This window comes from Clostridium sp. 29_15 (assembly GCF_001916075.1).
Taxonomy (GTDB): domain Bacteria; phylum Bacillota; class Clostridia; order Clostridiales; family Clostridiaceae; genus Clostridium; species Clostridium lentum.
Genome location: NZ_MNRT01000014.1, coordinates 1 through 44271 on the forward strand (window position 1 = coordinate 1; position 44271 = coordinate 44271).

General features: G+C 28.6%; 36 protein-coding genes and 1 pseudogene. 32 read left to right on the top strand and 5 right to left on the bottom strand.

Going from position 1 to position 44271, the window contains the following annotated elements; all coding sequences use genetic code 11:
• Positions 1 to 225 precede the first annotated feature (225 nt).
• From pflB to BHW04_RS01200, 5 genes are all read left to right on the top strand, one after another.
• On the top strand, positions 226 to 2478 hold the full coding sequence (pflB, locus tag BHW04_RS01180; protein ID WP_022211923.1) for a formate C-acetyltransferase: 2253 nt from the start codon (positions 226 to 228) through the stop codon (positions 2476 to 2478).
• Positions 2444 to 3238 (top strand): pyruvate formate-lyase-activating protein, encoded by a 795-nt coding sequence (pflA, locus tag BHW04_RS01185; protein WP_022211922.1) that lies wholly within the window; start codon positions 2444 to 2446, stop codon positions 3236 to 3238. Before pflB ends, pflA begins: the two co-directional genes overlap by 35 nt.
• Before the next feature lie 215 nt (positions 3239 to 3453).
• On the top strand, positions 3454 to 4440 hold the full coding sequence (gene bsh / locus BHW04_RS01190; RefSeq protein ID WP_022211921.1) for a choloylglycine hydrolase: 987 nt from the start codon (positions 3454 to 3456) through the stop codon (positions 4438 to 4440).
• Between the two features lie 237 nt (positions 4441 to 4677).
• Positions 4678 to 5862: a M20 metallopeptidase family protein gene (locus tag BHW04_RS01195; protein ID WP_022211920.1), complete on the top strand. Its 1185-nt coding sequence runs from the start codon at positions 4678 to 4680 to the stop codon at positions 5860 to 5862.
• Positions 5863 to 6158: 296 nt separating this feature from the next.
• Positions 6159 to 7535 carry an MATE family efflux transporter gene (locus tag BHW04_RS01200; protein WP_022211919.1) on the top strand — a complete coding sequence of 459 codons (1377 nt, stop codon included), beginning with the start codon at positions 6159 to 6161 and terminating at the stop codon, positions 7533 to 7535.
• Positions 7536 to 7577: 42 nt separating this feature from the next.
• Here the strand turns inward: BHW04_RS01200 and BHW04_RS01205 are convergent, their stop codons facing one another.
• A complete protein-coding gene (locus tag BHW04_RS01205; protein WP_022211918.1) occupies positions 7578 to 9686 on the bottom strand; it encodes a BglG family transcription antiterminator in 2109 nt (702 codons plus the stop codon).
• Positions 9687 to 9752: 66 nt separating this feature from the next.
• Positions 9753 to 10010: a DUF4176 domain-containing protein gene (locus BHW04_RS01210; RefSeq protein ID WP_022211917.1), complete on the bottom strand. Its 258-nt coding sequence runs from the start codon at positions 10008 to 10010 to the stop codon at positions 9753 to 9755.
• A 449-nt stretch (positions 10011 to 10459) separates the two neighbouring features.
• Here BHW04_RS01210 and glmS point away from each other — a divergent pair, with 449 nt between their 5' ends.
• The 8 genes and pseudogenes from glmS (at position 10460) to BHW04_RS01250 (ending at position 21385) form a co-directional block, all read left to right on the top strand.
• Positions 10460 to 12286, top strand: coding sequence for a glutamine--fructose-6-phosphate transaminase (isomerizing) (gene glmS / locus BHW04_RS01215; RefSeq protein WP_186835412.1), 1827 nt, complete (start codon positions 10460 to 10462; stop codon positions 12284 to 12286).
• 266 nt (positions 12287 to 12552) lie between these two features.
• Complete coding sequence (locus BHW04_RS01220; RefSeq protein WP_302631448.1) at positions 12553 to 14388, top strand: PTS mannitol transporter subunit IICBA; 1836 nt, start codon at positions 12553 to 12555, stop codon at positions 14386 to 14388.
• 40 nt (positions 14389 to 14428) lie between these two features.
• Entirely contained in the window at positions 14429 to 15589 is a 1161-nt protein-coding gene (locus tag BHW04_RS01225) for a mannitol-1-phosphate 5-dehydrogenase (protein WP_022211914.1), read from the top strand.
• A gap of 410 nt (positions 15590 to 15999) precedes the next feature.
• Positions 16000 to 17136, top strand: a complete 1137-nt coding sequence (gene nagA, locus BHW04_RS01230) for an N-acetylglucosamine-6-phosphate deacetylase (RefSeq protein WP_022211913.1) — start codon at positions 16000 to 16002, stop codon at positions 17134 to 17136.
• A gap of 41 nt (positions 17137 to 17177) precedes the next feature.
• Positions 17178 to 18084, top strand: a pseudogene (locus BHW04_RS01235) (PTS transporter subunit EIIC).
• 193 nt (positions 18085 to 18277) lie between these two features.
• Positions 18278 to 18856 carry a TetR/AcrR family transcriptional regulator gene (locus tag BHW04_RS01240; RefSeq protein WP_022211910.1) on the top strand — a complete coding sequence of 193 codons (579 nt, stop codon included), beginning with the start codon at positions 18278 to 18280 and terminating at the stop codon, positions 18854 to 18856.
• A gap of 169 nt (positions 18857 to 19025) precedes the next feature.
• Positions 19026 to 20795: an oleate hydratase gene (locus BHW04_RS01245; RefSeq protein WP_302623264.1), complete on the top strand. Its 1770-nt coding sequence runs from the start codon at positions 19026 to 19028 to the stop codon at positions 20793 to 20795.
• Between the two features lie 155 nt (positions 20796 to 20950).
• Positions 20951 to 21385 (top strand): GatB/YqeY domain-containing protein, encoded by a 435-nt coding sequence (locus tag BHW04_RS01250; protein ID WP_302633310.1) that lies wholly within the window; start codon positions 20951 to 20953, stop codon positions 21383 to 21385.
• A 34-nt stretch (positions 21386 to 21419) separates the two neighbouring features.
• Here the strand turns inward: BHW04_RS01250 and BHW04_RS01255 are convergent, their stop codons facing one another.
• Positions 21420 to 21887, bottom strand: a complete 468-nt coding sequence (locus BHW04_RS01255) for a GreA/GreB family elongation factor (protein WP_022211908.1) — start codon at positions 21885 to 21887, stop codon at positions 21420 to 21422.
• A gap of 234 nt (positions 21888 to 22121) precedes the next feature.
• On the opposite strand from BHW04_RS01255, the gene BHW04_RS01260 reads away from it, so the two are divergent.
• The 18 genes from BHW04_RS01260 to BHW04_RS01345 all read left to right on the top strand — a co-directional run bounded on the left by BHW04_RS01260 (position 22122) and on the right by BHW04_RS01345 (position 40562).
• On the top strand, positions 22122 to 24422 hold the full coding sequence (locus BHW04_RS01260; protein WP_302698587.1) for an ABC transporter ATP-binding protein/permease: 2301 nt from the start codon (positions 22122 to 22124) through the stop codon (positions 24420 to 24422).
• Positions 24423 to 24529: 107 nt separating this feature from the next.
• Positions 24530 to 25132, top strand: a complete 603-nt coding sequence (locus BHW04_RS01265) for a TetR/AcrR family transcriptional regulator (RefSeq protein ID WP_302698589.1) — start codon at positions 24530 to 24532, stop codon at positions 25130 to 25132.
• 174 nt (positions 25133 to 25306) lie between these two features.
• Positions 25307 to 26497 (top strand): phosphopentomutase, encoded by a 1191-nt coding sequence (locus BHW04_RS01270; RefSeq protein WP_302698591.1) that lies wholly within the window; start codon positions 25307 to 25309, stop codon positions 26495 to 26497.
• A 200-nt stretch (positions 26498 to 26697) separates the two neighbouring features.
• Positions 26698 to 26853, top strand: coding sequence for a zinc-ribbon domain-containing protein (locus BHW04_RS01275; protein WP_022211904.1), 156 nt, complete (start codon positions 26698 to 26700; stop codon positions 26851 to 26853).
• 148 nt (positions 26854 to 27001) lie between these two features.
• Positions 27002 to 27484, top strand: a complete 483-nt coding sequence (gene tpx, locus BHW04_RS01280; protein WP_186835404.1) for a thiol peroxidase — start codon at positions 27002 to 27004, stop codon at positions 27482 to 27484.
• Positions 27485 to 27496: 12 nt separating this feature from the next.
• On the top strand, positions 27497 to 27745 hold the full coding sequence (locus tag BHW04_RS01285) for a hypothetical protein (protein WP_022211902.1): 249 nt from the start codon (positions 27497 to 27499) through the stop codon (positions 27743 to 27745).
• A 156-nt stretch (positions 27746 to 27901) separates the two neighbouring features.
• Positions 27902 to 28555 carry an HAD family hydrolase gene (locus tag BHW04_RS01290; protein ID WP_022211901.1) on the top strand — a complete coding sequence of 218 codons (654 nt, stop codon included), beginning with the start codon at positions 27902 to 27904 and terminating at the stop codon, positions 28553 to 28555.
• 336 nt (positions 28556 to 28891) lie between these two features.
• Entirely contained in the window at positions 28892 to 29230 is a 339-nt protein-coding gene (locus tag BHW04_RS01295; protein WP_022211900.1) for a PepSY domain-containing protein, read from the top strand.
• 30 nt (positions 29231 to 29260) lie between these two features.
• Positions 29261 to 29932 (top strand): response regulator transcription factor, encoded by a 672-nt coding sequence (locus BHW04_RS01300; RefSeq protein WP_302698593.1) that lies wholly within the window; start codon positions 29261 to 29263, stop codon positions 29930 to 29932.
• Positions 29932 to 31293 (top strand): sensor histidine kinase, encoded by a 1362-nt coding sequence (locus BHW04_RS01305; protein ID WP_022211898.1) that lies wholly within the window; start codon positions 29932 to 29934, stop codon positions 31291 to 31293. Before BHW04_RS01300 ends, BHW04_RS01305 begins: the two co-directional genes overlap by 1 nt.
• Before the next feature lie 171 nt (positions 31294 to 31464).
• Complete coding sequence (locus BHW04_RS01310; protein WP_022211897.1) at positions 31465 to 32355, top strand: ROK family protein; 891 nt, start codon at positions 31465 to 31467, stop codon at positions 32353 to 32355.
• A gap of 62 nt (positions 32356 to 32417) precedes the next feature.
• Entirely contained in the window at positions 32418 to 33149 is a 732-nt protein-coding gene (locus tag BHW04_RS01315; protein ID WP_022211896.1) for a MurR/RpiR family transcriptional regulator, read from the top strand.
• Positions 33150 to 33352: 203 nt separating this feature from the next.
• On the top strand, positions 33353 to 34792 hold the full coding sequence (locus tag BHW04_RS01320) for a glycoside hydrolase family 1 protein (protein ID WP_022211895.1): 1440 nt from the start codon (positions 33353 to 33355) through the stop codon (positions 34790 to 34792).
• Between the two features lie 37 nt (positions 34793 to 34829).
• Positions 34830 to 35132, top strand: a complete 303-nt coding sequence (locus BHW04_RS01325; protein WP_022211894.1) for a PTS sugar transporter subunit IIB — start codon at positions 34830 to 34832, stop codon at positions 35130 to 35132.
• Positions 35133 to 35172: 40 nt separating this feature from the next.
• Positions 35173 to 36543 (top strand): PTS sugar transporter subunit IIC, encoded by a 1371-nt coding sequence (locus tag BHW04_RS01330; RefSeq protein WP_022211893.1) that lies wholly within the window; start codon positions 35173 to 35175, stop codon positions 36541 to 36543.
• Positions 36544 to 36567: 24 nt separating this feature from the next.
• Positions 36568 to 36879 (top strand): PTS lactose/cellobiose transporter subunit IIA, encoded by a 312-nt coding sequence (locus BHW04_RS01335; RefSeq protein ID WP_022211892.1) that lies wholly within the window; start codon positions 36568 to 36570, stop codon positions 36877 to 36879.
• 117 nt (positions 36880 to 36996) lie between these two features.
• The gene (gene bglS, locus BHW04_RS01340) at positions 36997 to 37722 is read left to right on the top strand and encodes a beta-glucanase (RefSeq protein WP_022211891.1); all 726 of its coding nucleotides are present in this window, start codon (positions 36997 to 36999) and stop codon (positions 37720 to 37722) included.
• A 38-nt stretch (positions 37723 to 37760) separates the two neighbouring features.
• On the top strand, positions 37761 to 40562 hold the full coding sequence (locus BHW04_RS01345) for a carbohydrate binding domain-containing protein (protein ID WP_186835401.1): 2802 nt from the start codon (positions 37761 to 37763) through the stop codon (positions 40560 to 40562).
• 61 nt (positions 40563 to 40623) lie between these two features.
• On the opposite strand, the gene BHW04_RS01350 is transcribed toward BHW04_RS01345, so the two are convergent.
• Positions 40624 to 42138, bottom strand: a complete 1515-nt coding sequence (locus BHW04_RS01350) for a bifunctional metallophosphatase/5'-nucleotidase (protein ID WP_186835400.1) — start codon at positions 42136 to 42138, stop codon at positions 40624 to 40626.
• A 234-nt stretch (positions 42139 to 42372) separates the two neighbouring features.
• Here BHW04_RS01350 and BHW04_RS01355 point away from each other — a divergent pair, with 234 nt between their 5' ends.
• Entirely contained in the window at positions 42373 to 43737 is a 1365-nt protein-coding gene (locus BHW04_RS01355; RefSeq protein WP_186835399.1) for a Na+/H+ antiporter NhaC family protein, read from the top strand.
• On the opposite strand, the gene BHW04_RS01360 is transcribed toward BHW04_RS01355, so the two are convergent.
• Positions 43714 to 44109, bottom strand: coding sequence for a hypothetical protein (locus BHW04_RS01360; RefSeq protein ID WP_022211887.1), 396 nt, complete (start codon positions 44107 to 44109; stop codon positions 43714 to 43716). The genes BHW04_RS01355 and BHW04_RS01360 overlap by 24 nt on opposite strands.
• Positions 44110 to 44271 lie beyond the last annotated feature (162 nt).

Consider the following 44271-nt stretch of genomic DNA (forward strand, 5'->3'; position numbering starts at 1 on the left):
ACCACTAATTACATAATATAAACTGAATAATTTTTCTAAAAAACAAAAAAGAGGTCGTCTACATAAATGATTTAAAAATCATTTATGAGACGTCCCCTTTATTTTTTTTATTTGTATAATAAACTGTTTAAGGAAAATATTGACATAAATGATAAAATAAGATAATATTTTTCTTGAGTATAGTTTTCAAATTTGAATATGTTAATAATTTGTGGAGGAATGAAAATGTTAGAAAAAGAACAATGGGAAGGCTTTGAAGGGCGATTATGGAAAGAAGAAATCAATGTAAGAGATTTCATTCAAAAAAATTATAAACCATATGATGGTGATGAAAGTTTTCTTGCAGCTCCGACAGATGCTACAAACAAACTTTGGAGCAGATTACAAGAACTACAAAAGGAAGAAAGAGCTAAGGGTGGAGTACTTGATATGGAAACTGAAGTAGTTTCTAGCCTTACATCTTATGGTCCAGGGTATATTGATGAATCTTTAAAAGAACTTGAAAAAATTGTTGGTCTTCAAACAGACAAGCCTTTAAAAAGAGCTTTTATGCCATATGGCGGTATAAAAATGGCTGAACAATCCTGTGAAAATTATGGATATAAAGTAAATACAGAATTACACAAAATTTTTACTGAATATCATAAAACTCATAATCAAGCAGTATTTGATGCTTATACACCAGAAATGAAAAAAGCACGTCATAGTCATATAATTACAGGACTTCCTGATACTTATGGGCGTGGACGTATTGTTGGAGATTACAGAAGAGTTGCTCTTTATGGTATAGATCATCTTATAGAAGAAAAAACTAACGATTTTAATAATTGTGGCGATGGTACTATGACAGATGATATTATTCGTTTAAGAGAAGAAATTACAGAACAACGTAGAGCACTTGAAAATATGAAAAAAATGGCTGAAAGCTATGGATATGATATATCACAACCAGCAAAAGATGCTAAGGAAGCAGTTCAATGGTTATATTTTGGATACTTAGCTGCAATAAAAACTCAAAATGGTGCAGCTATGTCAATAGGGCGTGTATCTACATTTCTTGATATATATATTCAAAGAGATTTAGATAAGGGAGTTATTACAGAAAGAGAAGCTCAAGAATTAATTGACCATTTAACAATGAAATGTAGAATGGTTAAATATGCAAGAATAACATCTTATAATGAATTATTTTCAGGCGATCCTTCATGGGTTACTATTGGATTAGCAGGTATAGGTGTTGATGGACGCCATATGGTAACAAAGAATGACTATCGTTTCCTTCACACATTAGAAAATATGGGACCTGCACCAGAGCCAAATATTACTGTATTTTATTCTTCTGCACTTCCTGAAAATTTTAAGAAGTATGCAGCTAAGATTTCAGTAGAAACAAGTTCTATTCAATATGAAAATGATGATGTTATGAAACCAGTATGGGGAGATGATTATTCAATTTGTTGTTGTGTATCAGCTACTCAAACAGGGAAGGAAATGCAGTTTTTTGGAGCTAGAGCTAATTTAGCTAAATGTTTACTTTATGCAATAAATGGTGGTATTGATGAAAAATCAGGTAAACAAGTTGGACCAGAATATAAGGGAATAACTTCTGAATATCTTAATTATGATGAAGTTATTGCAAAATATGAACAAATGAGTGATTGGCTTGCAGGTCTTTATGTAAATGTTCTAAATTTAATTCAATATATGCATGATAAATATTATTATGAAGCAGCAGAAATGGCTCTTATTGATACAGATGTAAGACGTACATTTGCCACAGGTATTGCAGGATTCTCACATGTAATAGATTCTCTTTCGGCAATTAAGTATGCTAAAGTTAAGACAATACGTAATGAAGCAGGCATTGTTACAGATTATGAAATTGAAGGGGACTTCCCTAAATACGGTAATGATGATGACAGAGCTGATGAAATAGGTGTATATGTTCTTAAGTCATTCCTTGACAAAATCAAGAAGAGACACACATACAGAAATTCTGAACCAACAACATCAATTCTTACTATAACATCTAATGTAGTATATGGTAAATATACAGGTAATATGCCAGATGGACGTGAAGCTTGGACTCCACTTTCACCAGGAGCAAGTCCATCTTATGGAGCAGAAAATAATGGATTGCTTGCTTCATTAAATTCTGTAGCTAAATTACCATATGAATGGGCTTTAGATGGTATTTCAAATACACAAACAATTAACCCAACAGCACTTGGTCATGATAAAGAAGAACAAGCTGATAAACTTGTACAAGTATTAGATGGATATTTTGAACAAGGATCACATCATTTAAATGTTAACGTATTTGGTGTTGAAAAATTAAAAGATGCTATGGAACATCCTGAAAAAGAAGAATATGCTAACTTTACCATTCGTGTATCAGGTTATGCAGTTAAATTTATAGATTTAACAAGAGAACAACAACTTGATGTTATTTCTAGAACATGCCATGCAGAAATTTAATTTGAATAAAAATATAGCAAAAATTCATTCAATAGAAACTTTTGGATCTGTTGATGGACCTGGAGTGCGTTTTGTTGTTTTTTTTAATGGCTGTCATATGAGATGCAAGTTTTGTCACAATCCTGATACTTGGGATATTAATGGTGGTGAGGAAAGAACTGCTGATGAGCTTTTGACTCAAGCTTTAAAATATAAAACTTATTGGAAAAGTGGAGGAGGCATTACAGTGAGTGGTGGTGAGCCACTTATCCAAATAGATTTCTTAAATGAATTTTTTAAAAAGGCTAAGGCTAAAGGTGTTCACGTAACATTAGATACGTCTGGAAATCCATTTACAAGAGAAGAGCCTTTCTTTAGCAAGTTTAAGGAGCTTATGAATGTAACTGATCTTGTAATTTTGGATATTAAAGAAATAGATGAATCTAAGCATAAAAAACTTACAGGATGGAGTAATTTAAATATTCTTGATATGGCTAAGTATTTATCAGAAATTAACAAACCAGTATGGATTCGTCATGTATTGGTACCAGGTGGAAGTGATAATGATGAAGAATTGATAAGACTTAATGAATTTATCAAGACTTTAAGCAATGTAGATCGTGTAGAAGTAATTCCTTATCATGACCTTGGAATTTTTAAATGGGAGAAACTTGGTATTGCTTATCCTTTAATTAATGTAAAACCACCTACTAAAGAGAGGGTAGAAAATGCTAAAAAGCTTCTTTATACAAGTGAATATAGAGGGTATTTATCACGATAAATAATATCATGCAACATATAAACCCATGAAAAGCAAACTTTTGATTTTCATGGGTTTGTTTTATCTTAATAATAAATGAATGAATAATGTCTTAGTAGAGAATACTAAGTTTATCTGATAATTAAAAAATAATAATAGAAAAATTATTTTAAGAAATTAGGATAGATTTATAGATTTTTTAATTTAAGATAAAATTTACTTTGGAGGAGATAAAAATGTGTACAGCGTTAACGTTATCAACTAAAGATGGTTATAATTTATTTGGTAGAAATATGGATTTGGCATATTCATTTAATCAAGCAGTAACATTAGTTCCTAGAAATTATGAGTATAGAGATAGAGTTACTGGAGAGATAAGAAAAAATAAATATGCAATATTGGGTATGGCCAGTGTTATAGATGATTATCCAGCTTTTGCAGATGCATTTAATGAAAAAGGATTAGGGTGTGCAGGACTTAATTTTCCAGGATATTTTCACGCAGAAGAAAATGAAGTTCATGGAAAGAAAAATATAGCACCATATGATTTAATTTTATGGATACTATCAAATTTTCAAACAGTAGATGAGGTTTTAAATGAAATTAAAAATATAGAATTAGTGGCAATACCAATTAATGAAAAAACACCTCTTCCAACACTTCATTGGATAGTTTCAGATACTAATGGAAAATCTATAGTTATAGAAAAAACAAAAGAAGGATTTAAAACTTATGATAATCCAATTGGAGTTTTAACTAATTCACCAACATTTGGTTGGCATTTAACTAATTTAAATGAATATATGAAAACCACACCTGTTCAACCAGAAAATGTGAAATGGGGCAATAAAGAATTAAGACCTTTAGGGGTAGGGATGGGTACAAAAGGGTTACCAGGAGGACTTTCTGGAGTTGATAGATTTGTAAGAATAGCATATTTAAAATCAAAATTTCCAGTATCAGAAGATTTATTATCAGGAATAAGTCAATTTTTTCATATGTTAAATAATGTAGCAATGCCTAGAGGTGCTGTAATTAGTGAAGGATCAGATGATATTACTTTATATTCTTCTTGTATGTGTCAACAAAAAGGCATTTATTATTATTCTACATATAACAATAATGGAGTTAGTGCAGTTGATATGAATAAAGAGGATTTAGATGGTAAAGAAATTAAAAGGTTTGAGTATTTAGATAAATTAAATATAATATATCAAAATTAAATTACCTAAAATTTAATTATTGAAGCAAATTTTTATTGTGATAAATTTTATCATAATGATACTTAAAAAAGACCCTCAAATATATATTTTTGATTAATTTTAAATTAAAAGAGTAGGGTCTAGATTTTAAAAAAATTATTAAAAATAAATTTCTTTTTTGTTTACAATTATTTAATTGACTTTGAAAATAAAAAGTATAATATTAAGTTTATAAAATAAAAATAAAGAGGTAAACATATGAAAAAATTTATAGAACAAGCAAAACTTATAAAAGAAGAAATTATAAGCTATAGAAGAGTAATTCACAGTAATCCAGAGGTAGGTCAAGAGTTACCAAAAACTAAAAAATATGTTATGGATAAATTAGTTGAATTTGGATATTCTCCTGAAGAAATTTGTGAAAGTGGAATAGTAGCTACAATTAAAGGAAACAAACCAGGAAAAACTTTTTTATTAAGAGCAGATATGGATGCACTTCCTATAGCTGAAAAAACTTCATGTGACTTTAAGTCTACTAATGGATGCATGCATGCATGTGGACATGATATGCATACAGCAATGTTATTAGGAGCAGCAAGATTACTTAAAGAAAATCAAGATGAGATAGAAGGAACTATTAAATTAGTTTTTCAACCTGATGAAGAAGGATTTACTGGTTCTAAGAAAATGATAAAGGCAGGGGTACTTGAAAATCCTAAAGTTGATGCAGCTTTAGCAATGCATGTTCATTCAGGAACACCTTCAAATGTTGTATTATGTGGTTTAGGAACTAGTATTGCAGGGTGTAATAGATTTAGAATTGTTGTAAAAGGAAAAGGATGTCATGGAGCTATGCCAGAAACAGGAATAGATCCAATCAATATAGCTGCACATATCTATTTAGCAATTCAAACTATTTTAACTAGAGAAATATCAGCTACTGAATCAGCTGTTGTTACAATAGGTAAATTTGTAGGTGGAGATGTACCAAATGTAATACCGGAAGAAGTTGTTATGGAAGGAACTATAAGAAGTTTAGATAAAGAAGTAGGGGAATTTATTTTTGATAGAATGAATGAAATAGTTACTTCTACAGCTAAAATGCTTAGAGGAGAAGCAGAATTGATAGAGTTATCATCTGTACCACCATTAGCAAATAATGATGAATTAGCTCATGAACTTACTGGTTATATGAAAGATATAGTTGGAGAAAAAGCAGTTGTTTTATTTGAGCAAGGTGGAATGGGTTCAGAAGATTTTGCTTCTTATTCATATGAGGTTCCAAGCGTATATATTATGTTAGGAGCTGGTACAAAGCAAGAAAATAGTTTATATGGAGAAGCTATGCATAATGAAAAGGTAGTTTTCAATGAGGATATATTACCTACAGGAGCAGCTATACATGCATATAGTGCTATAATGTGGCTAAAAAATAATAAATAATTAAAATTAATAAATCCAGATATACTTAAATAATTGTATATCTGGATTTTTATGTGTGACTACTATATTCAATAACTTAATGGTGAAAGTCAGTTTGTAGGCTTAGTACTAGAACCACTAGTTAATGACAAAGTTATCTACTATGAGGTGGAAGAGTAAAAAGAAATTTACGAAAATATAATAAAATTTTGTAAAAAATAATTATGTGAAATATATGGAAATTGTAGACATTATATAATAATATATCTTTGGAGTAATAAAAATTAAGGAAAATATAAAGAGAGAGGTTATGGGTTATGAGAAAAAGTGAAATGAGAGATATGACCAAAGGAAATGTTTTCAATATTATTTTAGGCTTTGCAATTCCATTATTATTAGGAATGTTATTTCAACAGTTTTATAGTATGGTTGATACAATTATTGTAGGTAAATATTTAGGGGTAAGTGCATTAGCTTCTGTAGGGTCTACTGGGTCAATAAATTTTATGATAATTGGTTTTTGTATGGGTGTTTGCAATGGGTTTGCCATACCGGTGGCACAAAAATTTGGAGCAGGAAATTTTAAAAAACTACGTAAGTACGTCTTTAATAGTGGTTTTTTAGCTATAGTATTTTCAGTAGTCATGACATTGATAGTTTGTGTGTTTTGTAGACAAATTTTAATAGCCATGAGAACACCAGAAGATATAATTCAAGGGGCTTATAGCTATATATATGTGATTTTTCTAGGTATACCAGCAACTTATTTATATAACTTGTTATCTGGAATTATAAGATCACTAGGTGATAGTAAAACGCCACTTTTCTTTTTGATAATATCATCTATAATAAATATAATTTTAGACTTATTTTTAATTATCTATATGCATATGGGAGTAGCTGGTGCTGCTTGGGCAACAGTTATAGCTCAAGCTGTATCAGGTATATTATGTTTAATATATATGAGAAAAAAATATTCAGTTCTAAAATTTGAAAGTGATGAATTGAAGATTGATGGATATTGTATAAGAAGATTATGTTATATGGGAATACCTATGGGGCTACAGTATTCTATTACTGCTATAGGAAGCGTCATACTGCAAGCAGCAGTAAATGGTCTTGGATCTATAATTGTAGCAGCAGTAACAGCAGCGGGAAAAATTTCTATGTTTTTATGTTGTCCATTTGATGCATTAGGGTCTACAATGGCTACATATACAGGACAAAATATTGGTGCTGGTAAATTAGAACGTATAAGTGAAGGCATAAAGAAGAGTATGATAATTGGTTCAGTTTATTCAATTGTTGCTTTAATGATATCTGTTTTTTTTGGCAAGAGCTTAGCCCTTCTTTTCGTAAATGAAAATGAAATAGAAATACTTGCAAAGGTAAGTGAAAATTTAATTATCATAGCAGCTTTTTATATTCCTTTATGCATAGTAAATGTAGTACGTTTTACTATCCAAGGAATGGGATATTCAACTTTTGCTATATTAGCAGGAGTGTGTGAAATGATTGCTAGAGCATTATGTGGATTTATCTTAGTTCCTATTTTTGGCTATGTTGCAGTATGTTTAGCAAGTCCAGTAGCCTGGATTTTTGCTGATGCATTTCTTATTCCAGCGTATAAATATGTAATAAATAAAAGCAAATGTGAAATGAAAATAAAGTTAGTTGAAGCAAAAAATATATAAGAAAGAATCTGGGGATGTCGCATAATGCGACATCCCTATTCTTTATTTAATAGTTGATTTTACTTTATTTTTATAAAAATAAGTAAGTTTTTTTTCAATTTCTCTTTTTATATCATGAATACTTCCTGTTTTTATTATTTCTGAAAAATACAGATTTTCTATTAATTCACAACTTATTTCACTCATAACTTCTAATTCTATTTGTTTTGCATTTTCTGGTAATAAAGAAAGCATTGCAGATTTAATTTTTTTTCCATCTATTAGTAATTCATCTTTTAGTTGAATTACTCCAAATTTACATTCTTTAATTACATCACTTTTACAATGTAAAAGCATTAAGTCATATCCTTTCAGATATGTAGTTCCTAATTTTTCACGTTGTAATAATCTATTTTCTATGTTTATTCTATCTTCTTCATTATCGCTAAATAATTTACTGGACACATAAATTAAATCATTTATATCTAAAACCGTTTTCACTTCTTTCAAAATTATATTTGATAACAGATTAATAATAATATCACCTAAATTAGATATTAATTGTATTTCTTCTTTTCCAAATATTTTTTTTTCAGCTTTTTTAGATACCATATTTATTTTGTTATCCAATATTTCTTTTGTAAAATTTTTTAGTTTCAATTTATCATCTTCTGATAACAATGGATTTACTGATATACATTTATAATCTATATCTAATTTTACAGTAGAAATTATACAATCTATACCTTGATTTTTTAAACTATCAATGTCTATATTAATAATAGAAATTCTATCTTTAATGATTATATTATTAAATGATCTTTGTATATCACTTGATAAAAGCCTAGATGTCCCAACGCCAGATGGACATGCTACTACAGCTATTATTTTTTCTTGTTCTAAAGTTCTTTGTATTGCAGCTGCAAAATGTAATGTTATGTATGCAATTTCAGATTCTGATATCTTAGAGATATTAACTATATTTTTTAGTATTTCACATGCTTTTTCACAAGCTTTAAAAATTTCATAATATTTTTCTTTAATACTATCAAGCAATGGATTTCTAATATTAAGATTCATGGTTAACCTACTTATAGCAGGAACTAAATGATTAGATAAATCTCTATTTAATTTATCTTTATCTATTATATCTATTTGGAAATCGTTTTCTATACTGGCAATAATAGTACTTGATATTTTTCTAATATCCAAATTATTTAAATCTATGTTATCTTCAATTTTATTTAGTGATAATTTTGCACCTTTAATGTGCATGGTGATATATCCCATTTCATCTCTTGATATTTCTATACCTAATTCTTTAGATAAATTATTAGCAATTTTTTTTGCTATTTTAAATTCATCCATATTTTCTAATTCTAATAAAACATCTTTATCCATAATTATTGTATCGCCATTTTGCAATCTCTTTATTACTAAAGTTAAATGTATTATTAGTCCTATGTAGGAATTATCTGATAACTTAAATTCATATTTTTTCTCTATATTATTTAGTACATTTTGAATAGCTTTTATTAAGTCTTCCTCTACAAAATCTAGTAATTTATTTTCCAATGTTAAATCCTTAAGATTTTTATCTATTTCATTATTATTACCTAATAAATCTATAATTTTATTTTGTCCTATAGCACTATATAAAATATTTGATAATACTTTTCTATAATTTTCTTCAGAACCTTCTAAATAAATTCCAACACCTTGTCTTTTTATAATTTTAATATTAAATTGATTTAACCAATTTTCTAATTCATATAAATCGCTATTTAAAATTCCTTCAGATATTTTTAAATTTGAAGTAAAATAATATGATTTTAATGGAGTTTTATTAAGTATTAATTCTCCTAATATTATTCTTTTTCTTTCTTCTTTAGTGTATTCTTTTTTTATATTTTCAAATTCTAGTAATTCTAATATAAATTCTTTGTTTTCTAAACTTTCATCAATAATTAGACCTACTCCTGGTTTTTTTATAAAATTAAAGTCATTTTCATAAAGCCATTTCTCCACATTAGGCATATCCCTTAATACAGTTCTATTGCTTAATCCTAATTTTTCTGCAATATTAGAAATTGTTATAAAATCAGTATTATTAGGACTAGTTAAAATTTCTATTATTTTCTTTTGTCTTAATGTTAAAGCATTTTTTTTCATTAAATATCTCCTAAAATAAGCTATAATTTTTAGATAAAAGATATTTCTTATCTAAGTTTATTATATCTACTTATTTAAATTTTTTAAAGCTAATTTAAAAGCATCTTCTTCTAAATCTAGATATCCTTTAAAAATAACTTGCTGTATATCAGTATTATTAAATAAAAATGTATATCCTAATCCTAAATAACCTTCTGGATATAATACACCTAAGTAATCCCAGATTTTATTTTCTGATTGTTGTATTTGTTTTCTACCAATAATCATAAGTTTTTTATAACCATTTTTTAAAACTACTATAGAGCCTAGTGGCAATAAATTCATTATATTATATTCTCCTTTTATTAATTATTTGATTATTTACAATTATATGGTTTATTTGATATAAAAATATTAATGCAAAAATATTATTGATATGATATAATTTTAAACGAGAGGTATAAAATTTTAAATAAGTTGGTGAGAATTATAGAAGAAAAAATTTTAAAAAAATAATAAAAGCGCCAGAACTTAGTAAATAAATTAAAACATTTACTAAGTTGACGAGGTTGGGGAATATCGAGATTTTCGGCGGATGCCCCACAGTACTTGTATGCTACTGTTAAAGATTGACAAACCTAGAAAGTGATTTCTAGAACAAATTCAATTGGGTATACAACCTTCATTTAAGATTTTTGATTTCTGAGAACATTATACCTCTGTATTAAATTTATGTTAGAACAGAGTCTTGAAGAAGTAAAATTATTTTTATAAATGTAAGGGAGATTTTTAATATGTGTGGAATAGTAGGATATGTTGGAAATAAAAATGCAACAGATTTTTTAATAGAAGGATTATCTAAGCTTGAGTATAGAGGTTATGATTCAGCAGGGATAGCTGTAATTAATAATGGTGAAGTAGAAATAGTTAAACACAAAGGACGTTTAGCTAATCTATCAAGAGAATTAGAAAATAATCCTGCTGAAGGAACAATAGGAATTGGACATACTAGATGGGCCACTCACGGTGAGCCATCAGATATTAATTCACATCCTCACCAAGCTTCAAAAGGAGATATAACTGTAGTTCATAATGGTATAATTGAAAATTATGCTGAATTAACTAAATTCTTAAAAGATAAAGGATATGAGTTTAAATCAGCTACAGATACAGAAGTTATACCAAATTTAATTCATTACTATTACAATGGTGATTTATTTGAGGCAGTAGCTAAAACTATAGAAAGATTAGAGGGAAGTTATGCTTTAGGAGTAATTTGTGGTAATGAACCAGATAAAATAGTAGCAGTAAGAAAAGATAGCCCTTTAATAGTTGGGCTTGGAGATAATGAAAAATTTATAGCTTCAGATATTCCAGCTGTTTTAAATTATACAAGGGATATCTATCTTTTAGAAGATAAAGAAATTGTTGTTATAACTAAAAATAGTGCAGAAGTATTTAATTTAAATGGAGAGAAAATATCAAAAGAAATTTATAAAGTAACATGGAATGAAGATGCAGCTGAAAAAGGTGGATATGATTCATTTATGTTAAAAGAAATTCATGAACAACCAAAGGCTATTAGAGATACAATGACAGGAAGAGTTTTATTAAATGATAAAGTTAAATTTGAAGATTTCAATTTAACTTTAGAAGAATTAAATGAAATTGATAGAATTTATATAATAGCATGTGGTACAGCTTATAATGCTGGATTAATGGGGAAAGTAGCCATAGAAAAATTAGCTAAAATTCCAGTTGAAGTTGAAATAGCTTCAGAATTTAGATATAGAGAACCATTAGTAACTAATAAAACTTTAATAATTACATTAAGTCAATCTGGGGAAACAGCTGATACTTTAGCAGTTTTAAGAGATGCTAAGAAAGTAGGAGCTAAAACTTTAGCAGTAACTAACGTTGTTGGAAGCAGTATTTCAAGAGAAGCTGATAATGTAATTTATACTATGGCAGGACCAGAAATTGCTGTTGCATCTACTAAAGCATATACAACTCAAGTTGTAGTAATGAATTTACTTGGAATGTATTTTGCTGACTTAAAAGGAATTTTAGATAAAGATGTGGAAAAGGAACTTAAAGAATCTTTATTAAGTTTACCTGAAAAAATTGAAGCGGTGCTTGAAATGAAATCACAAGTTGCTGAAGTAAGTAAAATATTAGCGGAAGAAACAGATTTATTCTACTTAGGTAGAGGAGCTGATTATGCACTAGTTATAGAAGGTGCATTAAAAGTTAAAGAAATATCTTATGTTCATTCTGAAGCATATGCTGGTGGTGAACTTAAACATGGAACAATTGCATTAATTGAACCTGGAACAAAGGTTATAGCAGCATTAACTCAAAGTCAATTAAAAGATAAAATGATTAGCAACATAAGAGAAGTTAAATCTAGAGGAGCTGAAATAATTGCAATTGCTTATGAAGATGAAGAATTAGATTTAACAGTATTTGATAAAGTATTAAGAATTCCTAGAACTTCTAATATGATAGCACCTATTTTAGGAGCGGTTCAATTGCAATTAATAGCTTATTATGTAGCAAGTGAAAAAGGTTGCGATATAGATAAACCAAGAAACTTAGCAAAATCTGTTACAGTTGAATAATAAAATAATAAATAAAAGGTTAAGCATAATTATTATATGTGCTTAACCTTTTATTTAATTTATAACTAAAAACATTGCTTTATTAGTGACAAAATATAAGGTATTGTTAAAAAAATAATTTGTCACTAATATTAAGGACAAGTTGTAATTATCAATTTGTTGATGTAAACGTATATATAAAATAAAATAAACTTGTAAGCGATAGATTAAAATTTCAAATACAGCTTATAGATAAATATGCTATCAAGTTTAGGAGGAAAATAAATATGAAGGAAAAGATTCAGAAGTTTGGAAAGTTTCTTAGTGGTATGGTAATGCCTAATATAGGAGCATTCATAGCTTGGGGATTTATTACAGCATTTTTTATTGCCAGTGGATGGTTTCCAAATGAAAAATTAGCAGGACTAGTTGATCCAATGTTAAAATATCTTTTACCAATATTAGTTGGATACACTGGTGGTAAAGTAGTAGCTGGAGTTCGTGGTGGAGTAATTGGTTCAATAGCAACAATGGGAGTTATTGTTGGAGCTGATATTCCAATGTTTATAGGTGCTATGATAATGGGTCCATTAAGTGGATATATTATTAAAAAGTTTGATAAAGCAGTTGAAGGTAAAGTACCAGCAGGGTTTGAAATGTTAGTTAATAACTTTTCAGTTGGAATAATAGGTATGATACTTGCAATAGTGGGATTCTATGCAGTAGGACCATTTGTTGTTATGATGACAGGGGTATTAAAAGGTGGAGTAGAATTTATAATAAGTAAAGGGTTATTACCTTTAGTATCAATATTTATAGAACCAGCAAAAGTTTTATTCTTGAATAATGCAATCAATCATGGAATTATAGGACCAATAGGAATCGAACAAGCTCAAAATATGGGTAAATCAATAATGTTCTTATTAGAGTCAAATCCAGGACCAGGACTTGGAGTGTTATTAGCATATTGGATGTGTAGTAAAGGTGCAATGAAAGAGTCAGCACCAGGAGCAGCAATAATTCATGCTTTAGGTGGGATTCACGAAATTTATTTCCCATATGTATTAATGAATCCATTATTACTTTTAGCACCAATAGCAGGTAGTGCGGCAGGAATATTAGTATTTTCAATATTTAAAGTAGGTTTAGTTGCAACACCATCACCAGGAAGTATATTTGCAATATTAGCTTTAGCACCAAAAGGTGAAATGTTAGGAGTACTTTTAGGAATTTTAGCAGCTGCAGCAGTTTCATTCCTAGTAGCAGCACCTTTAGTAAAAAAAGCAGCAAATAATATGGAAGATGAAACTAAAGAAGAGAGCAACTTAGAAAGTAATGTTGATGTAATTAAAAGAGATGTTATAAATAAAATAGTATTTGCATGTGATGCTGGAATGGGATCAAGTGCAATGGGTGCTACAAAATTTAGAAATAGAATAAAGAAATTAGGATTAAATATAGAAGTTACAAATTCTTCAGTAGATACTATACCAAGTGATGCTGATTTAGTTGTAAGTCATGTTAAGTTAATTGAAAGAGCAAAGAAGAATTCACCACAAGCTGAACATGTATTTATAGAAAACTTCTTACAAGATAAAAAGTTAGATGAATTATTTAATAGTTTACAAGCAAGAACAAATGGAAATGTTAAAGTTGCAAAAGAAGTAGCAGCAACTAATGAAATTGTAGAAGCAAAAGAAACTTCAATATTAAATAAAAATAATATAGTTTTAGGTTTAGAAAGTGTTTCAAAGGAAGAGGCAATAAAGAGAGTAGGTGAAATACTTGCAAAAGAAGGCTATGTGAAAGAAGAATATATCCAAGCTATGCTTGAAAGAGAAGAAATAGTTTCAACATATATAGGGATGGGAGTTGCTATACCACATGGTGTTGGAGAAGCTAAAAAAGAAGTAAAGAAATCAGGAATAGCAGTACTTCAATATCCGAATGGAATTAAATTTGGTGATGAAGTAGCTTACTTAGTAGTGGGTATTGCAGGTGTTGGAGATGAACATTTAACTATATTATCTAATATAGCAATGTCATTAGAAGATGAAGGTTTAGTAGAAAAGTTAAGAAAGACATATGATGTAAACGATATATTAAAAGTATTTAATAAATAATTAATTGTATAAATTATTAAAGTAAATGGAGGGAAATAATATGAAAAGGGCGATTCAATTTGGAGCTGGAAACATAGGAAGAGGATTTATAGGAGCTTTATTATCTAAATCAGGATATCATGTAGTATTTGCAGATGTTAACGAAGAGATAATAAGCAAGATTAATGAAGATAAATGTTATACAATTCATATAATGGATGTTGAATGTAAAGATGAAAAAGTAGAAAACATTAGTGGTGTTATATCAACAAGTGATGAAATATTAGAAGAAATTAGAACATCAGATATAATTACAACTGCTGTAGGTCCTGTAGTATTGCCAAGAATAGCATCAACTATAGCTAATGGAATTAAGTTAAGAAAGATAACAGGTGTAACTAGTTATTTAAATATAGTAGCTTGTGAAAATGCAATAAAAGCAAGTTCACAATTAGAAGAAGAAGTTAAAAAATATTTAAATGAAGAAGAGATAGCGTATTTAAATGAATATGTAGGTTTCCCTAATTGCTCAGTGGATAGAATAGTACCACCAGTTAAAAGTGAAAATATATTAGATGTAGTTGTGGAAAATTTCTATGAATGGAATGTAGAAGAAAAAGCATTTAAAGGTGAAATTCCTAAAATATATGGAATGAATTTAGCTGATAATTTAATGGCATATATAGAAAGAAAATTATTTACATTAAATACTGGACATGCAATAACAGCTTATTTTGGATATTTAAAAGGTTATAATACTGTTGATGAAAGCATAAAAGATGAAGTTATCCACGATTTAGTTAAAAAGGCCATGATAGAAAGTGGACAAGGACTTATAGCTAAATATAATTTTGATAAAGAAGAGCATTTTAAATATATAGATAAGATAATTGGAAGATTTAAAAATCCATATTTAAAGGATGATGTAGCTAGAGTTGGAAGAGAGCCTTTAAGAAAATTAAATGAAAATGACAGATTAATTAAACCTCTAATGACAGCAAAGAGTTTTAATTTAGACATAGACAATCTATTATTAGGAGTTGGAGCTGCTCTTAATTATAATAATGAAGAAGATAGTCAAAGTGTAGAACTTCAAAGCCTAATTTCTGAAAAAGGTGTTAAAGAATCGTTAGCTCATGTAGCTAATTTAGCACAAGAACAAGAAATTTTGTCTAAGGTTGAAAAATATTATAATGAAGTGAAAAATATAATTAGTGCTTAATTTAATATAAATATTAAGAGTGATACCTCATAAATGATTTAAAAAATTTGTGAGGTATCATTTTTTTAGATATATTTACTTATTCAAGATATAGATACAATTATTAAGCATATGAAAAATATCATCATTATAGACAACCTTGTTTACATAAATGATTCTCTGTAGGTTATTCAAAGTTGGTAAGTGGTGCTACTGTATTAATTTAAATAGACTAGTTAAGCGTGAGAAAAGAGCAATAAGTATCATTATTGTATTATGACTCTTTTTTGAAAGTTTGGTATTTTAGAAAAATAACCACAAATAATCCATCAACTATGTTACAATTACATTTTGATGTAACTCTTATAATAGATAAAGAAATAGAGGAAGCATTAGAAAACTTATAATTGTTAACTAAAGGAGTTTTACTAATGATAATTAAAAATTGTAAAATTATATATAAAGATAAAATTGAAGAAGGATCAATATTAATTAAAGATGGTAAAATAGAAAAAATAAATACAGAAGATTTTAAAGGAGAGGTTTTAGATGCTAAAGGTTTATATCTTTCTCCAGGATTTATAGATGTACATATACATGGTGCTGGTGGATATGATACTATGGATGGTACAGTAGAAGCTCTCAATACTATAGCAAAGGTAATAGTGGAGCATGGAACTACATCTTTTTTACCAACAACAATGACTGTATCAATTGAAGATATTAATAAAGCCATGAAGGTCATTAAGAAGCTAAAAGAAGAAGGAACAGAGGGAGCAAATGTTTTAGGTGCACATTTAGAAGGACCATTTATCAGTCCCAAAGCCATTGGTGCTCAAAATCCTAATTTTCTTTTAAAGCCATCCATAGAATCATATGAAAAAGTAGTTGATGGATGTAGTGATGCTGTTGTATCACTTACCTTGGCACCGGAAGTTGAAGGAGCTAAGGAACTTATAGAGTATACTACATCTAAAGGTATAGTTTGCTCCTTAGGACACACAAAAGCTACTTATGAGGAAGTAATAGAAGGAATCAACTGGGGAATTAGCCATTCAACGCATTTATATAATGCAATGACAGGTTTTAACCATAGAGAGCCAGGATGCGTAGGAGCAATATTTGATACTGATATTACAACAGAAACAATAGCTGATGGAATTCATATTTCATATCCAGCATTAAAGATAGCTTATAAAGTTAAAAGCACTGATAAAGTAATGTTAGTAAGCGACTCAATGATGGCTTGCTGCATGAGAGATGGTTGTTATTCTTTAGGTGGTCAAGATGTTGAAGTGATAAATGGTGCTGCTAGACTAAAAAATGGAGCCTTAGCTGGTTCAGTATTAACCATTGATAAAGCTGTTGCTAATGTATATAAAAATTGCGGAATACCTTTATATGAAGCAGTAAAGATGGCTACATATAATCCAGCAAAACACTGTAATGTTCATAGTTATAAAGGTTCTATAAAAGAAGGTTATGATGCAGATTTATTGTTATTTGATGAAAATATAACAATAAAGAAGGTATTTGTCAAAGGGAAAGAAGTTTATACTGAAAGATAATTTTTATCTTATCAAAAGAAAAAAGGGGAAATATTATTATCATGAAATATTTGCAAAAGCTAGGTAAATCATTAATGCTTCCAGTAGCATGTTTACCAGTTGCCAGTATACTTATGGGAATAGGATATTGGATAGATCCAGCAGGGTGGGGAGCTAATAATTTAATAGCTGCTTTTATGATTAAGGCAGGTAGTGCTCTAATAGACAATATGGGAATTCTTTTTGCTATAGGTGTAGGTATTGGGATGTCAGATGATAATGATGGGACAGCAGGTCTTGCAGGTCTTGTTTCATGGTTGATGATGACTACTTTATTATCAACTACTGCTGTTGCCATGTTTAAAGGTGTAGATGTATCTGAAGTACCAGCCAGCCTTTGGTAAGATACAGACTCAGTTTACAGGTATTTTAGCAGGGATTATTGGAGCTACTTGTTATAATAAATTTAAATCTGTTAAGTTACCAGCAGGAGCTTTAGCAATGTATCATTGTGCAAATAAGAATAAGAAAAAAGTAGTATATGGATTATTACTTGCAGGATCAATTTCGGCATTCTTTACAGGTGTTACTGAGCCGTTAGAATTTGCCTTTATGTTCTTAGCACCAGGACTATATTTTATACATGCAGTATTAAGTGGAATTTCTGCTGTAATATGTACAGTACTTCCTGTAAGAGTAGGATTTGTAGACTGGGTATTAAGTTTTAAGGCACCAATGGCTGAAATTATCTTAGAAGGTTTAGGTGGAAAAGAAAATATTATTTCTATTGATAATTGTGTTACAAGATTGCGTTTAGAAATTAAAGATAAATATAAAATAAACGAAAAGCTTATTAAATCCTCTGGGGCTTCAGGTATAATAAAACCAGGTAAAAAGAGCATTCAAATTATCATTGGAACAAAAGTGCAATTTGTATGTGAGGAATTAAAAATATTATATTCAATGTAAGATAAAAAAGGGGCTGTCTAATAAATTATTTTTAAATGATTTATGAGACAGCCCCTTTTTATATATGAAAAACTAGAATATTAAGCTTTATTTTATATTATGGAATATTTACATTTATCTGTGGTACAATTATTTAGAAAGTTATGGAAAAAATATTAGCTATTTTAGCTGGTTAAAGATGGGAGGTTAACATATGTCAGAAATAACTAAAAGGGCTTTTGCAAGTTCGTTGAAAAAGATGTTAGCAAAAAAACCATTGGAGAAGATAAGGATTATAGATATTACAGAATATTGTGGGGTAAACCGTCAGACTTTTTATTATCATTTTAAAGATATATATGATTTACTGGAATGGGTATACACTAATGAAGCCACTAAAGCTTTAGGCGAAAAAAAGACATACGAAACATGGCAACAAGGGTTTAAGCAAATATTTCAATATATTGTGAATAATAAAGAATTTGTCTTAACTACTTTTAATTCTGTCAGCAGAGAATATTTAGAGAGATATTTATATAATGAAGTATATTTATTATTAATTGGTGTAGTAGAGGAAAAGGCAAAAGGCATTCCTGTTAGAGAAAAGGATAAATCCTTTATTGCTGATTTTTATAAGTATGCTTTTGTTGGAATTGTTTTAGACTGGATTAAGAGTGGTATGAAAGAAGAGTCAGATAAAATTATTGAAAGGCTTAATAAACTTATATATGGTAATATGGAAGAAGCGTTGGAAAGGTATAGAACAGACAAGACATATTCATATAAGAAATAAGATTAAAATAGACAAGTGCTAGCATTTGTCTATTTTTTTTACACTTTTATGAATGTGGATAAATATTAGACAGAGGAAAGATATTGTCTATATTAAAGAATATTAATAATCAGTAATATGAATTTATAAATAAAATAAATTATTGAGATAAATAGTGGGAGGCAATTATATGTATTATAGCAATGGAAATTATGAAGCATTTGCTAGACCAGAAAAACCAGCAGATGTAGAGAGAAAATCAGCATATTTAGTTGGCGCAGGGTTAGCTTCACTAGCTGCTGCATGTTTTTTAGTTAGAGATGGCCAAATGAAAGGTGAGCATATTCATATTTTAGAAGATGGAAATCTTCCAGGTGGTGCTTGTGATGGTATTAAAGATAATGAAAGAGGATTTATAATTCGTGGTGGACGTGAAATGGAAAATCATTTTGAGTGTTTATGGGATTTATTTAGATCAATACCTTCTCTAGAAATAGAAGGGGCCTCAGTGCTTGATGAATATTATTGGCTAAATAAGAAGGATCCAAATTATTCATTAATGAGAGCTACTGTCAAGAGAGGTGAAGATGCTCACACTGATGGCAAGTTTGGATTAAGTGATAAAGCTGCATTGGAGATAGTTCATTTATTCTTTACTAAAGATGAGGATTTATATGATGTAAAGATAAAAGATGTTTTTAGTAGTGACTTTTTTCAGTCAAATTTCTGGTTATATTGGAGGACTATGTTTGCCTTTGAGGATTGGCATAGTGCGTTAGAAATGAAGTTATATATACAAAGATTTATCCATCATATTGGTGGATTACCAGATTTTAAAGCTTTAAAATTCACTAAATATAATCAATATGAATCATTGATTTTACCAATGATAAAATATTTAGAAGCTCATGAGGTAAACTTTCAATATAACACTACTGTTACAAATGTGCTATTTAAAAAAGAAGGTAGTAAAAAAGTAGCTAGTAAAATAATATGTACTCATAATGGGAAAGAGGAAAGCATTGATTTAGTTGAAGATGATCTTGTTTTTGTTACTAATGGAAGTTGTGTAGAAAATTCTACTTATGGTGATAATGATCATGCAGCAGTTTTGAATAATAAGGAAGGTGCATGTTGGAGATTATGGAGAAACATTGCAGCACAGGATAAATCTTTTGGAAATCCTGATAAATTCTGTACTAATATAGAAGAGACAAATTGGGAATCGGCGACGATAACAACTTTAGATGAGAAGATTCCGCCATATATCGAAAAAATATGCAAGCGTAATCCATTTAGTGGTAAGGTTGTTACCGGAGGTATAATAACTGTTAAGGATTCATCTTGGTTAATGAGTTATACATTAAATAGACAACCTCATTTCAAGGAGCAAAAAGATAATCAATTAGTTGTATGGGTATATGGATTATTTACAGATGTGCCAGGAGACTTTATCAAGAAACCAATGAAGAACTGTACTGGTTATGAAATTACTCAGGAATGGCTATATCATTTAGGTGTACCAGAAGATCAAATTGCAGAAATGGCTAAGCAGTCAGCAAATTGTGTTCCATGCATGATGCCATATGTTACTGCTTTTTTTATGCCAAGAACTGCAGGAGACAGACCTAAGGTTGTACCAGAAGGTTGTGTAAACTTTGCCTTCTTAGGACAGTTTGCTGATACAGTAAGAGATACAGTATTCACTACAGAGTATTCTGTAAGGACAGCAATGGAAGCTGTTTATACATTACTTAATGTGGATCGTGGAGTTCCAGAAGTATTTGGTTCTTGTTATGATATTAGAGTGCTTTTAGATTCAACTTCAAAGATGATGGATGGAAAGAAGCTAACAGATATAAAACTATCTCTATCAGAATCAATAGCACAAAAGACTATGATGAAGAAGGTTTCAGGAACGGTTATTGAAGAATTGTTAATGAAATATAATTTAATATAGGGAAAGATAAGCTGTATCAAGTGGATATAGCTTATTCTTTACTCAATTAAATTAGGTACAAGCAAAGTCGCATATTGTAATGAATTATGTTATAATTTAGTAAAAATATTGGAAAGAGGTGAAGTGTTAGTATTTATGATACTAACGTAAAAGCTATGTTAAAAGAAATATTAAAAAAAGATGAAATATCAGCTATGAAAGCAAGAGATAAGGCTAAGGTAAGCGTATTAAGACTTGTTAATGCTGAAATTAAAGCATATGAAGTTAATAATAGAGAAGATATTTCAGATGAAAATGTAATAAAGATAATAGAAAAAAGTATAAAACAAAATAAAGAGGCTTTAGAGTATGCAAAGCAAGCTAATAATGAAGAAAAAATAGCTGAAGGAAACTTTGCTATAGAAATTTTAACACCATATCTTCCAAAGCAATTAACTGATGAGGAAGTTAATGAAATGCTTAAAGAAATTATTGAAAATGGTAGTTATACAGTTGCAGATATTGGAAAAATAATGAAGGAAATAATGCCAAAGATTAGTGGGAGGTTTGATAGATCAAAAATTAATTCAATGGTAAAAGCATTATTATAATTTAGAAAACAATAATGGACTAAAGATTAAATCATTAGTCCATTATTTCTATAATTTCAATTGTATAGTTATCACCTGGAGCATTAACTTTCACTATATCTCCAGCTCTTTTTCCGCTCAATGCTCTTCCTAAATCAGACTCTATGCTGATAAGCATATTTTCAGGATCCATATCCATAGTTGTAACAAGCGTTATTATATCTTCAAAATCATCTTCAATAAACTTAATTTTAGCTTTACTATTAATTCCAAGAACAGATTTATCTAAGCTACTTTCATCTATTACAGTAGCAGTTGAAATCATGGTAAGTAGGTATTGTATCCTATTATCATTTTCTCTATATTCAGCACAAGCTGCTTTATACTCAGCATTTTCAGATCTATCTCCATGAGCAGCAGCAATCATTTTTTCTTTTGCTATTTCTGCTCTTTTCACCGTCATTCTATAATCTAATTCATCTTGTAATTTTTTTATATTTTCTATAGTTAATTGGTTATTCATTATTAAAAGCACCTCCCTAGAAGTATATTATATAATATTTTTATTTAAATGAAATACAAAAAATATATATTGGTAAATAATATTAAAGTATTTATATTTAAAAGTGAAACTTTGTTAAATTTAAGTAAATTGGATAGAATATTGATTGACATATGAAAATGTGTTATATATACTTTAGATGAATATGACACCTTGTCATAATATATATATAATTGGCAAAATGAGGATAAAGGTATGTTACAATTAAAAAATATTAAAAAGACATATAAGATTGGAGAAATTGAAACTCAGGCTCTTAAAGGTGTATCAGTTGCATTTAGAGAAAAAGAGTTTGTAGCTATATTAGGAACTAGTGGTTCAGGAAAGACAACTTGCTTAAATATTATTGGCGGATTAGATAATTATACTGATGGAGACTTAATACTAAATGGTAAATCTACTAAGGATTTTACAGAAAAGGATTGGAATAGCTATAGGAATAATTCCATTGGTTTTATATTTCAAAGCTATAATTTAATTGGACATTTAAGCATTGTTGAAAATGTTGAATTAGGTATGACTTTAAGTGGAGTAAGTGCTAAAGAAAAGCATGAAAAGGCATTAGAAGTTCTTAAAAAGGTAGGCTTATCAGATCATTTACATAAAAGACCTAATCAATTGTCTGGTGGGCAGATGCAGAGAGTTGCCATAGCAAGAGCTCTTGCCAATAATCCTGACATAATATTAGCTGATGAGCCAACAGGAGCTTTAGATACTGAAACATCAGTAGAAATTATGAACCTTATAAAAGAAGTGGCAAAAGATAAGCTAATTATCATGGTAACACATAATCCAGAGTTAGCTCACCAGTATGCTGATAGAATAGTTGAATTTAAAGATGGAAATATTATTTCTGATAGCAATCCATATGATGAGAAGAATTATGAAAATAGTGGATTCAAGCTTAAAAAAACAAGCATGAGCTTTGCAACTGCTTTAAAGCTTTCATTTACTAATATTAAAACAAAAAAGGGTAGGACAGCTCTTACTGCTTTTGCTTCTAGTATAGGAATAATCGGTATTGCTACCATAATGTCATTATCTTCAGGATTCCAAGAGCAAATTAACAAATTCCAAAGTGATAGTTTTGCATCATTTCCTATTATGATAACGCAAGAAACTAATGAAATTGATATTGATAAGATTTCAGCAATGCAGAAGGAAATGCTAGGTATTACTGAAAATGAAAAAAGTTATAGTGATGCTAAAGAAGTTTATAGCTATAGTACTGATGAATATGTAATGACTCACAAAAATGTATTTACAGATGAATATATTGATTATATAGAAAATATTAATCCTGAATATGTTCAAAGTATAGGGTATACAAGAATAACTGGAGTAAATCTTTTAATGGAGCAACATGGTAAAGTGGTTCCGGTAAATACTAAAGATATTAATTTTGTATCATATCCAAAGGCTTTAACAAAAGAGGGGGAAGGGTATTTAGAAACAAATTATGATTTATTAATTGGAGAGTATCCACAAAATGCTAATGAGGTAGTATTAGTTATTGATGATAAAAATCAAGTACAAGACACTATTTTAAGGGCATTAGGATATGATCAGAAAACTATTTCTTTTGATGATTTATTAGGGTTAAGACTTAAAGCTATTTTAAATAATGACTATTACAGTGCAACAGATATGGGTATTTATACAATGAATACTAATTATGAAGAAATGTATAGCTCAAATAATGCAATTGATTTAAAAGTTGTTGGAATAATTAGAGGGAAAAAGGATGCAGGACTTGCAATGCTTATGCCAGGACTTGCATATTCAGATGAACTTTCAGAGATAATAATTGCAGATTCTATGAATTCAGATATTGTAAAATCACAGAAAGAAGCAGATTTTAATGTTTTAACTTTTGAAAAGGTTGATGAAACTACTAAGGAGCAGCTTATAGCATATTTAGGGGGAAATTCAACTCCATATATGATAAGTATATTCCCAACTTCATTTGATAATAAAGACTTTGTTGTGAAATATTTAGATGAGTATAATGAAGGAAAAGATGTTGAAGATCAAATTGTATATACTGATTTAGCAGATACTATAATGAGTATGACCAATGGAATAATGACAGGCATAACTTTGGTTTTAATTGCTTTTGCAGGAATATCATTAGTTGTTTCATTAATAATGATTGGAATAATTACTTATACATCAGTTTTAGAAAGAACGAAAGAAATTGGTATATTAAAAGCCTTAGGTGCTAGTAAAAAGGATATAACAAGAGTATTTGATGCTGAAACATGTATATTAGGTGTATTTTCAGGAGTATTAGGGATAGCTATAGCATACGGTCTAACATTCCCTATAAACTCAGTTATTTACAAAATGACAGATCTTAAAAATGTAGCTCAGCTTCCAGTAGTTTATGCTGTAATGCTTGTAATTATAGGTACAATTCTTACTATGCTTGGAGGACATATTCCAGCCAAGATGGCATCAAAGAAAGATGCAGTTGAAGCTCTTAGAAGTGAATAGTTTAAAATAAATAATAGCGGCTTTCTTTTGAGAGCCGCATTAATATTTATAAATATAAAATAATAAATGATATAATATATATTATTTTTATAGATGGGAGCTATTATATGCCGACTAATACTTTTTTTAATTTAACAATAGAAAAGAAAGAAAGGATTATAAATGCAGCCAAAAGTGAATTTGTAGAATATTCTTTTAATGATGCATCTATTAATAGAATTATAAAGAATGCTGAGATTTCAAGAGGATCATTTTATATGTATTTCGAAAATAAAGAAGACTTATTTTTATATATATTAGATGGATATAGAGAAGAAGCTTTAGCTGAAATAGTTAGTAGTCTTAATGGTGAGAAGTGTGATATATTTCAAATGGGAATTTATATTTATGATTATGCTACCAGTGAATATCTTAGTAAAGAAATGTATGAATTTATTATAAAGACATTACATAAGGTGGATATGAATTTGATCAATTATTTTTTTAGACTTGATTGTAGAGAAATTAAACTTAACGTTGCTAAAAAGTATATAGATTTATCTAAGATAGTTTTTACTGATGATGAAGAACTTTTAAATATATTAGAAGTAGTAGAAAATACAATGATTACGGAATTGATAGCTGTACTTTTAGGAAAACATAATTGTTCTATAGGAAAAGCAAAGCTTATTGGCAAATTTAATATTATAAAAAATGGAGTATTAAAATAGAGAATGATAAGCTAATGGATATGAATACCATGAAGTAAGAGTTCATCAAATGTTTATGAATATAAAAATAAGACTATAAAAAAGATAGGTTATATTATACAATATAAATGTACATATATAAGAGAAAAAATGAGGAAAAATATAAATAATAAATTAATTAAAGGGGATAAGAATATGAAAAGATATAATAGAATATTTACAATAGTTATAGATTCTTTAGGAATAGGAGCTATGGATGATTCGAAGGAATATGGCGATATAAATGTAGATACACTTGGACATATAGCAGAATCAGTAGATTCTTTAAATATTGCTAATCTTCAAAGAATGGGGATAGCAAACCTACATAAAATAAAACATGTAGCAAGTATAGAAAATCCACTTGGATATCAAATGAAATTAAAAGAAGTAAGCGTTGGTAAAGATACAATGACAGGTCATTGGGAAATGATGGGTCTTCATATAACTAAACCATTTAAAACTTTTACAGATACAGGATTTCCAAAGAATCTACTAGATGAATTAGAAGTAAAAACAGGACATAAGATTGTTGGAAATAAAAGTGCTAGCGGGACAGAAATATTAGATGAATTAGGAGAGCACCAAATGAAAACAGGAGACATGATTGTTTATACTTCTGCAGATTCAGTTCTTCAAATTTGTGGTCACGAAGAAACTTTTGGATTAGATGAATTATACAGATGTTGTGAAATAGCAAGAGAAATAACTTTAAAGGATGAATGGAAAGTTGGTAGAGTTATAGCAAGACCATACGTAGGCGAGAAAAAAGGTGAATTTAAGAGAACGAGCAATAGACATGATTATGCTTTAAAGCCATATGGTGAAACAGTTTTAAATGTTTTAAAAGATAATAATTATGATGTTATATCAGTAGGAAAAATAAGTGATATCTTTGATGGAGAAGGAATCACTGAAAGCCACAAATCAAAGAGTTCAGTTCATGGTATGGAGCAAACTTTGGAATTGATGGATAGGGATTTTAAAGGATTATGTTTTGTTAATTTAGTTGATTTTGATGCTTTATGGGGACATAGAAGAAATCCTAAAGGATATGCAGAAGAGTTAGAAAGATTTGATGTAAACTTAGGAAAAGTACTAGATAAGTTAAAAGAAGATGATTTATTAATAATTACAGCAGATCATGGTAATGACCCAACTTATAGTGGAAGTGATCATACAAGAGAATATGTTCCGTTTTTAGCATACTCTCCATCAATGAAAAATCATGGCCAATTAGGAACTGGTAAAAGTTTTGCAGATATCGGTGCAACAATAGCTGATAATTTTGAGGTGCAAATGCCAAAGGGTACAATTGGAAAATCTATTTTAAATAGCTTAAAATAAGGTTGAAAATTAGAAGCCTTATTTTATTGAAAATCTCTTTGTAAAATTTAAAAAAAATATTGTAATTTGTATAAATAAGTGTTAGTATGAGTATAAGCAGTGTATACTGCTATTTAAATAAAGTTTCTTTAATGTAATGGTTTCTCGTAGTTTAAGAGATTATTATCACATTAGAATCTTTAAAATTAGGAGGAATTATTATGACAGATAAGACATTAACTTGCAAAGATTGTGGTGCTGAATTCGTATTCACAGTTGGAGAACAAGAATTCTACAAAGAAAAAGGATTCGATAACGAACCAAAGAGATGTTTAGCTTGTAGAAGAGCTAAGAAAGCACAACAAAGCGATAGATAATTATTGAAATTGTTGATAGAGCTGTAGTTTATGCTACAGCTTTTTTAAAATTATAAATAAGTATGGAGTTTTATTTTTTAGAATAATAAAGAAAAAAGTTAGGAAATATAAATATGAGAAAAATAAAAAGGAGGTAAGAAAATATAATATGATTACATTTAAGGGAACACCAGTTACTTTGGAAGATAAATATATAAATGTTGGTGATTCTGCTCCAGATTTTCATTTAACCAACAAAGAATTAAAGGAAATAACCTTAAAGGATACCAGTGGAAAAAGAATATTTGTAATAGTTCCATCAGTTGATACACCAGTATGTGATAGGGAAGTAAGAAGATTTAATGAAGAAGCAGCAAAACTAAATAATGTAAGTATATATGTGGTATCAATGGATTTACCTTTTGCTCAAAGTAGATGGTGTGGTAGTGCAGGAATAGATAAGGTTACTATTTTATCAGATTATAAAAATAGAGATTTTGGTAAGAATTATGGTGTTTATATTAAAGAACTAGGACTTTTAACTAGGGCAATTATTATTGTAGATGAAAATAATAAAGTTTCGTATGTTGAGTACTGTAATGAAGTTTCTAGTGAACCAGATTATGAAGCAGCTTTAAATGCTGTAAAATAAGGAGTGGATTTTATGACTTTTAAAGAAAAAGTTAATGAAATGAAAATTCATCATGAAGAACATAAAGAAGAAAGACATGAAAGACATGAAGAAAAGAAATTTGCTCATGAAATAAAACATCAAATGAAGGAAGAAGAAAGGCTTAAAAAGCATGAAGAAAAGATTCATGAAAAAGAAGCTAAAAAATTAGCAAAAGATATTGAACATGATATAAAAAAGGAAGAAAAGTTTGCTAAAAAAGAAAATAAAATATTTGATTAATCTACCTAAATATAAGAAAGCTATATCATATTGATATAGCTTTCTTATATTTAGGTAGATTATAATATTATGGTGATATAAGTGAATAGCACATAAATAAAAGCGTGAAGAGAATTTTAGAGTTAAAGAAAAAATATAATATGATGGAGTGATTTTATGGGAAAAGAAGCAGTGATATTTGATATGGATGGAGTAATTTTTGATACGGAAAAAGTGTATTTAGATATTTGGCAAAGAGTTTTTGAAAAGTATGGATATAAAATGACTAAAGAATTATATATTACTGTAATGGGGACAGGAAGAGAAAATGTAATAAAGATATTTTTGGATAATTTTGGTGATGGACTTCCCATTGAAAAGATGTATGAAGAAAAGGATAAGCAGCTATTTTTTATAATAGAAAATGAGGGTATTCCCTTAAAAGAAGGTGTAAAAGAATTATTTTCAATGCTTAAAGAAAGAAACTATAAAATAGCTTTAGGGACATCCGCAAAAAGGGAGAGAGTGGAAAAACAGATAAAAGATAAATGGCTTAAAGAAAGCTTTGATGCAATAGTATGTGGTGATGATGTGGAAAAAGGAAAACCAAATCCAGATATATTTTTAAAAGCAGCAAAAGAAATTAATGTTAAACCTGAAGATTGTTTTGTTGTAGAAGATTCACCAGCAGGGATAAAAGCAGCTTTTTCTGGAGGAATGAAAGGAATTCATGTAGAGGATTTAAAGGTGGCTGATGAAGAAATATTAAAATATTGTAAAAAAAGCTTTAAGAATTTAAAAGAAATAAAGGAGTATTTAAGTTGTGAGTAAATTTAACAATATTAATAAAATATTATATTAAATTAAAAAATGTATTATAGAAAAAATAGGATATTAATATATGTGACACTAACAGATAATATTAGTTATGCAATAAAATTATATAAATAAGGCGTTGTTAAGCCTAATGCACTTATTTGGGAGATAAAATGATAATTCTTTAAATTAAGGTTAAAAAGGGATATTTAGAAATTCAAAGTATGGATAATAATCAAAAAGAGTAATTATTAAAAATTTTTAATAATTCTATAATATTAAATTCATTCTTTAATAACTATTTTTTTATAAGATGTATATATAAATAATAATAGTAAAGGAAGAAATGAAATGAACGAAAAAATAAATCTTATAGTAAAGACAATTAAAGAGAAAAAAAGAAAAATAATAAAAACTATGATTAAGCTAATGATAGTATTAGGAGTAATTGGAGTTATAATAGCAGGTATATTTTATGGGTATGTAAAATCTAATATAAATTATAGTAGAAGTGAAGCAGAGAAAATTGCTTTAGCAAGTATAAATGGACAAATAGTAGGGTATAGAATTGATTTGGAAGATGGTATTTTAGAATATGAATTTAAAATAAAAGATGGTAATAATAGATTATATGAAGTAAAAGTAAATTCTAAATATGGTGCAATAACTGATATAGATTACAATGGTTAATATACAGAAATTTTTGAAAGAAGTGATTTTGTGAAAAAAATTCTAATAATAGAAGATGAATCTAATATATCAGATTTTATAAAGATGGAACTGGAATATGAAGGCTATGAGGCAGAGATAAGTGAAGATGGCAAAGAAGGATTAATAAAAGCGTTAAGAGAAGATTATGATTTGATAGTGCTTGATTTAATGCTACCAGGTATTAGTGGTTTAGAAGTCTGTAGAAGATTAAAGAAAGAAAAAGATATTCCAGTTATAATGCTAAGTGCAAAAGATAGCGTAATGGATAAGGTAGCAGGACTACAAATTGGAGCAGATGACTATATAGCTAAGCCTTTTGCTATAGAAGAGCTTATTGCAAGGATTCAAGTTATATTTAGAAGAGCGGAAAAAGTAAAATCAAATATTATAAAGTTTAAAGATTTAAGTATTCAATTAGAATCAAGAACAGTTATGAAAAATGAAGAAAAAATTAATTTAACCAATAAAGAATATGAACTTTTAATATTGCTTTTAAACAATAAAGGAAAGGTTGTTACGAGAGATAACATATTAAATGAAGTATGGGGTTATGATTATGATGCAGGAACTAATGTAGTGGATGTTTATGTAAGTTATTTAAGAAATAAATTAGATGAAAAAAATAAAGAGGCATATATAGAAACTGTGAGAGCTGTTGGCTATATTATTAGTGAAAAGTAATGAAAAAACGAAAAAGATTACCGATATTTTTAGAATTTAGTATTATTTCTTCAATAATAATAGTATCAATAATTTGTGTTTATTCAGTGGTACAACTAATAAGCATGAATATGCTCACTATTGAATATGAAGAGGAGCAAATTGAAAAGAGATACGAAGAGTTAAGTTATATACTATCTAATATTGAATTAAAAGATAATACTTTAAATGATATTATAAAAGATGATGATGAAATTATAAGAATATATCAGGATAATTATATAAAATATAAAAGTAAAAATGATATTTGGGATAAGATACCGTTAAGTACTAATGAGGAGCTAAAAGTTAATTTTAGATATATAGATTGGGATTTATATGTTGTATTAGATGGAAAGATAGAAATTGATAATAAAGATTATAGAATTCAAATTGTACATGGAGATACGATTTTTGATGAAATAATGGAAAATTATTTTCAAACATTATTAATATCATTATTTATTGGAATTATATTAAGTATAATTGGAGCTATTTATTTATCAAAAAGATTTGTTGGTAGATTAAAAAATTTATCTAATACAATAAATGAAGTAAAGGAAAATGGCATAAAATATAGAGTAGAAATATCAAATACTAATGATGAATTTGATAAAGTTAATATATTATTTAATGATATGTTAGATGAAGTAGAAGAAGCATTTAATGAGCAAAGCAGGTTTGTTTCTGATGCATCTCATGAATTAAGAACTCCTCTTACAGCTTTGCAAGGTCATCTTAGAATGATAAAAAGATGGGGAAAGAATGATAAAGAGCGTTTAGAAAAATCATTAGATATATGTATTAGTGAAACAGAAAGATTAACAAAAATTGTTGGAGATTTATTAACATTATCAAGATGTGATAATGAGATAATAAATCTAAGTGAAATTGAAAAAATTCAAGCTAAACAAATAATTTTACAAATTATAGAACACTATAAGATATTAAATAATACTACTAAATTTAAATTAATAATGGATGAAAATCTAATGTTAAAAATTAAGCAGGATCATTTAAAGCAAATATTAATTATCTTTATTGATAATGCTATTAAGTATAATGATAAAGATGAATGTGTTATTGATATAAATATATTTGAAAAGAATGAAAATATATTATTTAATATAAGAGATAATGGTAAAGGAATACCAAAAGATGAAATACCTTACATTTTAAATAGATTTTATAAGGTTGATAAATCAAGAAAAAACAATAATTCCTTTGGATTAGGACTTTCAATTGCAGATAAAATAATTTCTTTATATGGTGGAAGAATTAAAATATATAGCGAAGAAGGAATATATACAGAAATAGTTCTTAAAATAAAAAATGAGTTATAGTGAAATAAAACATATTTTACTATAACTCATTTTTTATAAAACAATAAGTGATTTATTATTAAAAAAGTATATATTTTTACAAAAAGTATATATTTTTACAAAAAGTATTTAATTTATTAAATACATATGTTATTGTATAATTTGTAAAATATGGTTAAAGGGGGATTTGAAATGAAAAAAATAGGAATTGATATTGGAGGAACTTTTATTAAATATGCTTTAGTGGATGAATCGTATAAAATTATGGAGAAATGGAAAGTTGAAACTATTAAGTTTGAGACAAAAGATGAGCTTTATGATTATATATGCCATAACATGAGAGGGATTGAGGATATAGATGTAATAGGTATAAGTGCTCCAGGTGTTATAGATGAAGAAGCTAATGTTAGATCGTATGCAGCACCTAATTTAAGAATTATGTATGGAACTAATATAGTTCATGAAATACAAAATAGAACAAATAAAAAAGTTGCAGCAATAAATGATGCTAAAGCTGCAGGGTTATGTGAGTTTGAAATAGGAAATGCAAAAGATAGCAAATCATCGGCATTTTTAATATTAGGTACAGGAACAGGTGGATGTATTTGTAATGAAAATGGAGTGATATATGGAAAGGACTCTTTTGCTGGTGAATTTCATAAGCTTCCATTTATAAATTTTAGTAATGGAAAGATGGATAATATGGGTGATTATGCATCAATGACGGCTTTAATAAATATATATAATGACAAAGTTGATGAAAACGTTAAAGTGAGATATGGACATGAGGTATGTAATAAATATTTCGAAGGAGATAATACAGCAAAAGAAACTGTGGATCAGTGGATAAATTATATACTTGTACAGTTGATAACTATTACAGTTTTCTATAATCCAGAAGTTATTTGTATAGGTGGAGGAATATCTGAAGAAGAATGGTTTATTAATAGGATTAAAGAGAAGTATAGGGAAGAGTGTATTAGACATACCGAATGTGATGTTATTACAACTAAAATAGATAGATGTAAGTATAATAATGATGCAAATATACTTGGTGCAGTAATAAATGCAATTAAAAAATAGTTAGTATAAATAAATGAAAAGTTAAATCAAAAGAGTAGAAGAAGCTAACTTGAGGTGAAGATATGTTTAGATATGAAGTGATACAAAGTTTAAACAACTTAGAATTATCCCTATATGAATATATTATGAAAAACAGTAAAAAAGTAATATATATGAGAATACGGGAACTTGCAGAGGAAGCACATGTATCTACAACTACAATATTGAGATTTTGCAAGAAATTGAACTGTGAAGGATTTTCAGAATTTAAAGTCAAATTTAAAATGTATATTGAAGAAAATAATATTAAAAAGGTAAATGATGATACATCAGAAATAATAAATTTTCTGAAAAATATTGAAGGCAGTGATTTAGATAATAGATTAGATACATTATGTAATATGCTTAAAACGGCTAATAGTATTATATTTTTAGGAATAGGATCCTCAGGAATACTGTGTAAATATGCAGCTAGATATTTTTCTGCTATTGGAAAGTTTACCTTTCATATTGATGATCCATTTTTCCCTAAGAATTTTAAATGTTATGGTGAGTGTCTCATAATAGCTTTATCAGTATCAGGAGAAACATCAACTACTATAGAAAATATTGTTAGATTTAAAAAAGAAAACTGTACAATTGCCAGTATAACAAATACGGAAAATTGTACTATAGCTAAAATATCAGATTTAAATTTACCTTATTATGTGCAACAAGTTAAAGTTAATTATAGTGATATTACAACACAAATTCCTGTATTATATATGATAGAGAGGATTGGCAAAAAGCTATATAATGAATATGGTATAGAGTAAGAAAGCACATATAGACTCAATTTTTTGAGTGTATATGTGCCTTTTATTTATATATTTTTAGTGTTTTTTAAAAAACACCTTGTTTTATTTTTGTATGTATTTTTTAAAGGTGGAACATGTTTTTTTTGCTTTAGAAAATGATTACAAACCAGAAAATGTATTATATACTAAATTCATGAAGTGAAACAAGGAGAGATGATTTAATGATTTATGAAAAGTTAGAAAAATTTAGTGATGGATTCTTGTGGGGATCTGCCTCTGCAGCTTATCAAGTAGAAGGAGCATGGAACCAAGATGGAAAAGGAGAAAGTATCTGGGATGTATATACTAAGCTACCTGGAAAAACATATAAAGGTACTAACGGTGATGTAGCTGTTGATCACTATAATAGGTACAAAGAAGATGTAGCTTTAATGGCTGAGATGGGATTAAAGGCATATAGATTTTCAATAGCATGGACTAGAATATATCCTAAAGGTCGTGGAGAAGTAAATGAAGCTGGTTTAAAGTTTTATGAAGATTTAATAAACGAGCTTATAAAAAATAATATTAAACCAATCATAACACTATATCATTGGGATTTACCGCAATATTTACAAGACTTATATGGTGGTTGGGAATCAAGAGAAATAATAAATGATTTTAACAATTACTGTATAACGTTATTTAAGAGATTTGGTGATAAAGTTAAATATTGGGTAAGTTTAAATGAACAAAATGTATTTATAAATTTAGGATACATGACAGCATTACATCCACCAGGAGTTAAAGATTTAAAGAGAATGTTACAAGCTAATCATATTGCAAACTTAGCTAATGCAAAAGTTATTGAATCTTTTAGAGCTTATGTACCAAATGGAATGATTGGTCCAAGCTTTGCATTCTCACCAATATATGCAAATACATGTAATCCAGAGGATGTTATAGCAGCAGAAAATGCAGAAGAATTAAATAATAACTGGTGGCTTGATGTTTATTGTAAAGGTATATATCCAGCATTTGCAATGAAGTATTATGAAAAATTAGGAGTAGCACCAGTGATTGAAGATGGTGATTTAGAATTATTAGAAAGAGCAAAACCTGATTTCATTGGAATAAATTACTATCAAACAACAACAATTGAAAAAAATGGATTAGATGGTGTAGGTGCTGTAGAAGGAATGAATAACACTGGTAAAAAGGGAACAGCACAAGACAGTGGTATACCAGGAGTATTTAAAAATATTAAAAATCAATATTTAGAATATACAAATTGGGATTGGGCAATAGATCCTGAAGGATTAAGAATAGGATTAAGAAGATTAACAAGTAGATATGGGTTACCTATTTTAATTACTGAAAATGGTTTAGGTGAATTTGATAAATTAGAAGAAAATGAAGTTGTAAATGATGATTACAGAATAAAATATTTAAGCAATCATGTTAGAGCTTGTAAAGAAGCTATCACAGATGGTGTTGAATTGTTAGGATATTGTACATGGTCATTTACAGATTTATTAAGTTGGTTAAATGGATATCAAAAACGTTATGGTTTTATATATATAGATAGAGATGAAAAAGAAATCAAAGAATTAAAAAGAATTAAAAAGAAAAGTTTCTATTGGTATAAGAAAGTAATAGAAACTAATGGAGAAGAATTATAAAAATATTATAATAAAAAAATTTATGAGGTGATTAATTATGAAAAAAATATTATTAGTATGTTCAGCAGGAATGTCAACAAGTTTATTAGTTAATAAAATGAAGAGCGCAGCTCAAGATATGAATGTGGAAGTAGAAATTGAAGCATTACCAGTATCAGAATGTTCAACAAAAATTAATGAAGTTGATATAGTTCTTTTAGGACCACAAGTACGTTTCCAAAAACCAGTAGTGGAAAAATTAGCATGTGGAAGAATACCAGTAGACGTAATCGATATGAGATTATATGGAATAATGGATGGAAAATCAATATTAATAAGTACATTAGAAAAAATTAAATAGTAAAATAAAAAATTAATAAAGAATGAAAGAAGGGTATATTATGAGTTTTATGGAAAAATTTCAATCTCAAATTGAAAGATTTCTAGTGCCGTTAGCAAGTAAGTTGAATTCACAAAGACATATTTGTGCAGTAAGAGATGCATTTATATTAACATTCCCATTAACAATGGCTGGATCATTAATGGTATTAATTAATTCAGTATTTTTATCACCAGATGGATTTGTTTGTAAGATGTTAAGATTACAAAAGATATTTCCCAATATTGCAGAATATCAAGCTATATTTAGTCCAGTATTAAAAGGATCAACAGATATTCTTGCAATATTAGTAACATTCTTGATTGCAAGAAATTTAGCTAAACAGCTTAAATCTGATGATTTATTATCAGGATTAACAGCAGTATCTGTTTATTTTATAATATATCCTGATTATGTAAATGTAGAAGGCGCAAAGCATTTAGCAACTCAATTTTTTGGGCCACAAGGTCTATTTGTTGCAATAATAGTTGGTTTATTAGTTGGTGAACTAATGTCAGCTTTATCAAAATCTAATAAGTTAGAAATCAAAATGCCAGAGCAAGTACCACCAGCAGTAGCTAGAACCTTTAAGTTATTAGTACCTATAATAATAACAACAGTTTCATTCACTTTTGTAAACTTCTTTATTAAGAAAATTGCACCAGGTGGATTGAACGAAATAATTTACAATGTAATTCAACAACCATTAACTAAATTATCACAAAATGTAGGATCAGTTTTAATATTAACATTAATATCTCAAACACTTTGGGTTATGGGTATCCATGGACCAAATACTATTGCGGCTGTACGTGATACTATGTTCTCAGAAGTAACTAATGCTAACCTTTCATATGCTGCAGCAAATGGAACTGCATGGGGAGCACCTTATCCAGTAACATTCAATGCTTTATATGATGGATTTGGAGCATACGGTGGATCAGGAGCAACATTAGGTTTAATAATTGCTCTATTCTTATTTAGTAAAGCAAAAGAACATAAGAGTATTGCTAAACTTTCATTTGCACCAGGATTATTCAATATAAATGAAATGGTTATCTTTGGATTACCAATAGTATTAAACCCAATATACATGATACCATTTATTTTAACGCCATTAGTAGGTGAAATGATTGGTTATTTATCAATAGCTGTATTTAAAATCATACCACCAATTGCTTTCCAAGTACCTTGGACAACACCAGGACCATTAGCACCATTCTTAGGCACAGGTGGAAATATATTAGCATTAATAATGGGATTTGTTTCTCTTGCTGTTAGTGTATTGATGTATGCACCATTTGTAATTGCTGCTAGTAAAGCAGAAGTAAAAGCAGAAGAAGACAGAAGAAAACATGAGTTAAGTAATAGTAAAGATACTGTAACTATTTAAAAATTAAAGTAGGAGTTGTAAGTAATGGAAGGATTAGAATTAATAGCATTTGAGATAATTAGTAATGTTGGTATGGCTAAATCATTAGCTATTGAGGCATTAAGAGTAGTAAGAAGTGGTAACTATGCAGAAGGTGAAGAGAGATTATCTGAAGCAGCGAAATATCTTACGGAAGGGCATCATGCACATACTTCATTAATACAAAAGGAAGCAGCAGGAGAAAAGACAGAATTTTCATTAATGCTTATGCATGCAGAAGATCAAATGATGAGTGCAGAAGTTATTAAATCTTTAGCTGAAGAAATGATAGAAATGTATAAAGAGTTAAAAGGCTAAGAACTTTTAATCTAAAACTCTATAAAATAAATTGATAAATAATAATATTTATCAATTTATTTTATTCTTAATGTAAACATTTTCTATTAGAGGTATATTTTTAAAGGAGTGAATAATATGAAAATAAAATTATCAAAAATTATTACAGGTATTTTATTAGCAGGAACATTATTATCAACTCAAGTTTCAGCATTAACAACTAGTCATTTTGGAGATGGACTTAGTTATATGAACTCAAGAGATTGGAGCAAATCAGATGGATGGTCCAATGGAGGTATGTTTGATTGCACATGGAGAGGACAAAACGTTAATTTTTATAATGGAACTATGGAATTGGCAATAACTAGAGATTATCAAGGTGGTGTTTCACAATATGCTGGTGGGGAATATAGAAGTAATGATACTTATGGATATGGACTTTATCAAGTTAGAATGAAGCCAGCGAAAAATACAGGAGTAGTTTCTTCATTTTTCACTTATATAGGACCAACTGATAATAGCCCATGGGATGAAATAGATATAGAGTTTTTAGGTAAAGACACTACTAAGGTACAGTTTAATTATTATACAAATGGTGTAGGAAACCATGAATATCTTTATGATTTAGGTTTTGATGCATCACAAAGTTTTCATACTTATGCTTTTAATTGGCAGCCAAATTACATTGCATGGTTAGTTGATGGTAAGGAAGTTTATAGAGCATATGATAATATTCCATCACATCCAGGAAAAATAATGATGAATTTATGGCCAGGAAAAAATGTAGATTCATGGCTTGGCAGATTCAATGGTGCTACGCCAATTAAAGCGTACTATGATTGGGTATCTTATGATCCAATGTAATAAAAATTAAAGAATAATAACTATAATAGGAGGATAGAATGAAGAAAAAGATTTGTAATGTGTTAGTTGGCACTTTAGTAACAAGTATGATGAGTAATACGGTTAATGTTAGTAATGTATATGCTGATAGTAATATTGATTTTATGAAAGAAACTAGTGAAGACTGGAAACTAGTGTGGGAAGATAATTTTGATGGTGATTCATTAAATATGGAAGACTGGAATTATGAAACACATGAACCAGGATGGGTAAACAATGAATTACAAGAGTATACTGACTCTACAGATAATATTTATGTAAAAGATGGAGAGCTAGTTCTTAAAGCCATCAAAGATGAAACTGAAGATGGTGTTAAATATACTTCAGGGAAAGTAACAACTCAAAATAAACGAGATTATAAATATGGTCGTTTTGAAGCTAGATTAAAAGTTCCAGAAGGACAAGGGTTATGGCCAGCCTTTTGGATGATGCCAACAGATGAGAATCTTTATGGTTCTTGGCCAAGATGTGGTGAAATAGATATTATGGAGGTATTAGGACATGAGCCAGAAAAAGCTTATGGAACAATACATTATGGTAATCCACATAGAGAGCAGCAAGGGACTTATATTTTAGATGGAACTACATTTGCTGATGATTATCATGTATTTTCAGTGGAGTGGGAACCAAGTGAAATGCGTTTCTATATAGATGGAAACTTATATCATACAGTGAATGATTGGTATACTAAGCAAGAAGGTGATGATGAGAAAACATATCCAGCACCTTTTGATCAAACATTTTATCTTCAATTCAATTTAGCAGTTGGTGGAAATTGGCCAGGTAATCCAGACGAAACTACTGATTTTGAAAATGCTGAACTTAAGGTGGATTATGTTAAGGTTTATCAGTTAGATAGCTATGATGAAAATGTTACTAAGCCAGAAAAAGAACCAGTTGATTTAAGAGATCCAGATGCTACTGGAAACTATATTAATAATGGAGATTTTTCTGTAAATGAAGATTTAACTGATAATGAAGGTTGGATTAAACTTACAACTCTTGGTGGAAGAGGAGAAAGCATAATTGAAAATAATAAAATTATTCTTACTACTGAAGAAGTAGGAAAGGAAAATTACTCATTACAATTAGTTCAACCTCAATTACCTTTAAAGCAATATGGTGAATATAGACTTACTTTTGATGCAAGAGCAGATGAAGATAGAACAATGATAGTAAATGTTACTTCACCAGATAGAGGATATGTGAGACAATTTGAAGATACAGTAGTTAATCTTACAAATGAATTACAAAGCTATTCTTATGATTTTATTATGAAAGACATTGATGAGGCTAATGGTAGAGTAGAATTTAGCTATGGTAATCAAGGATCATTAGCTACTATTGAAATAAGTAATGTTAGATTAGAAAAAATAGGTCAACATGAAGCAGAAGATAACAATAAAAAAACAGTTCTTCCGGATGGAAACTATGTATATAATGGTACATTTGATGTAGGACAAGACCGTATGAAATATTGGGATATAGAATCTACAATAGATAATGTTTCTATTGGTGTACCAAATATCAATAATTCAAGAGAGCTAAAAGTAGATGTTAAAGAAAATCCAGCATCATTAAGTGATGTAATAGTTAAGCAAACAGACCTTGCTATAGCAAAAAATAAAGAATATACTCTTTCATTTGATGCTTATGGCGAAGAAGATAAAACTATTAAGGCGCAAATTAATGGTGAAAGCTTTGAAGCAAATATTACTACAGAAAAGACTAACTTCAAATATAAATTTAAAACAGGAGAAGTTTTAAATAATTCAAATTTAGAATTATTATTAGGTGCTTATGGAGTAACTTATATTGATAATGTTAGAATTAAAGAAACAGGTTTAATCACAAATGGAGATTTCGGCAATGGATTTGCTAAGTGGGAGTTATTTGCAGATAGCAGTGTATCATCTAAAGTATCATCTTCAATAGATAACTCTACAGGTGATCCTTCAGCAAGAATAGATATTCAAGATACTGGTGATGCTGATTGGAAAATACAACTTAAGCAAAGTAATGTAAAACTAGAAAAAGGAAAGAAGTATGTATTATCTCTTGATGCAAAAAGTACAATTGATAGATCAATAATGTTTACTATTCAAAGAGATGGAAGCAGTGATAACGACTGGAGACCATATTCTCCTAATGAAATAGTTGAGTTAAAAGGTGAATACAATAAATATCAAGTAATTTTTGAAATGACAGAAGAAAGTGATGAAAATTCAATTTTCAGTATAGCTATGGGAGCTGTTAATGGAACACAAATTACTGATGAACATTCAATAAATATAGATAATGTAAAATTAGAAGAATATATTCCACTAGTTACTGAAAATTTATTTAATACTATTAAAAATGCAAAAGTAATAGTATATAGTGATGAATTTGATGAAATAGTTGAAGAAGATAGAGAAAAGCTAATTGCTGCATTAAATGAAGCAGAAGAAGTGTATGAGAATGCAGTTTCAGAAAATCCAACAGTAACACAAGAAATAATTGACAATGCAGAGCAAAATTTAAAAAATATTATGGATAATTTAAGAAAAGAAGAACAAAAAGAACCTGGTCAAGATGACAATAATCAAGATGAAAACAATAAGCCAGGAAATAATAAACCTGGAGATAACAAACCAGGAAATAACAAACCTGGAGCAGACAATAAAAATGAAGGCATTAATAAGAATAATAAATCTTTAGTTAATACTGGAAGTGAAGCTCATGTAATAATATTAGCTTCAGCTCTAGTAATGGTTGCAGTTGGAGTTAAAATTATAAAAAGGAAAAAGAGCATAAATTAATTTAAAACCTATAGTTGAATTTATTTTCAACTATAGGTTTATTTTTATAAGTATAGTTTTTTTAGTAAACAACATTTATATATTTAGTGCAGTCTACTTGAACATTTGTATGCTTTCTAAAGTAATTAATTATTACTTCAGGCATTTCGCATTGTATTTCTTTTATCATAGGACATTCCGTTAAGAATTCATAGCCACCAGCACCTGTAGCCCTATAATTATTCATTACAAGTGATAATGATGTATTATCAGATAGCTCTTGGCCTTTAAATTTTATAGAAGTTACTCTTGAACCTACAGGTTTTCTTAAATCAAAAGTATATTCAATATTATTAAAATAATCATAATTATAATGTTGCACTTTAGGCTTTAGAAACCTATTTGAGATTGAAATAGTTTCATTATCTATATGGAAGTAGCTAGCACATCTTTCTAAAGCTAATTTTAAGTATTTTCTATTTACTTCTAAAACTGCAAGGGTGTTTGGAAATTTATAAGTAGACATTATATCTCTTACAGTAACATTTTTATTAAAGCCTTTTATTTCGTTAGAAAAAGAAGTACAAGAAATATCAGCTCCGCTTTCAGCAATTTGAATTTGATTAATAAAATTAGCTAGTTCTGAACCATTTAGAGCCATTTCTAAGTGTGATGAAGGCATTAATTCTTTGTTTAGGAAGCCAACAGGTGTATCAAGCCATTCTTGAATTTTTTCTTCCAATGGAAGATATTTTTCATACATTTCTTTTTGTGGATTTATAGATACATCTTTTAAAGATGATTCAATAGTTTTTATTCCATCATTTTGTAATGTAAGATCTAATTCTAGATACTTAGTTCCATTAAAAGGCGTTTGAGCTATATGAGTGCCATGAAGTGTCTGCCCAGCGATAGACATATGTTGATGGCCTGTTAGGAGAATATCAAAAGAAAAATCTTCACATAATTTATAGGCTATATTTTCTGATGTTTTAGTAAGCTGTTTATGTGTTTCTAAGTCATACTCAAAGCCACCATGATAAATACCAATAAGTACGTCACAAGAAGATTTTACTTCATCAAAATAATATGAAACAGCTTTATATGTAGTACTAATTGTTAGATTTTCAATATTTTCAGCACGTTCCCATCTATTTATAAAATCTGTTGTAATACCGATTATACCAACTCTTAAACCATTACCTAATGTTTTAATATCGTATGGTAATATAGGAAGCTGTCCAGTTTTATCCACTATGTTTGCACATAAGCATTTAGCTTTTAATGTATGGAGATATTTATTTAAATAAGTAAGACCATAATTAAAATCATGGTTTCCTAAAGTTATATAATCATAGCCAGCAGCATTCATTATGTCTGCTATTGGATGAGTAGTGAAATCATTATTACTTAAATAGTTTGTAAAAGGAGAACCTTGAATAGTATCACCACAATCAATTATTAGAGTATTATCATCCTTTTTAAAATTTGACATTATGTTTAAAAGTCCAATGTTTTTTTCACTTCTATCAACATAATTAGTAGGATAAATATATCCATGCATGTCAGAAGTAAAGTAAATTTTTAAATTTTTCATATTATTACCTCATCTATAATATAGTATTTTCATAAGTTTGCTATCTACATTTAGATTATAACATTTATTGTATGATAAAAAATATAGATATATTTATATAAGTATGTAAAAAACAGAAAATATATAAAAAAATTAATTTTTTTTATATATTTTATTGTAGTACTAATGTATACTTAATAGGGCTTTAAATAAAGTACTAAAATATAATTTTATAAAACGGAAGGGGAATGATAAGTGGAATACGGTGTATTAAGTATTTTACCAGCATTGATTGTTATAATCTTTGCTTTATTAACAAAAAAAACATTAGAAGCATTATTATTAGGAACATTATCAACCTATATAATAATGTACGGGTTTGGGTTCGGTAGTAAATGGTCTGAGGCCTTTTTTACATCTGCTGGTAATCCAGATAATCAATGGGTATTAATTGTATGTGGTTTATTTGGGAGTTTAATTGCATTACTTAGAAAGTCTAAAGGAACATTAGGGTTTGCAGGAAAGTTAGAAAGATATTGTAAAACCCAAAAAAGTACATTGATTACAACCTGGATATTAGGGATTTTAATTTTTGTTGATGAATACTTAAACATCATGACCTTAGGGGCATGTATGAAAAATATAAGTGATAAGAAAAAAGTTCCAAGAGAATCATTAGCGTATATAATAGATTCTACAGGAGCACCAGTTTGTGTATTATTACCATTTTCAACATGGGCAATATTTTATGCCAGTGTTTTTGGAAAAGAGCCTGCTGTTGCAGCATTAAATTATGGAAGTGATATAGCTACATATCTTAAAGTTATTCCATTTACTTTTTATGCATGGGCATCAGTTATTATAGTGCCACTTTTCATTTTAGGGATAATACCTAAAATTGGTAAAATGAAAGACGCTTATAAGAGAGTGGAAACAACGGGAAAAGTTTATGGTGAAACTAGTAGTAAGTTTAATTCGGATTTGCTTGATGAATATGCAAATGGAGAAGGAAAGCTTATTGACTTTTTATTACCAATGGGTGTGTTAATTGGTATGACAATAATTAGCGGAGATTTATTTATATCTGTTATAGCAGCACTGTTTGTGTGTCTTGTACTATATGTACCAAGAAAGAAAATGACATTTGATGAATTTTGTGATATTTATATAAGAGGATTCTGTGACATGGTGCCAACAATAGCCATTGTGTTTATGGCCTTTGTTATGCAGCAAGCAGCTAATGATATAGGGTTGCCTAACTATGTAATAGAAACAGTTGCTCCATATTTAAATGGAGATATTTTCCCGGCAGTATCATTTATTGTGGTTGCATTACTTACATTTATTACAGGAAGCAACTGGGGCATACCAGCAGTATGCGTACCAATTATTCTTCCACTTGGAGCATCATTAGGTGCTAACTTAGTTTTAGTAATGGCAGCAGTATTATCTGGAGGAGCATTAGGTAGTCATGCTTGTTTCTACTCAGACGCTACAGTATTAACATCTAGTTCATGCAGTATTGATAATATGGATCATGCACTAAGTCAAATTCCATATGCACTGATTGCAAGTGCAGTAAGCTTAGCAGGATTTTTAATTTGTGGATTTATTCTTTAATAATTCCATGGCTTTTTCCTTTGCATAAAGAAAAGAGTCTTTTACTAATTGGAATTCTTTTTCGGTGGAAATAGGACGATAATATCCTTCTAAACATACTCCTTTAGAAGGACCATGAACATTAATGGTCATATTCATATAAGCAGGTATGCCATAAATACATTCATCACAGTTATGTTCTATGGATTTGAAAAGTTCAAAATTATTACGAAGGGCTATAAGATGATTGTCTATATCTGTACTTTTTATGATAATTGATATATTACCACCGTTGGGGTCAAGAGGAAGGAATGAATATTGGATAAACCACTTATTATTAACGATTGTGAGAATTCCACCACAGGGTAGTTTTTCATAATAAGGTAAAGTCAAAATAAAACCTCCTTGTAAAATTTGGTTATAAATATATTTTAAGATATATATCAATTTCTTTCAAGGATATTTAAAAGGGGACGTCTCATAAATGATTTTTAAATCATTTATGTAGACGACCTCTTTTTTGTTTTTTAGAAAAATTATTCAGTTTATATTATG

What these genes read in the sequence shown, in the direction of transcription:
- pflB (WP_022211923.1), top strand. Translation starts at nt 226, where the DNA reads ATGTTAGAAAAAGAACAATGGGAAGGCTTTGAAGGGCGATTATGGAAA.
- pflA (WP_022211922.1), top strand. Translation starts at nt 2,444, where the DNA reads ATGTTATTTCTAGAACATGCCATGCAGAAATTTAATTTGAATAAAAAT.
- bsh (WP_022211921.1), top strand. Translation starts at nt 3,454, where the DNA reads ATGTGTACAGCGTTAACGTTATCAACTAAAGATGGTTATAATTTATTT.
- BHW04_RS01195 (WP_022211920.1), top strand. Translation starts at nt 4,678, where the DNA reads ATGAAAAAATTTATAGAACAAGCAAAACTTATAAAAGAAGAAATTATA.
- BHW04_RS01200 (WP_022211919.1), top strand. Translation starts at nt 6,159, where the DNA reads ATGAGAAAAAGTGAAATGAGAGATATGACCAAAGGAAATGTTTTCAAT.
- BHW04_RS01205 (WP_022211918.1), bottom strand. Translation starts at nt 9,686, where the DNA reads ATGAAAAAAAATGCTTTAACATTAAGACAAAAGAAAATAATAGAAATT.
- BHW04_RS01210 (WP_022211917.1), bottom strand. Translation starts at nt 10,010, where the DNA reads ATGAATTTATTGCCACTAGGCTCTATAGTAGTTTTAAAAAATGGTTAT.
- glmS (WP_186835412.1), top strand. Translation starts at nt 10,460, where the DNA reads ATGTGTGGAATAGTAGGATATGTTGGAAATAAAAATGCAACAGATTTT.
- BHW04_RS01220 (WP_302631448.1), top strand. Translation starts at nt 12,553, where the DNA reads ATGAAGGAAAAGATTCAGAAGTTTGGAAAGTTTCTTAGTGGTATGGTA.
- BHW04_RS01225 (WP_022211914.1), top strand. Translation starts at nt 14,429, where the DNA reads ATGAAAAGGGCGATTCAATTTGGAGCTGGAAACATAGGAAGAGGATTT.
- nagA (WP_022211913.1), top strand. Translation starts at nt 16,000, where the DNA reads ATGATAATTAAAAATTGTAAAATTATATATAAAGATAAAATTGAAGAA.
- BHW04_RS01240 (WP_022211910.1), top strand. Translation starts at nt 18,278, where the DNA reads ATGTCAGAAATAACTAAAAGGGCTTTTGCAAGTTCGTTGAAAAAGATG.
- BHW04_RS01245 (WP_302623264.1), top strand. Translation starts at nt 19,026, where the DNA reads ATGTATTATAGCAATGGAAATTATGAAGCATTTGCTAGACCAGAAAAA.
- BHW04_RS01250 (WP_302633310.1), top strand. Translation starts at nt 20,951, where the DNA reads ATGTTAAAAGAAATATTAAAAAAAGATGAAATATCAGCTATGAAAGCA.
- BHW04_RS01255 (WP_022211908.1), bottom strand. Translation starts at nt 21,887, where the DNA reads ATGAATAACCAATTAACTATAGAAAATATAAAAAAATTACAAGATGAA.
- BHW04_RS01260 (WP_302698587.1), top strand. Translation starts at nt 22,122, where the DNA reads ATGTTACAATTAAAAAATATTAAAAAGACATATAAGATTGGAGAAATT.
- BHW04_RS01265 (WP_302698589.1), top strand. Translation starts at nt 24,530, where the DNA reads ATGCCGACTAATACTTTTTTTAATTTAACAATAGAAAAGAAAGAAAGG.
- BHW04_RS01270 (WP_302698591.1), top strand. Translation starts at nt 25,307, where the DNA reads ATGAAAAGATATAATAGAATATTTACAATAGTTATAGATTCTTTAGGA.
- BHW04_RS01275 (WP_022211904.1), top strand. Translation starts at nt 26,698, where the DNA reads ATGACAGATAAGACATTAACTTGCAAAGATTGTGGTGCTGAATTCGTA.
- tpx (WP_186835404.1), top strand. Translation starts at nt 27,002, where the DNA reads ATGATTACATTTAAGGGAACACCAGTTACTTTGGAAGATAAATATATA.
- BHW04_RS01285 (WP_022211902.1), top strand. Translation starts at nt 27,497, where the DNA reads ATGACTTTTAAAGAAAAAGTTAATGAAATGAAAATTCATCATGAAGAA.
- BHW04_RS01290 (WP_022211901.1), top strand. Translation starts at nt 27,902, where the DNA reads ATGGGAAAAGAAGCAGTGATATTTGATATGGATGGAGTAATTTTTGAT.
- BHW04_RS01295 (WP_022211900.1), top strand. Translation starts at nt 28,892, where the DNA reads ATGAACGAAAAAATAAATCTTATAGTAAAGACAATTAAAGAGAAAAAA.
- BHW04_RS01305 (WP_022211898.1), top strand. Translation starts at nt 29,932, where the DNA reads ATGAAAAAACGAAAAAGATTACCGATATTTTTAGAATTTAGTATTATT.
- BHW04_RS01310 (WP_022211897.1), top strand. Translation starts at nt 31,465, where the DNA reads ATGAAAAAAATAGGAATTGATATTGGAGGAACTTTTATTAAATATGCT.
- BHW04_RS01315 (WP_022211896.1), top strand. Translation starts at nt 32,418, where the DNA reads ATGTTTAGATATGAAGTGATACAAAGTTTAAACAACTTAGAATTATCC.
- BHW04_RS01320 (WP_022211895.1), top strand. Translation starts at nt 33,353, where the DNA reads ATGATTTATGAAAAGTTAGAAAAATTTAGTGATGGATTCTTGTGGGGA.
- BHW04_RS01325 (WP_022211894.1), top strand. Translation starts at nt 34,830, where the DNA reads ATGAAAAAAATATTATTAGTATGTTCAGCAGGAATGTCAACAAGTTTA.
- BHW04_RS01330 (WP_022211893.1), top strand. Translation starts at nt 35,173, where the DNA reads ATGAGTTTTATGGAAAAATTTCAATCTCAAATTGAAAGATTTCTAGTG.
- BHW04_RS01335 (WP_022211892.1), top strand. Translation starts at nt 36,568, where the DNA reads ATGGAAGGATTAGAATTAATAGCATTTGAGATAATTAGTAATGTTGGT.
- bglS (WP_022211891.1), top strand. Translation starts at nt 36,997, where the DNA reads ATGAAAATAAAATTATCAAAAATTATTACAGGTATTTTATTAGCAGGA.
- BHW04_RS01345 (WP_186835401.1), top strand. Translation starts at nt 37,761, where the DNA reads ATGAAGAAAAAGATTTGTAATGTGTTAGTTGGCACTTTAGTAACAAGT.
- BHW04_RS01350 (WP_186835400.1), bottom strand. Translation starts at nt 42,138, where the DNA reads ATGAAAAATTTAAAAATTTACTTTACTTCTGACATGCATGGATATATT.